Raw genomic sequence first — 53,035 nt, forward strand, 5'->3', positions numbered from 1 at the left:
GGCCTTAGACAAGCCCGATCCTCCCAGCTCAAGGGCACTTTTCTTATGTGAACTATCAGGTCGGCTCAAATTCGCTGTGAAAGCCGCAGGCTAGGGAGGCGCTCCGGCTCAGTTGTCCCCGTCGCCGGACAGGAGGCGATCGGCGATGGCCCTGAGCGTTCTGGCGTCGTCCGGGCCGAGCCGGTCCAGCAGGTGGCGGCGAGTGGCCATCTCCAGTGTCGGCAATGTCGCCTTGATCGTGTTTATGCCTTCCGGGCGTAGCGTGACCTCCACCCCGTTCGGAACCTTGTCGCGGGCCACGTAGTCGCGGTCGGCCATCCGGGTCAGCAGGTGCGACAGCCGCGTCCGGTCCCAGCCGAGGGCGGCGGCGAGGGCGTTCTGCCGCAGGCTCCCGCCGGACTCGTGCAGGCAGACCAAGACGCTCAGTTCCGCCTCGGAGAGGCCGGACGCCGCTGTGGTTTCGGCGATGACGGCGGCACGGACCAGCTCATGAGCGCGTTTCCATCGCAGCCACAACTCAGTCGCCTCACCTTGGCTAGCTGTTGACATGTCAACACCGCCTTTCTAGTGTTCGACCTGACCATACGGCTCATGCGAAGGACTTCTCCGATGCTCGATGCTCGACGGCACTACGCCAGCCTCCGCCTGCTGGCGCTCTTACCGCTCGTTCTGTTCCTGCCTGCGGTGATCGCCTTCTTCACGGACCCGGACGTGGCGTGGGGAGAATACCTGGGCGTCTTCTTCCACCTCTCGATCCTCTTTCTGGTGTCCCGCCTGGAGGCGGCGCCCTGGGCCAAAGCCGCGGGCTACGGCTGGGTGGTTCTCGATGTGCTCGCCGGCATCCTCATGATCAACGCGATCGAATACGACACGGCCTGGGCGGTCCGGCTCGGCGGCCACGTCCTCGCCGGCGTCTGGATTGTGGCGAGTTCCCTGGTCAGCCACTCCTGGCCGATCCGCGTGGTCGGCGTCGTCACTGGCGTCTGGCTCGCCGGTTACTCCTTCGTCGGCACCCTGCTCGCTGAGGAGTACCTGCGCCCGGCCGGAATCATGATCCTGGTCTGGTTCGCCCTCCTGGCGATCTTCCACCGCGACAATCCGGGCCACCCGGCGGCACCGGCCATCCCAGCGCCGGCCTGACATGTCCGTCCGGGTGCACATCGCAGAGCTGCGGCAGCTCGTGCGCCGACACACCATCTGTTGCCGAGCGCGGCGCCCGGGCGTTCACCGGCGTCCTTCGTCTGAAGGGGTGCCACAGTGTGCCTGGCGCCGGCCCCGCCGTACCAACCGAACGCCCCAATTCATGTCCGGTCGCTGAATCAGCGGTGTCGCCCGTACTGCAGATAAACGATCCCGTTGCTGGAGGCGGTGCTGGAGACCAGGTCGAGCTGGTAAGACTTGGGGACGCCGTCGAACAGCCGGGTGCCCTCACCCGCGACGTAAGGGAACATGCTCACCTGGAACTCGTCGATCAGGTCGAGCCGCATGAGCGACTGCCAGAGGCTGACGCCGCCCCAGACCACGATGTGGCCGTCGCCGCCCAGCCTCAGCTTGTCGATCTCTTCTGCCGTGTCACCGGCGGCGACGGTGGTGTTGGCCCAGTCGGCCGTCTTCATGGTCCGGGAGAAGACGACCTTGCGCCCGGCGTTCAGAATGTCCGCGAACGGGTGGTCGGTGGTCGTCATGGCCCGGGCCATGCCTTCGTACGCGGTGCGGCCCATGAGGTGCGCGTGGGCGCTCTGGAGAAAGTCGAGATGCGCAGGGTCGTCGGGCTCGCGGTTCTCGGGCAGGCCGAAGCAGAACTCGAAAAACTCGGTGCCCTCGTCGGCGAGGAAGCCGTCGAGGGAGTAGTTGAACACTGTCGCTATCAGCTTCCGCATGTTCAGAACTCCGTGGTCTCGGGTCGTCTAAGGCCCACGGGCCGCAACGCTCGCGGGGGCGCGGCGTCCGTGGCCTGTCGCTGATGCTGTAGACGACGTTGCCGCCCGGAATTCATCGGTGCACGGAATGTCAGGTGGCGGCGGGCGGTGCCGGCTGCGACGGGGTGCGTGGGCTTTGCTGTGCCGGGGCGAACCACGTTCTCGCTGGAGGAAGCAGGAGGAGAGTCACGATGAGCGCGGACCAGGGTGCGGTGAGGACCCACCCGAGGGTGTCTGAAATCAGGAAGTCGATGAAGTCGAGCAAGGGGATGGCGAGCTGAACTGCGATGGTGGCGTGACGGACCCACGGGCGACGGGTGTGCCACTGGTTCGCCAACCAAGCGGCGGCGAGTGGCGGAAGGTAGAAGGGGGCATAGGACAGTCCTTCCAGGGATTCACCGGGTTCTAAGACCAGGCCCATGATGAGCAGGACAATGCCGAGCAGGGTGATTGTCGCCTGGAACCAGATCAGGTTCCGCGCGACCTTTACAGACAGGGGCATGCTGGGGTCCTCTTTCAGAGAGTGTTTCGGTGGTTCCGTGCTCCGTGTCCCCTTGACCGTCCCGCGCTTGGCGTCGTTTCGCCGGATGACACTGACCGGAGTGGAAGGCCCAGATCTCGGAGAGAAGCACCGGCCAGCTTAATGACATGCGGCTGTGATCATCGCCGGGCAGGATGGCCACTCATGAAACTTGTGATCACTTTCGTGGCCGGCGCGGCCCTGTTCCTCGCGCCGTTACCTGCACAGGCCGAGTCCGCCGCCAAGAATCCCGTGTCCGCGCTCAAGGCACAGCTCAAGGCCGGGAAGGGCGTCCGGTTCACCGACGCGAGCGCGTTCGTCGGCAGCATCAACAAGGACCCGCTGGTACGCCGTAAGGGTGTCGTCCAGTTCGGCAAGAAGGGCATCGTCGCCTCCGACGTGCGAGGGACGTTCGCCTCGCCGCTGTTCGAGGGGCACACCACCAAGCCCGAGCGGACGATCATCATAGGCAAGGACGCCTGGCGGTCGGGCGGGAGCCTGGCCGAACGCCTCCCGAAGGGCAAGACCTGGTACAAGACCTTCAGCCTGTTCAACATGGGGACCGTCAGCAGCCTGTTCGGCCAGGTGGTGAGCCCGCTCGAACCCGCCACGCTGGCGGAGCTGGTGAAGCGCGGCAAGCGCAGCGGCTCCTCCTACACAGGGGAGATCACCTTCGAACGGCTCTCCAACATCTCTCCCTGGTTCAGGGAGACGATTGGGCTGACGCGGTCGACCGAGGCGACCGTCGCCTACACCCTCACCGTGGACCGCAGGGGCCTGCCGAGCAAGCTGAAGACCTCCTGGGTGGCCACCGACCTCGCGGCCATCCCCTCGTGGGAGGAGAAGACGGTCGTGACCGAGACCCGCTACACCGGCTGGGGCGCCAAGGTCTCGATCAAGCAGCCGCCCAAGAGCCAGGTCACCAGCAAGCTGGAGGACTGATCACAGGCCCTCACCCCCCGTCGCGGGGAGAGGGCCTTATCAGTCGCAGTTGGTGCGCGTCTTCTTCACGGTCGTCGAGCCGATGGTCCCTTGCCAGCTCATGCAGGAGCCCATGGCGTACATGTACACCGCTCCGGATCATGATGCGTCCCCGGCTTCCAGAGCGGCTTCTGTGGCTCTGGTCAGCGGATGCTCCGCTCCGAGCTTGCCCCGTTGTAGACGCAGCACCTCGCGGAACTCGACATCGGCGGCCTCAAGGCTGCCTGACGACCTCAACACAGCCGCCAGACTGCGCCGAATGATCAGCGTGTTCGGATGGTCTTCGCCATAGACTCTGGTCGCCATGGTGACCAGGTCACGCAGTTCCGCCTCGGCTTGAGCGAAGTCTCCTTGGTGACGCATGGTTTCCGCGAGTTCGAATCGGATGTCCAGCGTGGTGAGGTCGTCTGCGGCGTGGGCTTGCCGCCAGTCAGACAGGACCTGGCGGTAGACGGCTTCGGCCTCCGCGAAGCGGTCCTGCAACCGGAGGCAGACCCCCAGATTGAGTGCCGTGGCTATCGTGTCGGAATGCTGTTCGCCGAGCACCCGACGGCTGTCGTCCAGCAGGGCTCGCAGTTCCGCCTCCGCACCGGCCACGTCGCCGCTTTCCCGAAGCGTGCGGCCAAGGTTCAGCCGGATGCCGAGGACCGTCGGGTGGTCACTGCCTAGCGCGCCCAAGGCGGCGGCCAGAAGCTCGCGGAGCATGGCTCTCGCTCGTGCGTTGTCGCCGCCGTCTCTTATGGCCCGCGCGCGGTTGTTGCCGATCGACAGAGCTTCGGCGCTGGCTGGGCCGATGGCCTTCTCTGCGACATCAAGGAGTAGTGCGTAGTCGATGGATGCCTGCAGGTAGTGACCGGCCATGTATCTGTACCAAGCCGCCCTCTCCGCCGCCGGCAGGAAGGTGCTGACGAGGCCGGCATCGCGAATCTCCAGTTGCGCCATCAGTTCGAGGGGGGCGGTGCAGTGGCTTGCCAGGAGAGACCACCTGGGCCAATGGTGGGCGTTGTCCGGGACGATCGTGGCCGTCACCTTGTCCAGCGCCACGGCGAGAACCGCCAGGTAGTCCACCAGCACGCCCTGACGCTGCAAGTTCTGTCGCGTGACAGTGCGTACGAGCGGATGCATGGTCAATCGTGATTCCCAGGGATCCGCATTCTCTCTGTGGACTTGCGTTCGCGGTGCGAGATCCAGCGAGATCAATCCCAGGCCGTCGAGCGCTCGCAAGGCGCTCCCTATCCTGTGTGCCGTCGGCCGGGGGAACAAGGTGGTGTCCGCCAGCACTTCCGGCCTGATGACGGCTCGGTAGGGAACAGGTGACACACCACAGCACGAAAGCAGCCGGAGCAGCGGCCGGGCGAGGTCATGACCTTGACGCTCGAGCAGGTCAAGCGAGATCTCCCATGTCGTCGTCAATGCGCGTCTGGCCGACTCCCCCGAGCTTCCTGCTGGCATGTCCACATGTCCCAGTCGTGTGTCGAAGTTGATCCGGTAGGCGTTGAACGATGTGTGGGTGTCTTCACCGGGGAAGGGATCCGTCGCCGCTGCCGCCAGGTAGCGGCCTGCGAGTTCCAGGGCCAGAGGCACTCCTCCCAAGGCGCCGGACAGAGCCACCGCTTCCTGTTCGTCACCTGCGCGGGGAGCGAGATCGGCAAGGACCCGGGCCCCGGCCTCCGAGGTAAGGGGAGGGACGTGGCACATGCGAATCCATGAGGCCCAGCGTTCCGGCCTGCCGTTACGACTGGAAATGATCACGCCGTTCCTGTGCGAAGCGGGCGGTCGCAACCACTGGGTTCCTTCTTGGACACCGCCGCTGGAGCTTCCGAGAGCGGCCGGATCGTCGGCGTTGTCTATGACGAGCAGCCAGGCGTGATCCAGGGAGTTGAGGTATCGCCACAGGACGTCAGAGGGGTGCGCGTGATCGAAATCCTCGTCTCGCGCGCCGAGGGAGAACGCGAGCGCATAGAGCGCGGACCGCATGCTTTCCACGTCGTCCGCGGGAACCCACCAGACCTGGTGGTTGGCCCGGATCGCGCGGTGAGCGAGTTCCAGCGCCAGAGTGGTCTTGCCGACGCCACCAAGACCGTAGAAAACCATGACCCGCGGCTCGGAGGCGACTCCGGGGCGCGGCATGCCGATGAAGTCACCCGCGTGTTCCAGGAGTTCGGCGCGGCCGCGCAGAGCCTGCGAGGCGATCTTCAATTGTGGAACCACGATCGGTGGTGCCGTGGCGGCGACAGAGCGGGCCTGATCCGCGCCGATGAAGATGTTGTACTGGATACCCGATTGCTGCGCGGCCTGCTGGGCCTGATTCAGCGCGTGTGAGGACTGCACGACATGCGGCGACGCCGGTCCACTCTGTGGACTTCCGCCGCGATCACCGTCGGCCCGCATCTTCTGAATTCACTGCCTGTGGGAGTTGTTGGTCTTTTCTGATATTCGGCTGATAGAATTCAAGTATATTGAGCTTTGCATCATGGGCACCGATTTTTCCATGAGCTCGTCGGTCACCGCCGCGTACGCATGAACCAGTTCAGCGTCTTCCACAAGGCGCGCCTCACGCAAGGACGCAGAACGCTTATCATAAATCAACGCAATCACGCGTTCGCGGTCGAACAGCACGAAATCAGAAATGCCCGTCTCATCCAAGAGCGGACGCACGTCGACAGCCTCTACCAGGCGGATTTCCTCACCACACTCGATGTCCGCGAGATAGGCCGCGAACTCGTAATGTTCAAGATAAGGGCTCAGAGGTAGCTCGCACACACGTATGCGAGTCATGGCGATGCCATGTTCGACGGCGTGACCATAGAGCTCTCGCTGACCCAAGACCATCTCACGCACACGCCTCGCCGCCTCATCGTAGTCACCATTCCTGAAGGCATCGTACGCGGAAAAGCCCGACTCGTCGTATTCCTGCAGACATTCGACCTTTACCCAGCTTCTTCGCAGATCCCGAAAGAAGGCCATGAAATCATCCACGCCGCCGGCTGTGGTAGCCAATCGGCGATATTTAGTGGGCGGATATAGCGCCATATATGCTGCCCCTCCCGATCGCAAGCCATACGCGGACGCGCTGGCTGATACGCCGCCAGCGCACTTCACTGTATCGATGCGGGTGCGCTGGCATCGCGCACTTGAGACGCAAAAGCAGCGCTTATTCCTGCGGAATGTTCTCGCGTGCTTTTATCAGGACATGCCGGGGCAGCACTACGATTCCTTCGCCGGGGTCGAGAAACGCGTCGGATGGCAGGTGCGGACGTAACTGCGCGGTCCGCTCCATCCCGATGACCGCGAAGTCACCCGATTCGAGCTCCCAGATGTCGGGACAACTGTTGGCCGCGGCGCTTCCATTACCGCCACCTTCATGTGGAGGCGGGCCGATACGTCTTTTGAACATGGATCCTCCAGACTGCGGTCACGTGAATGCGAGTCTTTTTCATATTAACATCAATCCATTGTCCACGAAAGCCACAGATGGCTTACGCGCTTTAGGCTGAGCTGCCAGCACCATTAAGTAAGGCCTCGAAGCCTATATACCGACAGAGGCCACATGTACCGGGGGCACTATTTCGACCACGCCAGGAGGAGAGCGCGGCGGGGTTCATGACTATCTAGGTGCTGCACGAGTGGCCGGTGGCATCGGCTGCCTACTCGCTCGACTTGTGGAAGGTGTTGCTTTGGTACCCATGCCCCTGGACCGCCTGCTGCGCGTTATCAACGGCCGAGGCGGTGATCGTGAGCGTTGCGACAGGTGCTGCGGAGTCTCTTGCGACTGCCAGGAAACCCCGAATATCCTGAATCAATGCGGCGTCCTGCCGCATCACCTCGCGGATCAGCACATGCAAAGTCATCTGGAGATCAGCATCGTCAGGCCGGTCAGCCAGATCGCGCACGGGTGCGGGGGCGTCATGCTCGTCCCGCGTTCCAAAAATCCGCTGAAGCATCTTGCGTCCCCATGCGACGCCGGCCTCGGCGCTTTCGTCTTTGGCCTTATCCAGCACCGCCGCGCCATACGCCGCCACGGCCGCTGTGACGTAGGGTGAGATGTCGCCGACCAGCTGCGTTATGTCCTCGGCCATGTCTCTCCCGCGGCTCGACAGGTCGGATGACGCGACTCGGGTCAGCATCAATGTAACCGGCCTTTTGCTATCAGTCACCGTCAGCCGGAAGGCTTCCTACGGATTTCTGGTCCAGGATTCGGCGAATACGTCTCATGTCGATCACGCCGAACCGAGCCGGTGCAGACCAGCGGCAAGCGCTTGGCCCGCGCCCGCAACCTCACGGTGACCAGGCCGAGATCAACAGTCGCGGATGATGGTCGCATGAGGAGCTCATGCGCGCTGCTGGGCGTCGTGTCCCTGTTGCTCACGTCACCGCCGGCAACCGCCGCTCACGCACAGACTCGTGGATCTCCGGCTGCGGCGATATCCGCGTTGCAGGGCGAGTTCGCCCGCAGGAGCGGCGTGGTCTTCTCGCAGAGAATCCGCCGAGGTTCTGGCGAGGGCGCCGTCCTGACAGTGGCGCACGGCAAACGCCGCTTCGTTCCCAAGACAGGCATGTACGCCGTCGATGTCTCGACGTCCTCCACCTTCGCCCGAGGCGGCGACCCGATCCGCTCGCGAACGGTCCAGGTCGGCCGTGACATCTACTCCCAAGGCGACTGGACCGACGTCCCTCAAGGCAAAAAGTGGGTTCACAGGGAGGACACTGATGCCCTCCGCTGGACTCGGCACCTGATCGAGCCCCTGAACCCGGAGTTCCTGCGATTGATCTCCCCGGGCGCCAAGAGAATATCCACCCGGGACCGTTACGACGGCGTACGCACGACCCGCTATGACGGCTCGGTGAAGGTCGACCATCTCAGCTCTTATTGGGCCGGTCACCTCTACGGGACGGGGGCATGGACGGGAGGCCGCATCTGGTGGAAGCTCTGGCTGGGCCCGGACGACCTACCCAGGCGTTTCCAGGCCGAGATCCTCACCGAACCCTACGGCCCTGAGGAAAAGGCGGACGCCGTACGGATGAACGTCCTCTACAAGGGCTGGAGAGCGCCTGTCCGCATTCAGATCCCGCCCGGGAACCAGGTGGCAGAAGCCGAGTAGAACTACCCGCGGGCATCGGTGGACTCGATGCCGTTGAGGATGATCTCGACGGCGTCGAGGAACTCGTCCTCCCCCGTCGGCTGGTCGGCCTCCAGGACGGCCAGCACGCGGGTGAACGCGGAGTCCCCGCCGAACACCCGGAGCCGGGCGGCGAGGAACTGCGTGGTGTGACCGTCCGCGGCCGCCGCGAAGTGCGCGCTCTGCTCCACGTCGCCGCGCGTGTAGGTCCACAGCAGGGTGAGCACGGTGATCGCGCGCGGGCCTGACAGATGCAGGTCGCCGAGGCACTCAAGCCCCGTTTCGAGTCTGCGTACGTACGAGGGCAGCAGCGGTTCGGTGGCGACCGGCACCGCCGTCAGCCAGGGGTGGTCCTGGTAGACCCGGCGCAGGTCGAGCACCCAGGCGCGGAGCCGCTCGCGCCAGGTCGCGCCGTCCGGCGGGGGCGGGGTGCCGAGCGCGTGGTCGGCGGCGAGGACGACGAGGTCCTCTCTCGACTCGACGTAGCGGTACAGCGACATCGTGCCGCTGCCGAGCTCTTTCGCGAGGCCGCTCATGGAGATCGCGTCGATCCCGCCGCGGTCGCCGAGGCTGACGGCGGCGTCGAGCAGTTGCGCGAGCGTCCATCGGGGTTTCGGGCCCTTGGTCGGGGCCGGCGCGAGGTTCCAGGCCAGCAGGACCGCCTTCGGGACCCCGCGGAGTTCCGGCACGTCGTCGTGCGCGCTTCCCATGCGGCCATATTACTGCGTAACCCTTGCGCAGCTATACTGCGTAAGCATTACGCTGTACGCATGACAGCACCGCATGCGATATCGGTCCACGACATCCACAAGCGCTACGGGGATCGCGACGTGCTCCGCGGCGTCAGCTTCGACGTCCCCCGGGGTCAGGTGTTCGCCCTGCTGGGGCCCAACGGGGCGGGGAAGACCACGCTCATCCGCATCCTCACGACCCTGATCCGCGCCGACTCCGGCACGGCACACGTCCTCGGGCACGACCTCGCCCGCGAGGCGCCCCGGGTACGCGAGCTCATCAGCGTGACGGGTCAGTACGCGTCCGTCGACGAGGAGCTGACCGGTATGGAGAACCTGGTCATGATCGGCCGGTTGCTCGGCCGCACCAAGAGCGCGGCGAGCGAGCGCGCCGGGGAACTGCTCGCGGAGTTCGGGCTGACCGACGCCGCGTCACGTCGGGTCGGCCACTACTCGGGCGGCATGCGGCGGCGGCTGGACCTGGCCGCCGGTCTCATCGACTCGCCGCCGGTGATCTTCCTGGACGAGCCGACCACCGGCATGGACACCCGCAGCCGGGGCGCGCTCTGGGACGTCGTCACCCGACTCGCCGGGCAGGGCAAGACCGTCTTCCTCACCACCCAGTATCTGGAGGAGGCCGACGTCCTGGCCGACCGCGTCGCCGTGCTCGACGCCGGCGCCATCGTCGCCTCGGGCACCGCCGCCGACCTCAAGCGCCAGGTGGGCAGCGAATCGATCGAGCTGGTCCTGGACGACGGGACGACCGTCCGCGAGGTCACCGACGGCGACCCCGAACGCGTCAGGGAAGTGCTCAACCGCCTCCACCACCGGGGCCGGGTCGTCCGGACGTTCTCCGTCCAGGCTCCCACCCTGGACGACGCGTTCCTGGCCCTGACCGGACACACCACCACCGATCGGAAAGTCTCCTGATGAGCACCGCGGAACTGGTCTTCACCAAGCGCAGCGTCATCCACTCGCTGCGGAACCTCGACAGCCTCGTCACCGCGATCGTCGCGCCTGTCGCCATCATGCTGCTGTTCGTCACGGTCTTCGGCACGGCGCTCGGCGGCGCCGTCGGCGGTGCGTACGCCGACTACGTCACGCCGGGCGTCATGCTGCTGTGCGCCGGGTTCGGCGCCGCGCTCACCGCGACCTCCGTCCACACCGACGTCTCCAAGGGGTTCGTCGAACGGCTGCGCACCATGCCCATCCGGGCGTCCGGGGTGATCTTCGGGCATGTCCTCGCCAGTGTCCTGCGCAACCTCGTGTCCACCGCCATCGTCATGCTGGTCGCGGTGGCGCTCGGCTTCCGCCCCACGGCCTCGCCGGTCGGGTGGCTCGGCATCGCGGCCCTGCTCGCCGCCTACATCCTGGTCTTCACGCTCATCGCGGCGGCGTGGGGGCTGGCGGCCAGGTCCGTCGACTCGGCCGGCATGTTCAGCTTCGTCGCGCTCTTCCTGCCGTACCTCTCGACCGCGTTCATCCCGGTCGGCAGCCTCCCGGGCTTCCTCCAGGGGTTCGCGGCCCACCAGCCCGTCACCCTCGTCACCGAGTCCCTGCGCGGACTGGCCACCGGTGCTCCCGTCACGGAAACGCTGCTCTGGTCGGGTCTCTGGCTCGCCGCCCTCGGCGGCGGCGCGGCGTTCCTCGCCGCGGCGCTGTTCCGGCGCGCGGCGCGCAGGTGAGCCGGGCCCGGCTCACCTGTGCGCCCGAGGTCAGCGGGTCAGGCCGCCGAGGATGGCGGCCACGTCCGCCGGCCTGAACACGAATCCCGCGTGTGACGTGTCAAGGGTGTGCACGTCGTACGGGTTGCCGGGGGTCAGCGCGTCCGCCTCGGCGATCAGCCTGTCCTGCATGGCCAGGGGAATCGACCGGTCGCCGGTGAGCCGGATGTAGGAGCGGGCGATCGTGCCCCAGGTTCCGGCCTGGACGCGGGCGTCGGCCGTCATCACCGCGATCGACTCGTCCGGCTGCAGGATGTTGAGGAAGGCCAGAAACTGCTCGTCGGTGACGTCCGCCAAGGTCGCGGCCTTGAGGTCGGCGAGCAGCTTCGGGTCGGCGGTGCGGTAGTTGGCCCGGCCGGCGCCCACCTCGGCCGGGTCGCCGACGTTGAACGCGGCGAGAGGCGCCATCAGGTTGTCCGCGAACTCGGGCTCCCCCATGTACGCGACGGGGTTGGCCAGGCGGACGCACGACCAGGCGGAGATGTAGACGAGCCGGTCCACCAGCTCGGGGATCGCGTTGCCCACGCCCGAGATGGTGACGCCGCCGAGGCTGGCGCCGACCAGCACCACCGGCCCGTGCTGGGCGGCGCGGCGCACCACGTCGGTGACCAGGTCGACGTTGTCCTGGAGCGTGACGCCCGCCAGTGTCGACGGCTCGGCCGCCCACGCGTCGAGGTCCTGCGGGGCCTGGTAGGCGACGGGGTACTGCGCGTCGAGGCCGTGGCCGGGCAGGTCGACGGCGAGGCTGCGGTGGCCGAGCAGCGCGAGCTCGCGCTGGATGGAGGTCCACATGAACGAGTTGGAGCCGGAGCCGTGGACCAGCACGAAGGTGTTCGATGACATGTTCAGTCCGTTCGCGTTGAGCTGAGGCGGACGCGCGCTGCCGTACGGGCGCGCCGAGCCGCCGATGATCACGGTGGCGGCGCTGAGAGCGCGGCGACCACCGGGTGTGAGAAGCCGACGGGACGGGCGACGGGCGGCTCGCGAAACGCGACGCCACCATCAGATCGCCTCGATGGGGAAACCCGTCTCAGGCAGTGCGCGAACGGATGAACTTCTCAAGCATGATCCTGACCCTATACGAGGAAGCCCCGCCGATCCGGGGCGGGGCTTCTGCTCGTTCACTCCGTGCGCAACGTCTTCCAGTGCGACGGGGTGCCCTCGTACATCACGTCGTTGCAGTCGCAGCTTCCGCAGCCGGGGGTCATCGCGATGCTCCTCCTCGCCCTAAGAGATGGGGCCTTCGTACCCGCAGTGACGATCCCGGACGCTTACGTGACGGTGACGGTCACCGGACCACGGGCCGCCGGGGAATGCTGGAGGCATGGATTCCGAGACGGCGCGGCGGATGTTCGCGGGCGCGCGGGTCGCCCGGCTGGCGACGGTGGGCGCCGAGGGCAGGCCGCGCCTCGTCCCCGTCACCTTCGCCATCCTCGGCGACCGGGTGGTGACGGCCGTCGACCACAAGCCGAAGCGGACCACCGACCTGCGGAGGCTGCGCGACATCGGCGACAACCCGCATGTCGCGCTGCTGGCCGACCATTACGAGGACGACTGGACGCGCCTGTGGTGGGTGCGGGCGGACGGCCGCGCCGCCGTCGCGCCGGACGGCCCGGAGCGGGCCGCCGCGCTGGACGCGCTCGTGGCCAAGTACGACCAGTACCGCGAGCGTCGGCCGGCGGGGCCCGTGATCCTCGTGGACGTCAACCGCTGGTCGGGATGGCGGTACTCCGGGGGGTGAAAGCGCTCAGCCTCGCTCGCCCGGGCGGTCGACGATCACCGACGACAGCAGGGCCGTGCGCCACACCGCGCCCTTGGGCAGGCGGGAGTCGCGCAGCCAGACCGTCGCGGTGCCCAGGTAGCGGTAGGTGTCCGGGTCGAGGATGTCGTACCGGCGGACGTCGCCGCCTCCTTCCCGCCAGATGCCCAGGCCGGCGCGGCCCGCGGCGTCGGTCACGCCGTGTTCGATCCGGACGCCGGGGATGAGGGCCAAGGCCTGGAACATGGCCGCCTCCAGCCGCGGCGGCATCGTGCCGTACCTGCTCAGGTAGAGCGTGATCACGCGGTAGGCGCGGGCATCGGGTGGTTCGGCGTTCCGCGGGACGCCCTTCTCCTGCGGGAAGTCGATCCAGTGGCGGTCGCCCGTGACCTTGGCCAGCAGTTTCCTCGGGTCGGTCGGCAGCCCGCGGAGCTTGGCGTCGTACTGCCCCGGCGCCAGGTCGTCGTCGCCCGGGTCCGGAGGGACGTCGGTGACCACCAGGTCGCCGTTCTCGCCGAAGCCGGCGGTCTGCTTGCCGTCGTAGCGGATCCACCTCTCGTAGGTCTGGGCCGTGTCCGAGGTCGGCTGCTTGTCCATGGACCTGGTGTAGTGCCACTGGGTCGGCGCCGGCCGGGGGGCGTCGCCGCGCTCGCTCGCCACCTTCGCGGCCTGGGCCAGCACCAGGCCGGGGTCCAGCCGCACGGCCGACGACGGGGTGACGGCCGGTTCCGTGACGGAGGGCTCGGACGGCAGGGCGACCACGGCGAGCGCGGCCACGGCCGCGCCGGCCGCCCCGACGGTGATCAGGCGGTGCGCCCACGTCCACCTGCGCCGCCGGATCCGGGTCAGGAGCCGCCGCCGCTGCGGGATGGACCACTCCTGGTCCGGCTCGGGCACCTCGGCCCGCCACTCGCGCAGCGATCGCAGGTCATCCATCCAAAGACTCCTCTCGCGTCACGGTGGGGTCGGCTCCGCCGAGCGCCTGGCGCGTCCGGGCTCTGGCCCGGTGCAGGCGGGACCGGACCGTGCCGATGGGGATGCCCAGCGCGCGGGCCACGTCCTCGTAGGACATGTCGGCCCACGCCATGAGTAACAGCACCTCCCGGTCGCCGGGCGACAGCTCGGAGAGGGCCGCCGCCAGCCCGGCCTGCTGCGCCGAGACCCGGTTGTCGACGCGGTCGGCGTACGGCTCGGTGATCTCGTCGACACCGGTGCGTACCAGCGCGCGGTAGAACCGGATCTCCACGCGGCGTTGCCGGCTGACGAGCCGGGCGGCGATGCCGTACAGCCACGGGCGCGCGTCAGGGTGGCTCATGTCGTAGCGGTGGCGGCGCCGGAAGGCGGTGAGGAAGACGTCGGAGACGATGTCGTCGGCCAGGGACGGGCCGAGTCGCCGGGCGACGTAGCGCCGCAGTGCGGGGGCATGCCGGTCGAAGAGTCCGGCGAAGACCTCCGGGTCGTGCCGCGAGCGCCGTATGAGGTCGGCGTCGGCCGTGCCGGACTCTTCGGCGATCACCCGGTGCTCCCGTTCGATGCGCAGTGGATTCGACGGCTTTCGCCCGTACGACCATCGCGAGTTCGCGAAAGGGAGTGTGAACTACGTCACATACTTGGCTCAGATGCTCAGCGGCACGTGGTGGATCTCGTCGGCCGGGTGGCCGGCGCGTTCGTGGATGCGCAGGACCGCGTCCGCCGTGGGCGCCTCCGAGAGGCAGTAGATGACTCCTTCCTCCGGGTCCGCCCAGGCGTGCTCGAAGGTCACTCCCTCCTCGTCCTGGATCTCGACGTCGGCGGAGTGTGCCCGTTTGAGCTGGTCACCGGTGATGCCCGCCATGCCGCGGTGCATGTCGAGGAACTTCGCCATCACTGCCTCCCCCAGGCAAGCTGTCTCCTCCAGCGTAGGTTCGCCCCCGCTGCCGGCACACCAAGTGGGACCCAAGAGGGCGTATCGGGCCACTCGTACGAAACAGCGTGCCCGGCGACGTGGGCCGGGCACGCTGGGTTCGGGTGGGAGATCAGCCGGTTCTCAAGGTGAGGCCGTACGCCGACAGGATCTCGTTGACGGGCTGGTGGTACGTGGTCCCGCCGATGCTGCAGTTGCCGGAGCCGCCGGAGGTGACGCCCTGGGCCTGGCTGCCGGAGATGAACGAGCCGCCGGAGTCGCCCGGCTGGGCGCACGCGCTGGTGCGGGTCAGGCCGGAGACGGTGCCCTGCGCGTAGCGGACGCTGGCGTTGTGCTGCTGGATGGTGCCGCAGCGCCAGCCGGTGGTGGAGCCGGAGCGGCAGATGGACGCGCCGACCGACGCCTGCGTGGAGCCGCGGACGGTCACGAGCGCGCCGCCGGAGCCGCGCACGTACGGGGTGGCGTTGTGGCCGGGAGCGGCGACCCAGGCGTAGTCGTTGCCGGGGAAGGACGAGCCCTGGAAGGTGCCGGTCGGGTTCGTGGTGCGCGAGCCGGCGCGGCCGCAGTGGCCGGCGGTGACGAAGCCGGGGGTGCTGCCGCGGGTGACGGAGAAGCCGACGCTGCACCGGCTGGAGCCGATGTAGAACGCGGAGCCGCCGATGATGTCCATGAACGGCTGCGGGCTCTCGGTGGAGACGGCGACCTTGACCACGCCCTTGTCGACGCCGGCCGCGGCGGCGAGCGCCTCGCCGGCTTCCTGGGTGGCGGCCAGGATGACGACGCTGTTGGTGGTCACGTCGACGTACCAGAGGGAGGCGCCGGTCTTGCCCTTCTGGGCGGCCAGGTCGAGCTGGTCCTTCACGGAGGTCAGCTGGGCCAGGGTGCGGCCGACGACGACCGGCTGGGCGCCCTTGGCCTCGATGGCCGGGGCCTCGGCGGCGTCGGTGGTGGCGACCATGAGCTTGGAGGCGTCGGCGTTCAGCCAGGAGCCGCCGTAGGAGTCGCCTAACGAGGCGGTGAGGGTGGCCTCGGTGGCGGCGGCGCGCTGCTCGTTGGCCAGCCGGGTGACGACCTGCCGCTCGGTGAGCCCGAGGTCGCGTTCGAGCGCGTCGATCACCGACGGCGGGGTTGCCGGGTCCGCCATGGGGGCCGGGTCGGCCATGGCGGGGACGGCGAGGGGGAATGCCAGGCAGGCCACGATGGTGGCTCCTGCCAGCGCACTGCGTTTACCCAACATGCGCACTCCTTGGTGGGGGGTGCTGTCAAGTTATCGGCTGGCGCTGGCAACGACACGTCCTCAAAAAGGCCGTATTTCGGTCTTATGGTTCATGTCCTGAAATATCTAGACACACGGTGAACATTGCGGTCAGCCGGTCCACGTCCGCAGGAGTGGGCGGCTCCGGGCCGAGCGCGCGGCGGACTCTGGTGATGCCGGTGAGGAGCGCCGCCGCGGTGCGCGCCCTGGCCATCGCGTCGGGGTCGTCGCCCAGGAACTCCGCGAGCGGGGTGATGATGGCCGTCCGCAGGCGCTCCCGTACGAGCTCCTGGATCTCCGGGTCGTCGGCGGAGTGGGCCAGGGCGCGCAGGATGCGGCTCTTCGGGTCGGCGTGCATGCGGCGGGCGGCGAACTCCGCGAGCCGGCGCGGCAGCCCCGCCCGGTCGCCTTCGAGGACGACCCGGATCGTCGGCTCGTCCCGCAGGACCTCGCCGAACAGGCCCGCCTTCGACCCGAAGTAACGCCCCACCAGAGCGATGTTGGCGTCCGCCGCCGAGGCGATCATGCGTACGGTCACGCGCTCGTACCCATACTCGGCGAACAGCGCCCTGGCGGCGTCGAGCAGCCGCAGACGGGTGGCCGCACGATCCCGGGGGCGGGCCTCAGCTCTCATGCCCGGGAATATATCGGCTTGCCGAAACACTAGTAAACAGGCGTATACTTCCATGCGGAATACGAGGGGATGTGGTGACTTGGCGGGCCAAGCGGCGGCCGCAAGCCCCCAGAAGCAGTACACCCACCGCGAGGTCCTCGAGGTCATGGCCGGGCTCATGCTCGCCATGCTCACCTCGATGCTGTCGACGTCCGTGGTGGGCACGGCGCTGCCGACGATCGTGGGGGAGCTCGGCGGCCAGGACCAGTACTCGTGGGTGGCCTCGGCGACCATCCTGACGATGACGGTGTCCACACCGCTGTGGGGCAAGCTGTCCGACGTGTTCGGCCGCAAGCGGCTCTTCCAGGTGGCGCTGGCGGTGTTCGTCGGGGCGTCGCTCGCCGCGGGGCTCTCGCAGAACATGGGCCAGCTCATCGCCGGGCGCGCCCTGCAGGGCGTGGGCGCGGGCGGCCTGGGCGCGCTGGCCCAGGTCATCCTGGGCGACATCGTCTCCCCCCGCGAGCGGGGCCGCTACTCCGGCTACATGGGCGCCGTCTTCGGCGTCTCCACCGTCGCCGGGCCGCTGCTCGGCGGGTTCCTGGTCGACGCCGAGATGCTCGGCTGGCGCTGGTGCTTCTACGTGGGCGTGCCGCTCGCCGTGGTCGCCGCGGTCGTCGTGCAGAAGGTGCTCAAGCTGCCGCACGTCAAGCGCGACACCCGCATCGACATCTGGGGCGCCACCACCATCACGGCCAGCGCGACCTCGCTGATGCTGCTGCTCACCCTGGGCGGCACCGAGTTCGCGTGGAACTCGCCGTGGACCTACGTCCTGGCCGCCGTCAGCCTCGTCTCGCTGGGCCTCGCCGTGCTCGCCGAGCGCACCGCGGGCAACCCGATCCTGCCGCCCCGGCTGTTCAGCAACCGCACGTTCATCCTGACCAGCCTCGGATCGCTGTTCGTCGGCGTGGCGATGTTCGGCGCGATGATCTACCTGCCGCAGTACCTGCAGGTCGTCCAGGGCATGAGCCCGACGGACTCCGGCCTGATGACGCTGCCCATGGTGATCACGCTGTTCCTGTCCGGCGTCATCTCCGGCAAGACCGTCACGCGGACCGGGCGGTGGAAGATCTTCCCGGTCGTCGGCATGCTGCTCGTGACCATCGGGCTGTTCCTGCTGTCGCGGCTGCACGTCGACTCCAGCCCGTGGATCATCGGCTTCGACATGGCGGTGCTCGGCACCGGGCTCGGCCTGACCATGCAGATGCTGATCCTGGCCGCGCAGAACGGCGCCGAGGTCCGCGACATGGCCTCCACGACCTCCGGCGTCTCGTTCTTCCGCTCGCTCGGCGGCGCCATCGGCGTGGCCGGGTTCGGCGCGATCCTGACCAACCGGCTCTACGCCGAGATGCCCGCGGGGAGCGCCAGGCCGTCGCTCGGCAGCCCCGACGAGATCCAGGAGCTGCCCGAGCCGGTCAAGCACCTCGTGCTGGAGGCGTTCACCCGCGGCCTGGAGACCGTCTTCCTGGTGGGCGTCCCGATCGCCCTGCTCGGCTTCCTCGCCGTGGTCTTCCTGAAGGAGCTGCCGCTGCGCGGCGGCGCCACTCCCCCGCCCGCCGCCCCGCCGCCCAGCAGGGACGACCTGGTGCTGGCCGGCCTGCTGCTCGAACTCGTCGCCCAGCGCGTCGAGCGCGTGAACGGCCGGCCGTCGGCGCTGCTCACGGCCGTGGCCAAGATGGCGCCGCCGGACGACCGTACCGAGAAGGAACGTGCCAGGGCCGTGGCGCGTGAGGTGCTGCGCCCCACCTCGCGCGCGCTCATCGCGCAGGCGGCGCCGCCGGCGCCCGCGAAAGATCTCGTGACAGGAGGGATCCCGCAGTGATCCGCAAGTTCGTCGGCGCCGTGCTGGCCGCGCTGGCGGCCATGGCCGGGTTCTGGCTGATGGTCGCGCCGTTCGCGCTCGGCACCCAGCCCGAGGGCGCGGCCTGGAACTCCGCCACCACGTCGGAGTTCTTCACCGGCCTCGGCGTCGCCGCCGTCGGCCTCGCGGGCGCCGCCGCCTTCGCCGCCGCCATCCACGCCGAGCTCGCCGCGCGGGGCCTGGTGACGGTACGCGAGCGCCAGCGGGAACCGGAGCCCGCCGCCCCCCAGACCTCGTCCGCCGAGCTGGCCGCCCTGCTGGCGCCCCTGGTCGAGGCCCTGCGCGAGGACCTCGACGCGACAGACCGCGAGCGGCGGCAGAACGGATCCGCGACCCTGGTCGCGTCGGAGGACCAGCGATGAGGGCCAAGCTGGGCGTGACCGCGCTGGCGCTGCTGTTCCTGGCCGGGCTCTGGCTCGTCGCCGCCCCGTTCGTGGTCGGCTACCAGCCCAGGGGCGCCGCGCTCACCGCCGCGACCGTGAACGACCTGTGGATCGGCGGCGCGCTCGCCGGCGGGTCGTTCCTCGGCCTCGTCTGGTACGCGGCCGACCTGTTGCACGAGCTGACGACCCGGCGCGGCAAGCTGCGTCGTAGCGGCTGACCTGCTGGAACGTGTCGTATCGTGGCGGGATGAAGCGTGCTGCCACCCTGGCGCTCGTGGTGCTCGCCTCCGTGGCGTGCGGCGGGCAGAGCCCGGTCGCGTCCACCGGACCGGCGCCGCCGACGACCTCCGAGACGGAGCCGGCGACCTCGGAGCCGACGCCCACCGCCACCGAGCCGCCCTCGTTCGACGCCGAGGTGAGCCAGGTGACCCGCGACCAGTTGCGGTACTCGTGGCGTGAAGGCTGCCCGGTCCACTACCGCGACCTGCGCCTGATCAGGATGACCTACTGGGGCTTCGACGACAAGCCGCACACCGGTGAGCTGGTCGTGCGCAAGACCGTCACCGACGACATCGTGCAGGTCTTCGAGAAGCTGTACGACTGGCGCTGGCCGATCAGGCGGATGGAGCTGATCGACGTCTACAAGGGCGACGACTACGACTCCATCGACGCCGACAACACCTCGGCCTTCAACTGCCGCCAGGCCACGGGGTCGAGCAGCTGGTCCAAGCACGCCTACGGCGAGGCGATCGACATCAACCCGCGCGAGAACCCGTACGTGACCGCCGACGGCAGGACGGCCCACTCCAACGCCCGGAAGTACACCAAGCGGCCGATGAAGGGCAAGGGCGTGATCAACCCCGGCGACAAGGTGGTGCGGGCGTTCGCGCAGGTGGGATGGCAGTGGGGCGGCAACTGGTCGGGCACCAAGGACTACCAGCATTTCAGCAAGGGCGGCGGCTGAGAGAATCGAGACATGGCTGACAAGGACGGCGACGGCTGGACCGAGTGCGGGCGAGGACACCGCCACTGGGGGCTGCACGGCGCCTCGGGGCTACTCGCCGTGCACCACGACGAGCTCGGGGTGCCTCACGTGCTGATGCAGAAGCGTTCGGCGTGGAGCCACCACGGCGGCACGTGGGGGCTGCCCGGCGGGGCGCGCGACAGCCACGAGGACGCGGTGGCCTCCGCGCTGCGCGAGGCCCGCGAGGAGGCGGCGGTGGCCGGCGACCTGCTGCGGGTGCAGGGGGTCTACCGCGACGACCACGGCGGATGGGCGTTCGAGACGGTGATCGCGGAGTCGGCCGAGCGGCTGGCGGCGGTCTGCGCGAACGGCGAGAGCGACGAGCTGCGCTGGCTGCCGCTGGGCGAGGTGGCCGCCAGGGAGCTGCACCCCGGCTTCGCCGAGACGTGGGGCACGGTCAGCGGTGCGATCAGCCCGGAGACCCTGGTGCTCGACGTGGCCAACATCGTCGGCGCGCGGGCCGAGCGCGGCTGGTGGAACGACCGGCTGGGGGCCGCCACCCGGCTGCTGGAGGAGGTGTCGGGGCTGCGGCTGTCGCATTCGGTGCTGGCGCAGTGGTATCCGCGGATGGTGGCGGTGGTCGAGGGCGCGGCCAGGGAGGTGCCCGACATTCCCGGGATGCAGGTGGTCGCGGCGGCCGGCAGCGGCGACGACGCGATCGTGGACGTGGTGCGCCGGGCCAAGCCGTGGGAGCGGGTGCTCGTCGTCACCGCCGACCGGGAGCTGAGGGAGCGGGTCGCCGAGCTGGGGGCAGAGACGGCGGGACCCAAGTGGCTGCTGTCACAGCTGCGCGGGTAACACGTCGTCGAAGACGGCCTTGAGCCCGGTCACCTCCAGCACCCGCTGCAGGACCCCGTGCACGCCGGTGAGCCGGAGCGTGCCGCCGCGCCCGCCGACGGCGCGCTGGTGCTCGACCAGCGCCCACAGGCCGCTGGAGTCGCAGAACTCCAGCCCGGAGGCGTCGATCACCACGTCGAGAGGTCCTTCGGCGGCGAGGGCGTCGAGCCGCTTCTTGAAATCGGGAGCCGTCAGCTTGTCCAGGTCACCCCGCAGGCGCACGGTGGCCGAACGCTCCGCCCGTGCCACCTCGATCTTGAGATCCGCCACCACCTGAACGTACACCGGCGTCACCGCAGCCGCTATCGTGGTGTCGCACTGGAGGGTTCGCATAGTGGACGAGTGCAGCCGCCTTGAAAGCGGCCAGGTCAGCGATGGCCTCGTGGGTTCGAATCCCACACCCTCCGCTTCCCGACGAAACCCGCTCACCGGCCGGTGAGCGGGTTTCGTGCCGTCTACCGGCCGGCTCCGGCGAAACCGTCTCCGATGCTGGCGGCGAGCTGCAGGTAGGCGTCCCTGGTCGCCTCCTGCAGCCGGTCCAGGTCGATCTCCGCGCCCTCCTCCAGATGCGGGTCGTACGGCACGCGCACGACGGCCCGGCACCGGGCGGCGAAGTGGCCCTCCAGCTTGTTGATGTCGACGGCCGACTTCGACCTCGGCCTGACGCTGCACAGCACCACGGTCGCGTCGCGTACGAGATTCTCGTAGTGGTGGGCCTCCAGCCAGTCGAGCGTGGCCGAGGCCGCCCGCGCGCCGTCGACCGACGCGGAGCTGACCAGCACGATCTGGTCGGCGAGGCCGAGCACCCCGCCCATCGCGGAGTGCAGCAGGCCGGTGCCGCAGTCGGTGATGCAGATCGAGTAGAAGTTCTCCAGCACCTGCGAGACGGCCTGGTAGTCGGCGCCGCTGAACGCCTCCGACACCGACGGGTCGCGGTCGGAGGCCAGCACCTCCAGCCGCGACGGCGCCTGAGAGGTGAAGGCCCTGATGTCGACGTACCTCTTGACCTGGTCGGCCTCGTTGAGCAGGTCGCGGACGGTGGCCGAGGTCTCCAGCTTCAGCTTGTCGGAGAGCGTTCCACGGTCGGGGTTGGCGTCGACCGCGATCACGCGGTCGCCGCGGATCTGGGCCAGCGTGGCGCCCAGGCCGACCGTGGTCGTGGTCTTGCCGACACCGCCCTTCAGGCTGAGCACGGCGACGCGGTGGTGGCCGGTGGCGACGGGCGTGCGCGCCCTGGCCATCAGCGCGCGGCGGCGCCTGACCTCCGGCGGCTCGCCGGGCTTGATCCAGCCGCCGGACGCCTTGTAGACGATCCGGCGCCAGCCCTTGGAGGGGGCGTTGCGGCGGCCGCGCAGCAGCGTGTCGGGGTCCAGGCTCTCGGCGGTGGGCCTGCCGGTCGCCGGGGGCCTCGGCGGGGCGTTGAAGACGGGCACCGGGGCCGGGCGGTGACGCGGCTCGGGCTGCCTCGGGGGCTCCTCGGCTCTCGGGGGCGCCTCCTCCGCCGGGCGCGGCTCCTGGAACCTGAGGTGCTCGTCGAACGTGCGGGCCTCCCGGCCGGCGCGGGGCTCGTCGAAGGCGCGCTGGGACGGCTCGGCGAACGGCGGGCTCGGCTGGTCGAAGGTGCGTTGCGGAGGCTCGGGGAAGGCGTGCTGCGTGGGCTCGGGGAGCGACGGGGGCGGCAGCGACGGGAGGGACGGGAGCGTTTCGTCCGGGGTGTGCTGGGCTGCCTCCTCGCGCGCCGGCTCGGCGGCGGGCTCGGGCGGGGCGGGCGTCTCGCTGGCCCAGGCCGGTGGAACGGGCCAGGAGAGGTTCTCCTCGGTCTTCTCCTCCACCTTCTCCGGCTCGGGGAAGGACGCCAGCGCGTAGCTGTCGGTGTCGTCCGGCCGGGGCAGCGGCTTGAGCGGGGCCAGGAACGCGTCGTCGATCGCCGGTTTGGTGTCGGCGCTGTCATCGGCGGGCGGATCGTCCCCCGTGTCGGCCTTTGTGTCGGTCTTGTCGCGCGGGCTCGCCTTGTCCAGCCACTCCCCCGCCTCGCTCTCGGTGGCGGGCACCGCCTCCGACCCGTACACCGAGTCGACCGCGGCGCGGAAGAGCGGCGGGGTCGGCGTGTCGTGCTGCGGCACCGACGCCCACGGGTCCTGGGGGTAGGGCGAGACGACGACGGTCTCGTCGGCCGGGACGCCCGGGCCGGTCTTGGCGCTCACCTTGACCGGCGCCTCCTCGGACTCCTTGATGGCGTCCAGCCAGGCGAGCTGTTCCTCGAGAGATTCTTCTCGATCGTGTCTTGCCACCGTGTTCCCCCTCGGGCGGGTCTAAAGGGGTGGTAAATATCTTGCAGATTAACGCCAAGCGCTCCGGGGAAGGCCGGCAACCCTCAACTTCTCTGCCCCGTTACCGTGGTGCGCATGCGAGCCATCGAGATCACCCGCAGCGGCGGGCCTGAGGTGCTGGAGTGGCGGGAGGTCCCCGACCCGGAGCCCGGGCGCGGTGACGTGCTCATCGACGTGGCCGCCTCGGCGGTCAACCGGGCGGACGTCCTCCAGCGCCAGGGCAACTACCAACCCCCGCAGGGCGCCTCGCCCTATCCGGGGCTGGAGGTGTCCGGCGTGGTCGCGGCGGTCGGCGCGGACGTCGAGCACTTCAAGGCGGGCGACGAGGTGTGCGCGCTGCTGGCCGGCGGCGGCTACGCCGAGCGGGTGGCCGTGCCGTGGCAGCAGGTGATGCCGGTGCCGCGGGGCGTCCGGCTGGAGGAGGCCGCCGGGCTGCCCGAGGTGGCCTGCACGGTCTGGTCCAACGTGTTCATGCTGGGCCGGCTGCGCAAGGGAGAGACCCTGCTGGTGCACGGCGGCGCGAGCGGCATCGGCACGTTCGCGGTGCAGCTCGCCAAGGCGTTCGGGGCGAACGTCGTGGTCACGGTCGGCTCGTCCGGCAAGGGCGAGCGGGTCAAGGAGCTGGGCGCCGACGCGTACGTGAACTACCGCGAGGAAGACTTCGCCGAGCAGGTCAAGGCCGATGTGATCCTCGACATCATGGGCGCCAAATACCTGGCCGGCAACATGCGGGCGCTGAAGACCGGCGGGCGGCTGGTGGTCATCGGCATGCAGGGCGGCCGCAAGGCCGAGCTCGACCTGGGCGTGCTGCTGGCCAAGCGGGCCTCGGTGCACGGCACCACGCTGCGCGCCCGCCCGGTCGAGGAGAAGGGCGCGATCGTCCGGAGCGTCGTGGAGAACGTGTGGCCGCTGATCGACGCCGGGGCGGTGCGGCCGGTGGTGTTCGCCGAGCTGCCGATGTCCGACGCGGCCGAGGCTCACCGTATGGTGGATTCCGGCGACCACGTTGGGAAGATCCTCCTAGTACGGTGAGACTTATGAATGCTGAGGACAACAACTCGCCTCACATCGTGGTGGTGGGCCCCGACTTCCAGGGTCAGGACGATAACGGCGAAGACGAGCGCTCGGTTGCCAACCTGGTCGAGCAGCCGGCCAAGGTGATGCGCATCGGCAGCATGATCCGGCAACTCCTCGAAGAGGTGCGGGCCGCCCCGCTCGACGAGGCCAGCCGCAAGCGGCTGAAGGACATCCACCAGTCTTCGATCAAGGAGCTGGAGGACGGCCTGGCGCCCGAGCTGGTGGAGGAGCTGGAACGGCTGTCGCTGCCCTTCACCGAGGACACCGGCACCGCGCCCAGCGACGCCGAGCTGCGGGTGGCGCACGCCCAGCTGGTGGGCTGGCTCGAAGGGCTGTTCCACGGCATCCAGACGACGCTGTTCGCCCAGCAGATGGCGGCCCGCGCCCAGCTGGAGCAGATGCGCAGGGCGCTGCCCGGCGGACGGCCCGAGGAGCACCCGCGCCCGCCGGGCGGCTCGGGGCCCTACCTGTAGAGCTCCTCGAGCACCAGCGCGACGCCGTCCTCGTCGTTGGCCGCGGTCACGTGATCGACCGCGGCCAGCACGCCGGGGTGCGCGTTGGCGACCGCGTAGGAGGTGCCTGCCCACGTCAGCATGGGCAGGTCGTTCGGCATGTCGCCGAACGCCACGACCTGCGACTGCTCGATGTCGTGCCGCTCGGCGAGCGTGGCCAGGGCCGTGGCCTTGGTGACGCCGATCGCGCTCATCTCGATGAGCCCGCGGCCGCTGGAGTGGGTGGCGGTCACCAGGTGCCCGACCAGCTCGTGCACGGTCGCGTGCAGCTCGTCAGGGCCCAGCTCGGGGTGCAGGGCCAGCAGCTTGACGCAGGCCCGCGAGGTGAGCGACTCGCCGCGCAGGCGGGCCCTGCCCGTGGTGGCGCCGTCCCAGGTGCCGAGGCGGAAGTCCGACTCGTGCGCGTGGCCTCCCTCGTACTCGACCGAGAACGAGAGATCGGGGACGTTCGCTCGAAGCTGAGAGACGACTTCTTCGAGCACCTCCGGGTCGATGAGGTGAGACTTCACCACCCGCTCGGTGTGCATGTCGTAGATCAGCGCCCCGTTGGCGCAGACGGCGAGGCCGCGGTGCCTCACCGCCCCCGCCACGGGGTGCATCCACCGAGGCGGGCGGCCGGTGACGAACACCAGCATGGCCCCTGCGTCCTCGACTCTGGCGAAGGCGGCGGCGGTGCGGGGAGACACGGTTCCGTCCGTACGGAGGGCGGTGCCGTCCAGGTCGGTGGCCACCAGGCGGGGTGCGCGTAGGTTGTGCATAACACGTTCCAGTTTGCCCGCTGATGCGCCCAGCCAGAAATCTTCGTTCGACGGGAACACCAACGCGCCAGAATGGTGTTAGATGTGGAGGCGTTGTATTAGCTATCCCGTAGTGAAAACCAGCATGACATTGTCTGAGCCACCCCGGGTGCTTGCTGTACGACACACCGGGATCCACGAGGTGTGGGTCCCATAGATTCACATCCTGAGGGAGAGCTTTTATGGCTCAGGGAACCGTCAAGTGGTTCAACGCCGAGAAGGGCTTCGGCTTCATCGCCCCGGACGGCGGCGCGCCGGACGTGTTCGTGCACTTCTCCGAGATCGTCGGCAACGGCTACCGCAGCCTTGAAGACGGCCAGCGGGTCGAGTTCGAGATCACGCAGGGCCAGAAGGGGCCGCAGGCCTCCCAGGTCCGCTCCATCTGACCTGTAGCAGCGAGACAGGCCGGGGTTCGCTTCCAGCGGACCCCGGCCTTTCGCGTTTGTTATGGCCTTGACCGGCCGTTGTCACGGGTGTGACTCGATTCACAGGCCAGGCGAACCCCGGCACCTTTCCGCACATCTAGCGATATATGAGGTACGCCTGGTTATGTCACCCCGTAACAGTGACCTCCGTGATCGTCCTGTTACTCAACGATCACATCCTCAAGCACGCCTGGCCCGGGTTCGTCACGGGCAAGCTGAGTGACCTCGCCGGACTCGTCGTCGCACCGCCCCTGGTGGCGCTCCTCCTGCTGCGCCGCGCCGATCTCGCGGCGACCATCCTGACCGGTGCGCTCTTCACGGTCGTGAAAACGACGGAGACGGGCGCTGAGGCCGCCTCCCAGATCTGGACCACCCTGGCGGGCTCCTCGCGCGTCCTGGCCGATCCTGGGGACCTGCTGGCCCTCCCTGCGCTCCTCCTGGCCTGGTGGGTGCGGCAGCGCAGCCGGCGGGCGGTGGCCGCGCGGTGGCGGGTGCTCACCGCCGTCCCCCTGGCCGTCCTCGCCGTGACCGCCACCGCGGGCCACCCCGGCATGCCCGGCGCCGAGGTCGTCGACCTCAGGGACGGCGTCCTCGTGCTCGACTCCCGGTACGCGTCGCACGACGGCGGCGCGACCTGGGAGACGTACGTCGCCTCCGACGCCTACGCGGGATCGGAGCGCGAGTATCGGCCCGGCCAGCGCGCCGCCTGCCTGCGCGAGCACTGCTACCGGCTCGTTCGGCATCACGTGAAGGTGCTGCGCTCCGGCGACGGCGGCCGCACCTGGGAGCCCGAGTGGGAGATCCCTCCAGGCCGGGTCACCATGCTCGAACGCGAGCTGGTGGGCGGGCGGCCCGACGAGGATCCCATCGTCTCCAGGACGCTCGTGGTCCAGGACCGGCCGGGCGGGCACGTCGTGGTCGTCGCCAACGGACGGGACGGCGTCGCCGTGCGCGGCGTCGACGGGACGTGGCGGCGGTTCGGCTTCAGCGCCGACGGCCGTCTGCTGGAGTCGGCCGCGATCCCGCTCGACCGGCCCGCCGACGACGACGCGGAGATGCTGGTCGCCGGGCTGGCCGCCGCCTGGGCGACCCTGCTCGGCCTGGCCGTTCAGTCGGTGCGGGCGCGCCGCGCCCGCCCCTGGCTCGTCGTCGTGCTGGGCGGCCTCGGGGCGCTGCTGATCGCGCCGTTGCCGTACGAGCGAGTGTTCGGACCGCACCAGAACGTCATGACGGACTGGAGCCCGCTGCCCCCGCTCCTCGCGGCGCTGGGCGCGGCCCTGCTGATCTGCGTGGTCGTCGTGGCCTGCTCGCTGGTTTCGGACGGCGGCGTCGGGTCGCGGGGCGCGGTGGACGCGCTGGCGCTCGGCGTGGCGGTCGGGCTCTGCGTGGCGGGGCCGTTCAAGGCGTGGAGCACGGGCTGGATCGACCACGGCGCGGCGCTGGCCGTCGCCGTGGTCGCCGCGCCGCTCGTGTGTCTCCTCGGGGCGCTGGCGCTGCGCCCCCGCGGCTACTTGACCGGCTCCAGCACGTCGAGCCCCACGTAGGGGCGGAGCGCCTGGGGGACCACCACGGAGCCGTCGGCCTGCTGGTGGTTCTCCAGGATGGCGACGATCCACCGGGTGGTGGCCAGCGTGCCGTTGAGCGTGGCGGCGTACTGCGGCCTGCCGTCCTTGTCGCGGAAGCGCACGCCCAGCCGGCGGGCCTGGAACTCGGTGCAGTTGGAGGTCGAGGTCAGCTCGCGGTAGCGGCCCTGGGTCGGGATCCACGCCTCGCAGTCGAACTTGCGGGCCGCCGACATGCCGAGGTCGCCCGCCGCCGTGTCGATCACGCGGTAGGGCACCTCGATCTTGGCCATCATCCGCCGTTCGTACTCCAGCAGGCGCTGGTGCTCGGCCGCCGCGTCCTCTGGCCGGACGAAGGAGAACATCTCCACCTTGTCGAACTGGTGGACCCTGATGATGCCCCGGGTGTCCTTGCCGTAGGAGCCCGCCTCGCGGCGGAAGCACGACGACCAGCCCGCGTAGCGCAGCGGGAGCTGGTCGGCGGGCAGGATCTCCTGCGCGTGGTAGCCGGCCAGCGACACCTCGGAGGTGCCGACCAGGTAGAGGTCGTCCTCGGGCAGGCGGTAGATCTCCTTGTCGTGCGCCACGTGGAAGCCGGTGCCCTGCATGGTCTCCGGCTTGACCAGGACCGGGGTGATCATGGGCACGAAGCCGGTCTCGATGGCCTGCTGCATGGCCATGTTGAGCAGGCCGAGCTGCAGCCGGGCGCCCTGGCCCTTGAGGAAGAAGAACCGCGAGCCGGACACCTTGGCGCCGCGCTCCATGTCGATCGCGTCGAGCCGCTCGCCCAGCTCCAGGTGGTCCTTCGGCTCGAAGTCGAACGTGCGCGGCTCGCCGTGGGACTCGAGCACGACGTAGTCGTCCTCGCCGCCGGCGGGCGCGTCGGCCTCGACGATGTTGGGCACCGTCTGGAGCAGCCCGTCGAGCTCGGCGGCGAGCTTCTCCGCCTCCGCCTCGGCGGACCGCACCTGGGCGGCGAGGTCCTTGGCCCGCTGGAGCAGCGCGGCCTTCTCCTCGCCCTGCGCCCTGGAGACCTGCTTGCCGAGGCTCTTCTGCTCGGCGCGCGAGGACTCGAACGAGGTCAGCGCGGAGCGGCGGCGCTCGTCCAGGTCGAGCAGCGAGTCGACGACCGAGTCGTCCTCGCCGCGGGCACGCTGCGACGCCCGCAGCCGGTCGGGGTCCTCACGAAGGGTACGCAGGTCGATCACAAGGAAAGGCTACCGGCGCGCGGCGAGCACCCGCTCCCCGATTATCAGACCTGGCCGGCGCGGATCCTGGCGAGCCACTCCTTCGCCCCGGCGAACTCGGGGTCGCCCGTGCCGCGCTTGATCTGGGGAGCCACCCCGTCGGCGCGCGGATAGCTGCCCAGGAAGCGCACCTCGCCGCAGATGCGGTGGAGGCCCGCGACGGCCTCGCCCACCCGCGCGTCGGCCACGTGGCCCTCGAAGTCGAAGTGGAAGAAGTAGCGGCCGATGCCCTGGCCGGTGGGCCGCGACTCGATGCGGCTCAGGTTGACGCCGCGCACCGAGAACTCGGTCAGCATCTCCAGCAGCGCGCCCGGGTGGTCGTCGGCCAGGAACACGACCAGGGTGGTGCGGTCGCTGCCGGTCGGCTCGGGCAGCGGGCCCGGCCTGGTCACGCGTACGAACCTCGTCACGGTGTCGGACCGGTCGCCGATGTCGCCCCGCAGCTCGACCAGGCCGTAGTGCTCGCCCGCGATGCGGGCGGCGATCGCGGCGTCGTACGGCGAGCCGGGCAGCGACACCTCCTGGGCCGCCGCCGCCGTCGACGGGGCGGACACCACGACCGCGTCGGCCAGCTCGCGGTTGAGGAAACCGCGGCACTGCGTGATCGCGGCCGGGTGGGTGTAGACCCGCTTGACGTGCACGATCTCGGTGTCGGGCCGGGCCAGCAGCGAGAACCGCACCGGGAGCAGCAGCTCGGCGGTGATCAGCAGCGGCTCGCCCCAGGCGAACTCGTCCAGCGTCGTCGTGATGCCGCCCTCGAGCGAGTTCTCCAGCGGGACCACCGCGGCGTCGGCCTCGCCGGCGCGCACGGCGTTGAGCGCGGCGGTGACCGTCGCGCAGGGCAGCCGCTCGGCTTCGGGCTCCAGGAGCGTCAGGGCCTCTTCGGTGAAGGTGCCCTCAGGGCCGAGGTACGCGGTTCTGGACATGATTACAGGGTATCCGCAGGTTGACGTGCTAGGTGGGGCATTCGGGACTCCTCGGCACGCCGCCCCGGCAGCCAGTGCGCCAGCAGCCAGACGAGGAAGATCGCGCCGAGGCCGAAGCCGTTCTGCACGATCTTGCCGAGCACCGGGCTGACCACCGGGATCTCCGCCGCCTTGATCGCCACGCCCCACCAGGGAACCGGCACCACGTAGTACAGCCACACCCCGGCGGCCACCCGCAGCCGCACCGGGTCGCGCCCGTCGCCGACGATGGCCCCCAGCACCACGACCACCCAGGCCAGATGGTGGATCCAGGCCACCGGCGACAGCAGCACCGCCATCAGCCCCACCAGCGCCACCGCCGTCAGCGTGTCGCCGCGCCGGTACGCGTCGCGCGCGCCGCGGAACCCGTACCAGCCGACCGCCGCGACCGCCGCCAGCCAGATCGCGGTCGTCAGCAGGTCGGGCAGGTAGAGGCGGATGAGCATGCCACGCATCGACTGGTTGGTGGTGGCGGCGTTGGCGCCCAGCCGCTCGGAGTCCAGCAGCGCGCCGAACCAGAAGTCCACCGCGTCCTGCGGGATCACCGCGAACGGCAGCAGCGTCAGCAGCGCCGTCACCAGCGAGGCCATGAACAGCGTCCGCCACTGCCGCGTCACCAGCAGGTAGATGAGGAACACCCCGGGCGTCAGCTTGACCGCCGTGGCCAGCCCGATCAGGAACCCGCGCGGCCACCACGGCCGCCGCGCCACGCAGTCGGCCAGGCAGAGCGCCACCAGCAGGATGTCCACCTGCCCGAACCGCACCTGGTCGCGGATCGGCATCAGGAACGTGCACGCCACCATCAGGAACGCGAACACCCACGGCGCGTGCCGCCCCAGCGACTCCCGGAACGCGAACCCGACCGCCACGCCCAGCGCCGCGAAGATTCCCGCCGTCCACACCCACTGGGCGGTCACCCACGACATCGCCGCCAGCCCGCTCGCGAACAGCGCCGCGACCGGCGGGTAGGTGAACGGCAGCAGCTGCGGCGCCGGCGTGAAGAACCCGTAGACCGGACGTCCGTCGAGCACCATCTGACCGCCGGTACGGTAGACGTCGAGATCGACGAGACGCTGGTCGCCGGGGTTGGTCAGCCAGTGCTCGACCAGCGGCCACACCCCGGCGGCGACGACCACCGCCGCCAGGGCCCACGCCCACCATCGCCGCCGCATCGGCGTCTCGACACCCGTCACGCTGTGGCAGGCTACCGTGGCGGTTGACCGAAGGGCGCGCCGACTCAGGGGGTTCAGCACGATGCCGCACAGGTTCCGCTCCCTGTTGCGGCTGGTGGTCGTCGGGCTGCTCACGGTCATGGGGGTCGCCGTCCCGGCCTCCGCCGCCGTCCAGGGACGGGTGGCGGTCGTCGGCGTGCCGGGGCTCGAGTGGAGCGACATCGACCAGGCGCGTACGCCCAACCTGTGGAAGCTCGCCGGGCAGGGCGGCACCGCCTCCCTGTCCACCCGCGCCGTCCCGCCCCCCGGCCGGGGCATCACCTGCGCCGTCGCCGGCTGGCTGACGGTCTCGGCGGGCCAGCGCGCCGGCACCCCCGGCGAAGGCTGCCCCGAGACCCCGGCGCCGCAACGCGCCGACGACCAGGGCCCCCCCGAGGACCCCGGAACCGCCACCCCGGAAAGCCCTGCTCCCACCGACACCTCGCAAGGCCCGACCCCGCCGCCGACCAGGACCCCGGCCCCGGCGCCCACCGGCGGTCCCGGGGCCTCCGGACACCCCGTCACCGTGCCCGGCTGGGCGGAGCTGGTGGCTCACCAGGCCGGCACCGGCTACGACGCCCGGCTCGGCACCCTCGCCCAGACCGTCATCGACGGCGGCGGCAAGGTCGCCGCCGTCGGCCCCGGCGCAGCCCTGGCCGCCGCCGACGAGACCGGCCGCGTCGAGACGTACGCCGACGCCCCGGCCCGGCTCGGCGACCTCTCCCCTTACGCGCTGATCGTCATGGACGTCCCGGACCTCGCCACCGCCTGGGCCGCCCAGCCGCGGGACGAGTACGGAGTCCCCACCGGCATGCCGCAGGACGTCCGGCAGGAAGCGGCGGCGGCGGCCGACCGGCGCGTCGGCGAGTTCCTGGCCGTCCTCCCGAAGGACACCACCGTCCTGGTCGCCGGGATCTCCGACGTCTCTCCCGGCGCCCACCTCCACGTGGCCATGGCCACCGGCGAGCGCTACCCCGCAGGACACCTGACCGCCACCTCGACCAGGCAGGACGCGCTGGTCGCGATCCAGGACCTGACGGCCACCGCCATCCACCTGACCGGCCTCGAACCCCCGCGGCAGGTCGTGGGCCGCCCCTGGCAGCCGGGCGGCGCGACGGGCCCCGCCACGCAGGAGACGGTCGCCGAGCTGGCGGACGCCGACCTGGCCAGCCAGGTGCTGCGCGAGGTCCGCGGCCCCTTCTTCGCCGTCTTCGTCGCGGTCCAGCTCCTCTTCTACGCCTTCGCGGCCCTGGCGCTGCGCCGCCGCAGATCGGCCGCCCCGCCGGACGCGCGTCCCGCCGGAGCCGGCGACACCGCCGCCGAGGCCGGTGGCGCCGGGGGGATCGACGTGGCCGGGGCGTCGCGGTTGCTGGTCACCGTGCAGGTCGTCTCCGTGATGAGCGGCGGCATCGCCGTCGCCACGTTCCTGGCGCAGCTCGTGCCGTGGTGGAGCCTGCCCGCGCCGATGGCCGCGCTCATCGTCACGATCGTCGCCATGGCCGGGCTGATCACCGGCCTGGCCTTCGCCGGTCCGTGGCGCGCGCACGTGCTCGGCCCGCTCACCGTGGTCGCGCTGGTGACCTCCGTGGCGATGCTGGCGGACGTCATGACCGGCTCCCACCTCCAGGTCAACGCCGTCTCCGGGTACGAGCCCGTGACGGGCGGACGGTTCTACGGCTTCAGCAACATCGCCTTCGCCATCTACGCCACCGGCACCATCCTCGGCCTCGCGGGCATCGCCCAGTGGCTGCGCGGCAAGGGCGCGCCCCAGGCGGCGGTGATGACGGTCTGCGTGCTGTACGGCGGACTGGCGGTCTTCGCGGACGGGTCGCCCGCGTGGGGGGCGGACTTCGGCGGCGTGCCGGCGTTCGTCGCGGGCCTGTCGGTCTTCCTCATCCTCCTCTCCGGCGGCCGGGTGTCGTTCGTGAAGCTCCTGGTCGTCGGCCTGGTGGGGACCGTGCTCATCGGCGCCATCTCGGTCGCCGACTGGGCGCGCCCGGCCGGGCAGCGCACGCACCTCGGCACGTTCGTGCAGCAGGTCATCGACGGCCAGGCGTGGACCGTCGTGAGCCGGAAGTTCGGCGCGATGGTCGGGGTGACCGTGGGGAACTGGTCGCTCACCCTGCTCTCGCTGGTCGCGCTGGCGTTCTTGTTTCTGGTGCTGGCGCGGCCGTCACGCTGGGGGGCGTCGGCGCTCGGGCAGGCGTACGCGCACGCGCCCGCACTCCGCGCCGGTCTGATCGGCGCGCTGACCTGCGCCTTCATCGGCTTCCTGATGAACGACTCGGGCATCGCCATCCCGGCCATGGCGCTCACGGTGGCGGTGCCCCTGACGCTGGCGTCGTGCGTACGCGCTCTGCAGCTCGCCACGCCCACCACAGCAGGGCTGCCGTCAGCGCCAGCAGCAGCCACGGAACGACCTGACTCCGCACGACGGTCGTGAGCCACCCGAGCTCGGGCGGCTGCCCGGCGACCCGCGCGGGCAGGTAGGCCAGCGACAACACCAGCAGGTGGGCCACCATGAACCGGTCCAGGGCGGACGCCGCGGCCAGCGCCAGCACCCCGAAGGCGAGCCCGTCGTACCAGGGCAGCACGTACGGCGAGGCGAACAGGTAGGCGACCACCATCACCGCCGCCACGGCCACGGCCGCCTGGCCCCCTTCGCCCTTGACGGCGAACCACCCGCGCCCCGGCGCCGGGGAGGCCGTGAGAAGGGAGCGGGGGATCGCGCGGAAGAGGGCCCAGCCGATGAGGGCGAGCAGGAGCAGGGAGCCCACCTGGATCTCGCTGCGGTAGGCGTGGCCCATGCCGACGACCGACTGGAGCCAGCCCTGGACGAGCTTCCAGAACGAGGCGTTGGAGATGGACTTGCTGGTGCGGGCCACCGGGGCCAGCGCGTCGAGGCCGGCGGCGGCGTAACCGGCGGCCACCACCGCCAGGGCGACCCCGGCCGTCAGCGCCAGGCGGCGGGGGTTTCTGCGCAGCTCCCAGGCGGGGCCGAGAGCGACCAGGCCGGCGTTGAGCTTGATGGCGACCCCGAGCCCGAGCAGGGCGCCTCCGATGACAGGCCGCGACCGGGCCAGGAGGGCGGCGACCATGCAGGCGACGGCCAGGGTGTCCACGTGCATGCCGGCGACGAGCTGGTAGAGCAGCAGCGGGTTGGCCGTCCACAGCAGCGCGCCCCGCAGCCGCGCGGCGGGCTCGCCACGGGCGAAGCGGTCGATCAGGAGGCCGGTGACGATGAACGCCGCGACGTTGACCAGGGCCAGCAGGAAGATCGTCAGGCGGACGGAGTCGCCGGCCAGCCAGCTCGCGGCGGCGTGTGTGGCCGTGGCCACCGGGCCGTAGACCGAGGGCTCCTCGCGCCACGGCGCCTCGACGGCGTCGGTGACGGGATCACCGGGAAGGTCGTCGGCGCCGTGGGTGTAGGGGTCGATGCCGAGCGAGGCGAGGCGGCCGTAGCCGGCGTAGTTGAGATGGTCGCCGGAGCCCGACGGGGGCAGGAACGCGAGCAGCCCGGCGGCCAGGCAGCCGAGCAGCACGAGCGTGCGCGGCAGGCGCGCGGGGAAGGACGCGGGCGGCACGGCCAGGGCGCCGAAGAGACCGAGCCCGCCGAGCACCAGAGCGGCCACGGCCAGGGAGATCACCAGATAGGGGTGAGGACCGGCGGCCAGCGAGTAGGGCGGTTGCCAGCTTGGCCCCGACAGGGCCGGGACCATGGCGGAGGGGCCGAGCACGCCGATGAGGGCCGTCAGCAGGATCGAGGCGGCGATGCAGGCCAGAGCCGGCCACATGAGCCGGTGGGGGGAGCCGGCCCGCGTCTCGGAAGTCACCCGCAAATTCCAGCACACCCGCCACAGGGCTCCGTCCGCCCGTCCCCAGCCTGTGGACAACCCCGGGAAGGGTCAGCGTCTGGGGCGGAGCTTCGCGAGGTTGTCGGCCACGAGGGGTTCGCGGGTGGCCAGGGCCAGGGCGACGTCGCGGAGCTGCCTGGCCCGGTGGAGCTGGGAGCGCCAGTCGGAACCGGTCGCCCGGTGCGCCATGTCGACCTCGACCTCGACCACGCGGAACCCCTTGCGGATCAGGTCGATGGTCAGGGCGGTCTCCACGCCGAAGCCGTGGGCCAGCGGGCGGGCCGCCTCGAACGCCTCCCTGGTGAGGCAGCGCTGGCCGTTGAGCGGCTGGGTCGCCTCGAAGCCGGTGGCGCGGCGGATGCCGTCTCTCGACAGCCGGACGACGATGCCATGGCCGGCGAGCTTGACCCGGTTGGTGAAGGCGGCGATGGTCATGTCGGCCTCGCCGGCGCGCACGGGCCCCGCTAACGCGGCCGCGGCCTGGGCGCTGCCGGCCAGGTCGGCGTCCAGGAAGAGCAGATGGCGGGCGTCGCCGTCGAGAAGGCGCACGGCCTCGGCGCCCGTCTCCATGGCGGCCGCCTTGCCGCGGTTGCGGCTGTGGCGGACGACCTTGGCGCCCGCCGCGCGGGCGACCCGGCCCGTCTGGTCGGTCGAGCCGTCGTCGACCACGACGACGAGGTCGACGCCGGGCAGGCCGAGGGCCGAGGCGACGGTGAGGCCGATGCGATCGGCTTCGTTCTTGGCCGGGATGACGACCGCGGTGTCGCCCGCCGTCATGACTTCTCGGAGAGAAGGAACTCCTGCGGCACCTCGTCATGCACGGTGAACACCGAGTCGAGCCCGGTGACCTGCAGGATCTTCTGCACGGCGGGGCGCGGCGAGGCCACTTCGAGAGTGCCGCCCTGCTCCTTCATGCGCTTGAGTGCCGACAGCAGCACGTTCATCCCCGTGGAGTCGCAGAAATCCACGGCGGACATGTCTATGACCACGCGGCCGGGCCCCTCCTGGAGCAGCCGGGTGAACTCCGACTGCAGGTGGGGTGCCGTATAGAGGTCGATTTCACCGGCAATCACGACAAGTGCGTGGCCGGCATGTGATCGAGTCGAGACCTTGAGCTCCACAGAGGCAGGCTAGCGGCGTGAGGGCTCCGGGTCACGTTGTCACGCCGATACGTGAATGACGGCATGGATTCCGGGTGGTGACGAGAGTGGCCATTTGGGCTCCACGAAGACGGAGAGTAGGCGAAACTTGACGGTGCGCCACCATGGCGGCCGGAGAGGGGGCGGGCCTGAGCTCCGGATCCGGTCACCACTTCACAGGAGGAGGCTGGGCGAGCTCACGGGCCCGATGACCTATGAACACAGACCAACCGGAAGATCCTCAGCGTCGGAGAATCCGCGAACAGCTGGAAGCCATTCTCATCCGCAGCGAGAAGGCGACCTCGTGGCACGACGAGGCGGCCCGCCTGCGCGGGCTGGTCAACCACGAGGGTTACGTCCCCGTACGCACCAAGCTGGCCGGGGAGGACCTCGACTTCCTCTCCGGGGCCCGCGACGAGCTGCTGATGTTCTCCGAGCTCGGGTTGCGGCTGCTCGACCTGCACCAGCCGCGCGACGCGGGCGGCATCACCAGCGACGCCGCGCACCCCATCCTGCGGTGCCGGAGCTGCATGTGGAGATGGCCCTGCCCGACATTTCGTGCAATGTCGGAGTCGTTCGGCTCCACCTGCGAGTCCATCCTCCCGGAGACCGCCTGATCCACCCCGTCATCCGAGAGGGAGGCGGATCTCGAACCGGCAGCCCGGCCCCTCGTTCACCACGCCGATCACCCCGTCGTGCGCCTCCACGATCCCCCGGGCGATCGCCAGCCCCAGCCCGGCCCCGCCGTCCGCCGTCGGGGTCCGGGCCGCCTCCCCGCGGAAGGCCACCTCGAACACCCGCGACAGCTCCTCCTCCGGGATGCCGCCGCAGCAGTCGCTGACCGACAGGCAGGCCATCCCCGACTCCACCCCGGCCCGCATCACCACCGGCAGGTCCGAGGGCGTGTGCTTGACGGCGTTGACCACGAGGTTGCGCAGGGCCCGCCCGAGCGCGCCCGCGTCGGCCTCGACCGGCACCGACGCCGCCGCCTCAGCGGTGAGCACCACGCCCTTGGCCCTGGCCAGCGGCTCGGCCCCGGCCAGCGTGTCGGCGACCAGGTCGGCGAGCCCGATCCTGGCCCGCGACAGCCGCAGCGCCCCGGCGTGGATCCTCGACAGCTCGAACAGGTCGTCCACCATCGCCGACAGCCGCTCCACCTCCAGCTTGATCTGGCGGTGGTAGCGGCCGACCGTCTCGGGGTCGGCCACGACGCCGTCCTCCAGCGCCTCCGCCATGGCGCGCATCCCGGCCAGCGGGGTGCGCAGGTCGTGGCTGACCCAGGCGACGAGCTCGCGCCGGGCGCCTTCGAGTGCGCGTTCGCGCGCGTACGCCTCCTGCAGCGCGTCGGCGATGGCCTGGAGCTCGGCGGGCAGCCCCCGCGGCGCGGTGAACGGCGGCTCGCCGACCGCGGCCACCAGCCGCCTGCTCTCCGCCACCACCCGCCTGGCCACCACGAACGCCACACCGAGCCCGACGAGGCCGCCGACGGCGATCACGCTGAGCACGACGTCCCTGGCCGGGCCCTCGATGATCATCCGCATGGTGATCGCCACCACGCCGGCCAGGGTGGCGGCCACCGCGACGACCACCACGATCGCCATCATCACGCCGATGGAGCGGGTGCGCAGCCACCACATGACGGCCAGGCCCGCCGCCGCCACCAGCAGGCCCAGGCCCGCGGTGACCACGACGATCATGCCGAGGCTCACGCGGGGCCCTCCAGCGGTTCGTACCGGTAGCCGACCCCCCAGACCGTGACGATCCTGCGCGGGTCGGTCGGATCGGGCTCGATCTTCTCCCGTAACCGTCTGACGTGCACGGTCACCGTGGAGGAGTCGCCGAACGACCATCCCCACACCTGGTCGAGCAGCGCCGCCCGGCTGAACGCCTGCCTGGGGTTGCGCATCAGGTAGGCCAGCAGGTCGAACTCGCGGGCGGTCAGCATGATCTCCGCCCCACCCAGCCGTACCTCGTGGGCGCCCACGTCCACCGTCAGGTCGGCGTCGCGGAGCACGCCGGTGCCGCCGGTGACGGCCGCGCCGCGGGCGCGGCGCAGCACCGACCGCACGCGCAGGGCCAGCTCGCGCGGGCTGAACGGCTTGACCACGTAGTCGTCGGCGCCCGTCTCCAGGCCGACCACCCGGTCGATCTCCTCCCCGAGCGCGGTCAGCATGATCACCGGCACCGGCCAGCGCTCCCTGAGCTTCCTGCACACCTGCAGCCCGTCGAGCTGGGGCAGCATCAGGTCGAGCACCATCAGGTCGGGCGGCCTGGCCAGCGCGCGGCGCAGCGCCTCCGCGCCGTCGCCCACGCACTCGACCTCGTGCCCGTCGCGCTCCAGATAGCGTGCGACCACCTCGGACACGTTCGGGTCGTCGTCGACCACCAGGATGCGGGTGTTCACGCCATCACGGTACGGCGCTGCGGCGCGGGCGAGGCGATCACGTCATCGCTTCGTAAGCCTCGCACGCGGCACCGGCACGACGTACGGTGGCGTCATGGGTCGAGTCATCATGCTCGTGGCGGGTGCCGCGCTGGCGCTTTTCGTGCTGTTCACCTTCATCATCCCCATGGTTCTGGGGCTGCTGAAGATCGCGCTGATCATCGGAGTGATCGCTCTGCTGGTCTTCGTCGTCGTCACGCTGGTCGGTAAGTCGTCCTCGCCGCAGTGACGGCCTTCCTGTTCGATCCGTGGCTCATCGCCGTCACCATGGTGGCGGTCCTGCTGCTGGTCTCGTGGGCGGCCAGGCTGCTGCCGGCCTGCGGCGGTGAGCCGTCCGGGTTCCCCCTAGTGTACGCGCGGCGCACGGCCTTCCAGCGCCAGCGCGATCCCGACGCGGCCGGGAGACCGAGACCGCGAGCTCCTTCACCGCGCCCCGCTTCCTGTTAGGCGGGGCTCGGACCCGAGCCCTGGAAGTCTCCATGGGAGAAGGGCTCATGATCGATTCGCTTGTCTCGTTCGTCATCGGCGTCTCCGGGGGCCACGCCGCCCTCGGCATCGTGCTGTTCACCCTGGCCGTACGGCTCCTGCTGCTGCCGCTGGGCATCCGCCAGGCGCGCAGCGCCCGCGTCAGGGAACGCCTCGCGCCCAGGCTGCGCGAGCTGCGCAAGAGGTTCGGGCGCGACCCTGAGCGGCTGGCGAAGGAGACGTCCGCGCTGTTCGCCAAGGAGGGCAGCTCGCCGTTCGCGGGGATCCTGCCGGGGCTGGCCCAGTTGCCGTTCATGTGGCTGATGTTCCGGGTGGCGACCCACCCGACCGCGCTGGCGGGCCACGACCTGTTCGGGGCTCCGCTCGGTCAGCAGGTCGCGGCCGTGCTCGCACATTACGGTCTGTTCAGCGGACCATTTTCGGTCTTCGCTTTGGTGCTCGTGCTGATGGCCGTGGTGGCATGGCTGTCTTCCCGTACGGTGAAGTCGGCGCTCACCGACGACCAGCCGGAGCTCATCCGAAGGGTGACACCGTTGCTGCCGTTCGGCTCGGTGCTGGCCGCGGCGGTGCTCCCCCTGGCCGCCGGGCTCTATCTGCTGGTTTCCACGGCGTGGACCGTGGGAGAGCGCGCCGTGCTCGCTACCCGGCCTCTTTGAGCGCGTGAACCTGCCCGTTCATCTGCTTCTGAGGTGCGGGCAGGATCGCCCACACCGTTGTCGTGTCGCCGTCATGCCGCACGCCCCAGCTCTCCGCCACATACTCGACGATCCCCAGCCCGCGGCCGCCCAGCGAGGACAGGGCCGGCCGGCCCGCCCTCGGCTCGGTCGCCGCTCCCCCGTCGCTGACCGCCACCTCGATGTGACCATCGTTACGCAGCCAGGACACCCTCACCATCCCCGAAGGCAACGGGTGGGCGTGCCGTAGCGCGTTGCTGAGCAGCTCGCTCACCACGAGTACGGCATCGTCGATCGCGGGATCGAAGACCCCGCAGTCCTGAAGATCGTTGCTGAGACGCTGGCGGGCGACGGCGACGCTGGACGGCGCGTACGGCAGTAGCACCACGCTTGACACACCCACCTCCCCGTCTCCCAGTGCCCCCCGCGGAAGCACCCCCGGTACGACCGAAATGCCCCGTTACTCGATCCCAGAAACCGCATCTCGATCACAGCTTGTACACATCGGACGATAGATCAGCGCAACCGTGACCACCTCGTTACCGCACCGGTGTGTCGGATCCGATAGTAGAAGCGGACCTGAGCTGGAGCTTCATCCGGGTGCCGCCACCGGGGCGCGGATGCGCGCTCACCTCGCCGCCCTGCGCCCTGGCCAAGCTCCGCACGATGTAGAGGCCGAGCCCGACGCCGCCGAACCTCCGGCGGTCGCCGGTCTCCACCTGGACGAACCGTTCGAAGATCCGCTCCCGGTCGGCCGGCGCGATCCCCACGCCCTCGTCGTCGACCACCACGACCACCCCGCCGTCCTCGCGCCAGGCGCCGACGCTGATCAGCCCGCCCTGCGGCGAGTACTTGAAGGCGTTCTCCAGGAGCTGGCCGAGCACGATGTCGGTGGCCAGCGGATCGCCCATCACCCACGGCAGGCCCACGGCGATGCCGACCTCGATGCGGTGCCTGTCGGACAGCACCGGCAGCCCGAGCGTGGCCGCGTGCAGCCGCTCGGCCAGGTCGAACGGCTCGTCGCCGACCACCTGCTCCTCCGCCCCCGCTCTGGCGCCGAGCAGCAGGTGGTCCATGAGGCTGCCGAGCGACTTGGCCCGCTCGGCGATCGTGTGCACGGCGGAGCGGCGCTCGGCGTCGCTCAGCTTGTCCCAGCGGGCGTCGAGCGTGCCGGCGAAGCCGCGGACGACCGTGATCGGGGTGCGCAGCTCGTGGCTGGTGGTCGCCAGGAACAGGTCCTTGGCCTCCTCCAGCTCCTTGGCGGCGGTGACGTCGCGGAAGTCGACGACCAGCTCGCCGGTCTCCTCGATGCGCGCGCACACCACGTCCAGCCAGCGCCCGCTCGGCAGCTGGTGGGTGACCTTCTCCCCAGGGCCGGGCAGCGGGAACGGCGGCGGGCCGCCGATGACCTCCTCGGTGCTGACGGCGGTGAGCTCGGCCGCGGCCGGGTTCCACCGCAGCACCCGGCCGTCGCCGTCGAGCACCGCGATGCCGTCGGCGCTGGCGTCGAACACGGCCCGCTCGTGCGCGCGCTGCCGCACCGCCTCCTGGTAGGCGACCGCGTTGCCGACCGCGATCCCGGCGTGCCCGGCCAGCAGCTCCAGCAGCTCCAGCTCCAGGTGGCCGGGCTTGCGCTTGGCGAACAGCGCGTAGAGCGCGCCGTACGGGCGACCGCCGACGGCGGCGAGGCCGAGCGCGATCGTGTGCAGACCCTTCAGCCGCGCCCACACCAGCCGGTCCAGCCCGGCGGACTCCAGCAGCACGGTCCTGCCGGTGCGCAGGAGCGTGCCGACCAGGCTGGTGTCCAGGTCGGTGGTGGCGTCCTTCAGCGAGTCCGGCAGCCGGTAGGTGCTGACCAGGCGCAGCCGGTCGCCCTCGATGAGCACGAACCCGCCCGCGTCGGCCCCGGTCAGCTCGGTGAGGCTGGCCGAGATGCGGTCGAGCACGGCGGGCAGCTCCAGCTCGGCGTTGATGTCGCCGACCACGTCGGTGAGCCTGCGCACCAGCCTCGCGCGGCGCGCCAGGCGGCTCTTGGCCGCGTGGTCGGCCTGCACCAGGTGGTAGACGCAGACGTATCCGGCCGTCGCGCAGCCCACGCGCAGCGCGCTGATGTCGGCCCGCACGTCCAGCACGCCGCCGTCGGCGCGCGCCCGCTTGGTGCGCAGCGACACCTGCCCGCCGGTGCGGACCCGCTCCAGGGCCGCGTGGTGCTCGGCCGCCAGCTCCTCCGGCACGATCGGCGCCCTGCGCCCGAGCACGTCGGCCGCGGGCCAGCCGAAGAGCGCCTCGGCGGCCGCGTTCCAGACCAGGACCGTCTGGTCCCGGTCGATCGCGACGACGGCGTTGGGTGAGCTGTCGAGCACCGCGCGGACCATCTCGTCGTCACTCGCACCCCTTGGGTCCCCCACGACTCCATAGTGCCCGCGGCGTGGCGCTCGCGTCGGGCGATCCGTCCGATACGCTGCGGTCACGGCTTTTTCATGGCGGGTGGAGGTGAAGGCGTGTCGGGCGACCTCGAGGCCCTGCTGCGGGTGACGTCCGACACTTATCGGGGTGACGGCCAGCTCGACGTCGCGCTCGGCACCTACGACGGCGCGGTCGGCAGGCTGGTGCTCGCGGTCACCGCGCGCGGCCTCGTCGCCTGCAGCTACGAGGACGAGCACGTGGTCTTCGAGCGGGTGTCCAACCAGGTGGGCAGCCTCATCGGCACCGACGCCCGGCGGCTCGACCCGGTCCGCCGCGAGCTCGACGCCTACTTCTCCGGCCGGCTCCGCGCCTTCTCCACCCGGGTCGACCTGACCCTCGCCACGCCGTTCGCTCGTACGGTCCTGCAGAAGACGATGGCGGTCCCGTACGGCACGACCACGACGATGGGCCGGATCGGCGAGCTCATCGGCAGGCCGCGCGCGCTGCGCGCGGTCGGCAACGCGCTCGGCGCCAACCCCGTGTGCGTGATCGTGCCGTGTCACCGGGTGGTGCGCGACGACGGCGAGCCCGGCGACTACGCGGGCGGCCCCGCCGCCAAGCGCCATCTGCTCACCGTCGAGCGACGCGGCGCGTGACCAGCCCGATCAGCAGCGTCGCCAGAGCCGCGACGATGGCCGCGCCGAGCGCGCCGTTCATCCACGGCTCCCTGGTGAAGCCGATGACCTCGCGCACCCCGGCCCAGAAGCCGTCCCACGGGGCGACGGTGGGGGTGGAGGTGGTCAGCCAGTACGCCGCGAAGCCGAGCGCCCACGGCACCAGCATCGACCAGCGGGCGGGGGCGTCGGCGTCGGTGTTCCACCGGGCCGCGCCGCCGAGCAGGAAGTAGTCGACGGCCAGCACCGCGAACATCGGCACGAACACCGCGCCGATCACGCCCAGGAACGCGCCGTAGGAGGTCACGTCCACGACCAGCGCGATGGCGACCGTGAGCAGGCCGATGAGGGTGCTGATGATCCGCCGGTCGACGCGCGGCATGAGGTTCTGCAGCGAGACGGTCGTCGAGTAGACGTTCGCGAACGACTGGTCGGCCTCGCGGAGCACCAGGATCGCGAAGAACAGCGCGCCCAGCGGCACCGCCACGAACGGCCCGAACACCGCCGTGCTGTCGGCCGCCACCGCCTCGGCCCCGGCGATCGCGACCGCGTACACGCCCAGGGCCAGGCAGGCGACCTGGGCGAGCGTGTAGCCGCCGACCACGCCGGTGAAGGCCGCCCGGCTGGACCTGGAGTGCCGGGCGAAGTCGGCGGCCAGCGGCACCCACGACACCGACAGCGCGATCACGTAGTCGACGGCCGGGGCGAACGCCTCCCAGGACCCTCCGGTCCGCGGCTGCGCGTCGCCCAGGAACTGCACCGCGAACCAGATCATCGCGATGATCACCAGAACCGTGATGTAGCGCCTGATCAGCCGGACCGCGCCCAGCGGCCAGACGGTCAGCACCGTGGTGATCACCCCGGCGACGATCACCCACACCGCGTACGGGACCGTGTCGCCGAAGATGGCCAGGGCGCCCTGGGCGATCACCCAGAGCTCGAACGCGCCCCAGCCGATCATCTGGATGATGTTGAGCACGGTGGGGAAGTACGACAGCCGCGCCCCGAACAGCCCGCGCAGCAGCACCATCGCGGGCTTGCCGGTCTGCGTGCCGGGAATGGCCGCCAGGCCCACCATGGTGGTGCCGATCAGGCTGCCGACCACGGTCGCGACCAGGGCGGCCGTCACGGTCAGCGGCGCGCCGCCGAGCGGGTCGATCAGGAACAACGCGCCGGAGAAGCCCAGCAGGCTGACCGCCAGGTTGGCCCAGAGCGCGCCCTGGTCGAGCACTCCGAGCGTCTTGGGGGGCTCGCCCTCCAGGGTCAGCGGAACTTCCTCGCCATGGATGGCATGCGACATCGCGCACTCCCTACGCCGGCATTACCCGGACAGGTTCATGCGGTCGGCAGCGGCGTAGCTGCCCTCTCAGCCCGGTTGGCCCCGAGCTCCCGCGGTGGGTCGTCAACAGCCGGAGATCAACTCCGGCTGCCGCCCCCATGATGCACTATTGGTCCCGTTTCGGCCAGTCGGGGTCAGGCGACCATCGGCGGCCGGCCCGTCTCGCTGACCATGGGACGCTTGTCGTGCTCCCAGGCCTGCATGCCGCCGCCCACGTTGACCGCCTCGCGGCCCAGGCGGTTGAGCCAGGCCGCCACCTGCATCGAACGGCCGCCGACGCGGCACACGACGTAGACCGGACGGCCGGAGGGGACCTCGTCGACCCGCGCCTGGATCTGCGTCATCGGGATGTGGACCGCCTCGGGGGCGTGGCCCGCCACCCACTCGTACTCCTCGCGCACGTCGAGCAGGTAGGCGTCGTCGGGCACGTCGCGGACCTCGACCTCGGGAACCGTCATGCGCCCATTCTTACCTGCCGCGCGTCGTGCTCGGCACGCTACTTGAGCAGCTTGGACATGCGGCGGTCGGCCAGCGGCTTGCCGCCGGTCTGGCAGGTGGGACAGTACTGCAGCGAGGAGTCGGCGAAGGACACCTCGCGGATCGTGTCGCCGCAGACGTCGCACGGCTGGCCCGCGCGGTTGTGCACGCGCAGCCCCGACTTCTTCTCCGCCTTGAGGTCCTTGGCCACCAGGCCGCGCGCCCGCTCGACCGCCTCGCGCAGCGTGGTCACGATGGCGTCGTGCAGGTCGGCGATCTGCGCGTCGGTCAGCGTCGCCGCGACCTTGAACGGGGACATCTTCGCGGCGTGCAGCACCTCGTCGGAGTAGGCGTTGCCGATGCCGGCGACGACCTTCTGGTCGCGCAGCAGGCCCTTGATCTGGGTGCGGTTGCCGCCGACGATGCGTTTGAGCGCGGCGACGTCGAAGGACTCGTCGAGGGGGTCGGGGCCGAGCGCGGCGACACCCGGCACCTCGTCCGGATTTTTCACGACATAGACGGCCAGGCGCTTCTGCGTGCCCGCCTCCGTCAGCTCGAACCCCGGCGCCAGCCCGTCGGCGTCGGGCGCGAGCCGCACCCGTACGGCGAGCGGGCCCTTGCCCGGACGGACCGGCCTGGCGCCCGACAGGTCGTCACGCCAGCGCAGCCAGCCCGCCCGGGCCAGGTGGATGACCAGGTGGAGCCCGTCACAGTCGAGGTCGAGGAACTTGCCGTGACGGGACACGCCCGTGACGGTCAGCCCGCCCAGCGCGGTCACCGGCGGGTCGAACGTCTTGAGCGCCTGGAAGGCCACCACGTCGACGCCCGCGATCGTGCGGCCGACCGCCCGCTCGCCCAGGAACGCGGTGAGCGACTCCACCTCGGGAAGTTCAGGCATGCTCTCCAGACTACGCGGCGCTACGGCACGTCCCAGAACGCCAGCTCGTGCGCCATCCCCTCCGTGAACATCGCCTCCGCCCGGTCAGGATCGACGTCCGTCTCGTCGATCATCTGGGCGATCCGCTCGGCCAGCGCGGCGAACCCCGGGTCGGCGTACGTGTCGACCCAGGCCCGGTAGCGCGGCTCGGCGGGCGGGTTCTCCGCCAGGATCCTCCCCAGCGTCGAATATCCCCACATGCACGGATACAGCGCCGCCAGCCCCTCCCCGTACGAGCCCGCGGACTCCAGCAGGAAGGACGTGTACGCGACGCAGGCCGGCCCCTTCACCGCCCCCTCCAGATCGGCCCCGAACTCGGCCGACAGCGAACGGTGCAGATCCAGCTCCTCGTGGTAGGTCGAGTGCGCCAGGTCCACCAGGTCGCCGACGTGCGCGTCAGGAGCCTGCCAGGCCAGCTTGGCGAACACCCGCACGTAGTCGAGCAGGTAGAGGTAGTCCTGCTCCAGCCACGACCGGAACACGGGCTCGGGCAGATCGCCCCGGCCGATCCCGGCAACGGTGGGATGGGCCAGCTGAGCCTCAAGCAGGGGACGGCCGACAGCGTGCAATTTTTCCGAGATGGTCATGCTCGCACGTTAGTGTCAGAGGATGAGCGTGACGATCGCGGAGGAGATCCTCCTTCTCGCCTTCGGCGAGGACGACGGCAGGCAGCTGCTCTCCACCATCCAGCTCGACCCCGCCGTGGCCGGCGCCCTCCTGGCCGAGCTGGCGATCAGCGAGCGCATCACGCTGCGCGACAAGAAGGTGACCGTCCTGGACCCCGCGCCGCTGGGCGACGACGAGCTCGACGCCGCGCTCGCCCGCATCGCCGGCAGCCCGAAGGAGCGCGGGCCCGCCTGGTGGGTGCAGCAGCTGCAGTCGGGCAAGCTCCGCACCCGCCTGCTCACCCGGCTCGCCGCCGCGGGCGTGCTGGCCGAGGAGCGCGGCCGGGTGTTCGGCGTCTTCCGCACCACCCGCTGGCCCGAGCTCGACGGCAGCGTCGAGTCGCGGGTGCGTGAGCGGGTCGCGGGCGCGCTGGGCGGCGCCGAGCCCGACCCGCGTACCGCCGTGCTCATCGCGGTCATGCACGCCGCCAAGCTCGACCGCAAGGCGTTCCCCGGCGCCGACAAGGGCCGGGTCAAGGAGATCGCGGCCGGCGCGTGGGAGGCCGAGGCCGTGGCGCAGACGATCGCCGCGATCAACGCGGGCATCTCGATCGCCGTCACCACGGCCGCCATCACCGCGACGGGCTAACCCGCGTCGAGGATCTCCTTCGGCACCGGCTGGTCGGCGGCCAGCGCCTCGAACAGGGCCAGCGCCTTGGCCCTGTCCCACTTGACGGCCTCGCCGCCCGCGACGTTCTCGGTGCCGCCGAAGGGCACCACCGTGGTCACCGGGCTGTCGCCCATGGCCAGGCCCAGCGAGAGCATGTCGAACACGCCGGTGTCCTCGTCGACCGCCACGGCGTCGGTGGCGCTCATCGCCAGCGGGATCGAGGTGAACGGGTTGATCAGGGTGCCGGGGCTGGCCGCCTTCTTCACCACCGCGCTGAGGAACTGGCGCTGCCGCTTGGTCCGCTCGTAGTCGGGCAGCGCCCCGCCCTTGCGGGTGCGGACGTAGCCGAGCGCCTGGGCGCCGGTGAGGGTCTGGGTGCCCTTCTTGAGCTTCAGGCCCGCCTTGGGGTCGTTGACCGCGGCCCGCACGTTGATCTCGACGCCGCCGACGGCGTCGACGATCTCGACGAAGCCGGCGAAGCCGATCTCCATGTAGTTGTCGACGCGGATGCCCGTGACCGTCTCGACGGTGCGGACCAGGAGCTTGGGCCCGCCGATCGCGTAGGCGGCGTTGAGCTTGTTGCGGCCCTGGCCGGGGACGGTGACGGCGGAGTCGCGCGGCAGGCTGACCAGCGTCGGCCGGTCGCTCCCCTCGGGCAGGTGGAGCAGCATCATCGAGTCGGTGCGCTGGCCCTCGCTGTTGCCGGTGGCGAGCTTCTTGCGCTCGCGGGCCGACAGGCCCTTGCGGCTGTCGGAGCCGACCAGGAGCCAGTTGGTGCCGGGGGTGTCGGCCGGGCGGCCCTCGTAGTCGTCCAGGATCCCGGCGGGCAGCCCGCCCAGCCGCCCGTCGATCCAGAAGAGCATGCCCGCGGCGGTCACCACCAGCGCCACCAGGAGCGCGAGAATGATCTTGAGAACGGTGCCGCCCTTGATCCGCCGGCGCGGCGGCCGCTGTCCGGGCGGCGGGGGCGGCCGGTCGGAGGTGCTCCGCATGGGCCTGACGGGGCTGCTGCCCGACCGGCGCTTGCCGTACACCCGCGAGCTGGACCGCGGCACGTCGTCGGCGACCGGCTGCGGCGGGGGCTGCGGGAAGTGGTGCGCCGGGGCCCCCGCCGCACGCGGCCCGTCCTTGCTGGAAGGCAGCGGGCGACGCTCGCCCGGCGAGCGCATGGCCCGCGTCCGGTCGTCCTCAGCCACGTGGCTCCTTCTTCCCCTTGCTTGACATAGTCGCCCTGACATAGAAGCTACGTCCAACACTTCGCTCAGTGCAGTCCACCGGCCATTGTTCCGCCACGGAAAAGTACGTAGAACCAGGCAGATAAGACCACCGGAAACACAGAGGCCATCCGCATCGTTAGTTTTATGGACCAGCTCTAAAGAAGGGATGATCGTGTCCACTGCGGACCCATGGAGTAGCCGCCCGTGCACATGCACGGGTTCCCCTGAGAGCTCGCAGCGGTGAGCGCCTATCTGGGCCTGATGGCCCTCTTCCTGCTCACAGCCGCGACGGGCTACTTCGTCGCCCAGGAGTTCGCCTTCGTCGCCGTCGACCGGGCCGTCCTGCGCGAGCAGGCCGCGGCCGGTGACCAGGCCGCCGAGAAGGCACTCCGCGTGACCTCACGCCTCTCGTTCATGCTGTCGGGCGCCCAGCTCGGCATCACCGTCACCGCCCTGCTGGTCGGCTTCCTGGCTGAGCCCGCCATCGCCGTGATCGTGCGGCCCTGGCTGACGGACGCCGGCTTCTCCGACGCCCTCATCACCGGGCTCTCCGTCGCCATCGGCGTGGGCGTGGCCACCGTGGTGCAGATGGTGCTCGGCGAGCTAGCGCCGAAGAACCTCGGCATCGCCAGGCCGGAGCAGGTGGCGAAGTTCCTGGCCGGATCGACCCTCGTCTACCTGGCCGTGGTCGGGCCGGTGATCCGGCTGTTCGACTCGGCGGCGACCGGGCTGCTCAGGAAGGTGGGCATCGAGCCCGTCGAGGAGGTGGAGCACGGCGCCACCCCCGAGGAGCTCTCCCGGATCATCGAGGAGTCCACGGAAGCCGGTGAGCTGCCGCCTCGCCTGTCGGAGCTGCTGGAGCGCGCCCTGGAGTTCGGCGACCACACGGCCGAGGAGATCATGGTGCCGCGGCCCCGGGTGGTGGCGCTGCGCGCCGCCCAGCCGATCTCCGAGCTGCTGGAGACCATGCGCCAGTGCGGCCACTCCCGCTACCCGGTGCTCGGCGACGACGGCGACGTGGCCGGCGTGACCGGCGTGCGCGAGCTGCTCGCCTCCGGGATCGAGGAGGGCGCCGTGCGCGACATCACCCGCCCGGCGCTGCTCGTGCCCGACTCGCTGCCGCTCCCCGCGGTGCTCGACCGCATGCGCGTCGCCAAGGACGACATCGCCTGCGTCATCGACGAGTACGGCGGCCTGGCGGGTGTGATCACCGTCGAGGACCTGGCCGAGGAGCTCGTCGGCGAGCTCGTCGACGAGAACGACCCGGACCCGGTGGGCGCCGTGCGGCAGCCCGGCGGCGTCTGGGAGGTGCCCGGCAGGCTGCGGCTCGACGAGGTCGAGCGGGCCACCGGCATCGCGCTGCCGGAAAGCGACGACTACGACACGCTCGGCGGCCTGATCCTGGCCGAGCTGGGCCGGATGCCCGAGCCTGGCGACACGGTGACGGTGCCGACCGTCGTCGAGGCCGACCCGTTCGAGTACGACGACGGCGGCGACCGCCACGTGGCCGAGCTGACCGTGATCTCGCTCAACCGGCGCGTGCCCGAATGGGTGCGGCTGGCGCCCGCCCAGCAGCCCGCGGAGGCGACCCGATGACGATGATCATGATCAGCGTCGCGCTGCTGGCGTTCAACGCGCTGTTCGTCGCCGCCGAGTTCGCCTTCGTGTCCTCCCGGCGGCACCGCCTGGAGGAGATCGCGGCGGGCGGCAACCGGCTCGTCAGGATCGCGGCCAGGTCGGCCGCGGGCGGCAGCCGCCAGCTCTCCCTGATGCTGGCCGGCGCCCAGCTCGGCATCACGCTGTGCACGCTGGGCCTCGGGTACGTGACCGAGCCGGCCATCGAGCACTACCTCGAACCGGTGTTCGCGGCCATCGGCGTGGCAGAGCCGCTGCGCATGCCGATCGCGCTGACGCTCTCGCTGGCCCTGGTGACGTTCCTGCACATGGTGGTGGGCGAGATGGCGCCCAAGTCGTGGGCGCTGACCCACCCCGAGCAGGCGGCGCTGCTGCTCACCCTGCCGTTCAGGGCCTTCACCTCGGTGATGCGGCCGCTGCTGTCGTCGCTCAACGGCCTGACCAACCTCGGCCTGCGGCTCTTCGGGGTGCAGCCGCGCAACGAGCTGGCCACCACCAGGACGCCGCGCCAGCTAGCCATGCTGGTCGGCGAGTCCGGCCGGATGGGCCTGCTCGACCGGGAGGAGCACGACCTACTGACCCGGGCGCTGCGGTTCGAGGCCGAGGGCATCGAGCGCCTCATGGTGCCGATCGGCCGGGCGGTCACCGTACCCCCGCGGGCCGGCACGGCCGAGATCCGGCGCGTGGCGGCCGGCAGCGGCCACCTCAGGCTGCTCGTGAGCGACGGCGGCGAGGTGGCGGGGGTCCTGCACGCCCGTGACGCCCTGCTGGAGCCCGGACGTACGGCGAGCGAGCTCGCCAGGCCGGTGCCGAAGCTGCCGAGCCTCACGCAGGTCCCCGAGGCCGTGGCGGCCCTCCAGGAGGCCCGTGCGCACCTGGCGCTGGTCACCGGGGGCGACGGCGCGGTCATCGGCATGGTGAGCCTCACCGACCTGCTGGGCCAGTTGCTGGACACGCGCAAGCTGGCGGCCTGACCTCGGCTTCGCTCTGAGCGAAAACAATGGGCCCCGGCCGGAAGCGGTTTGAAAGCGAGCTGCAACCGGCCGGGCGTACCTTTCGCCCGGCGGGACGGCCGGGAGGCCGCAAGCGGACAGGGATGTAGAGGAAAAGATGAAGCCCCGGCTCTTGCGAACCGGGGCTCTTCTTCGCCAGGGTGGGTCTGCCGATTTTCATCGACCCTACCGAGGTGGGCGAGGAGGGATTTGAACCCTCACGTCCTTTCGGACACACGGACCTGAACCGTGCGCGTCTGCCGTTCCGCCACCCGCCCTTGTGGGTGCGGAGAAACACTAGCACGTAACAGCCACTGGTACTGAACCCGGATACGATCGCATAAGACACGGGAGCGGAGGAGCTGGGCGCGAGTGCCTCAGGAGCGCCGGGGGCCGCCGCCTCGTGGTTCGAGCGGAGACCGGGCGCCACGCGCGCCGGGGGGCCGCGATCATATGCACGGAGGAAGGGAGGTACCCGGTGGGAGTCCTTCAGCGCTTCGAGCGACGGCTCGAAGGCTTGGTTGAGGGGGCCTTTGCGCGGGCGTTCAAATCTGACCTTCAGCCGGTCGAGGTCGCCAGCGCGGTGCAGCGGGAGATGGACGAGCGGGCGGCGATCGTCGCCCAGGGCCGTACCCTCGTCCCGAACGACTTCGTGGTGGAGCTGTCCACGACCGACGCCGAGCGGCTAGAGGTCTACGCCGACAGCATCAGCCACGAGCTGGCCAACCTCGCCAGGGAGTACGCCAAGGAACAGGGCTACTCCTTCGTGGGACCGGTCCGGGTCCGATTCGAGACGGCGGGCGACCTGGCGGTGGGCTTGTTCCGCATCAGGTCCGGCGTCATCCGGGGCGCGACGGTCGAGCAGGACGAGATCCGCCAGCCGGCGAGCGACCTGCCCCCGTCCCGTCCCAACGCGTTCGGCGGGCGGCCCCGGCTGCTCGTCAGCACCCAGGACGATCCGCAGGGCGACCGCTCCTACGAGCTCACCACGCCGGTGACCTTGCTGGGGCGCGGCACCGACTGCGATCTTCGTCTCGTCGACCCCGGCGTCTCCCGCCACCACGCGGAGCTGCGCGTCGAGGGTCAGCAAGTCGTGCTGGTCGACCTCGGGTCGACCAACGGCACTTTCGTCAACGGCCAGCCGGTACGCAGAATCGAGCTCCAGAACGGCACGCGAGTGACGCTGGGGCGCACGACTCTGGTGTTCCGGCGCGATTAGAGGTAGACAGACGGTCCATGTCCGAGCTCACGCTGCTGCTGATCCGGCTCGCGTTCCTGGCGGTGCTGTGGTTTTTCGTCATTGCCGCAGTCGGCGTGATCCGGACTGACTTGTTCGGGTCACGTACGGCTCCCGCCGGCCCGGGCAAAGGGGCCAAACCGGCCAAGCCCGCGCCCAAGCCCAAGAGCAGGAAGGGGGAACCCCGCCAGCTCATCGTGACAGGTGGCCCGCTGCAAGGCACCACCATTAATCTCACGGAGACGCCCATCACCATTGGCCGGGCGAACGACGCCACGCTGGTAGTCAGCGACGACTACGCATCCAGCCGGCACGCCCGGCTCTTTCCCCAGGACGGTCAGTGGATCGTGGAAGATCTCGGCTCTACCAACGGCACGTATCTCGACCGCTCGAAAGTCACCCGCCCGACCCCGGTGCCGCTCGGTGTTCCGATCCGTGTCGGCAAGACAGTCATTGAATTGCGCAAATGACCATCGCACTCCGCTACGCCGCCCGCTCGGACGTCGGCCTCCTCCGCGAAGGAAACGAGGACTCGGCGTACGCCAGCGGCCGCCTGCTCGCCGTCGCCGACGGCATGGGCGGGCACGCACACGGCGAGGTGGCGAGCTCCGTCGCCATCGCCGCGATGGCCTCTCTCGAAGAGGCCCAGCAGGGGGGTGACCTGCTCAACGCCATCGAGGCAGCCGTACGCGACGCCAATCGCAAGCTGCACGAGATGGTGGGACGGGATCCCAGCCTCAAAGGCATGGGCACCACGCTCACCGCCATGCTCTGGAACGGCACCCAGGTCGCGCTGGTGCACGTCGGCGACTCGCGCGCCTACCTGCTCAGACGCGGGGAGCTCTACCAGATCACCCATGACCACACGCTGGTCCAGCAGCTGGTCGACGACGGGCGCATCACGCCCGAGGAGGCCGCGACGCATCCGCAGCGCTCGATCCTGCTGCGGGCGCTCGACGGCAGCGGCGAGGTCGACCCCGACCTGACGCTGCGCGAGGCGCAGGTTGGCGACCGCTACCTCCTCTGCTCCGACGGGCTGTCCGGGGTGGTGAGCGCGGAGACGCTGCACGCCACGCTGACCAACCTCGACGATCCCGAAGAGGCCGTACGCCAGCTCATCGACCTGGCCAACCGCGGCGGCGGGCCCGACAACATCACGTGCGTGATCGCCGACGTGCTGGAGATCACCGACGGCCAGCAGGTGCCCGTCGAGGCCTCCGTCGTCGGCGCCGCGGGCATGACCCGGCTGCACGGCGGCGAGGAGCCGGCGCCGGGGCGAGCGAGCGCGGTGACCGCTCCCCAGCCGGCCATCACCGATGACGACTACGACGAGCCGGTCGCGCGAGCGTCCCGCAAGTCGGGCAAGCGTCGCCGGGTGTGGCCCGTGCTGGTCACCGTGCTGTCCGTGGCCGCCGTCGTCACGGGCGTCGGCGGCTA

General features: G+C 70.5%; 58 protein-coding genes, 2 tRNA genes, 1 pseudogene and 1 riboswitch (1 of these 62 cut by a window edge). Of the genes and pseudogenes, 28 read left to right on the forward strand and 33 right to left on the reverse strand.

The annotated features are described in order from the left end of the window. Positions 1-108 precede the first annotated feature (108 nt). The gene (locus ACZ6YG_RS34650; RefSeq protein ID WP_466020337.1) at positions 109-516 is read right to left on the reverse strand and encodes a MarR family winged helix-turn-helix transcriptional regulator; all 408 of its coding nucleotides are present in this window, start codon (positions 514-516) and stop codon (positions 109-111) included. 93 nt (positions 517-609) lie between these two features. On the opposite strand from ACZ6YG_RS34650, the gene ACZ6YG_RS34655 reads away from it, so the two are divergent. Then, a complete protein-coding gene (locus ACZ6YG_RS34655) occupies positions 610-1,140 on the forward strand; it encodes a hypothetical protein (RefSeq protein WP_466020338.1) in 531 nt (176 codons plus the stop codon). A gap of 179 nt (positions 1,141-1,319) precedes the next feature. On the opposite strand, the gene ACZ6YG_RS34660 is transcribed toward ACZ6YG_RS34655, so the two are convergent. Both ACZ6YG_RS34660 and ACZ6YG_RS34665 read right to left on the reverse strand, forming a co-directional pair. Next, entirely contained in the window at positions 1,320-1,880 is a 561-nt protein-coding gene (locus ACZ6YG_RS34660; RefSeq protein ID WP_148036098.1) for a dihydrofolate reductase family protein, read from the reverse strand. A gap of 130 nt (positions 1,881-2,010) precedes the next feature. Then, the gene (locus tag ACZ6YG_RS34665) at positions 2,011-2,421 is read right to left on the reverse strand and encodes a hypothetical protein (RefSeq protein ID WP_466020339.1); all 411 of its coding nucleotides are present in this window, start codon (positions 2,419-2,421) and stop codon (positions 2,011-2,013) included. Positions 2,422-2,604: 183 nt separating this feature from the next. Here ACZ6YG_RS34665 and ACZ6YG_RS34670 point away from each other — a divergent pair, with 183 nt between their 5' ends. Then, entirely contained in the window at positions 2,605-3,381 is a 777-nt protein-coding gene (locus ACZ6YG_RS34670; protein ID WP_466020340.1) for a hypothetical protein, read from the forward strand. A gap of 138 nt (positions 3,382-3,519) precedes the next feature. Here the strand turns inward: ACZ6YG_RS34670 and ACZ6YG_RS34675 are convergent, their stop codons facing one another. The 4 genes from ACZ6YG_RS34675 to ACZ6YG_RS34690 all read right to left on the reverse strand — a co-directional run bounded on the left by ACZ6YG_RS34675 (position 3,520) and on the right by ACZ6YG_RS34690 (position 7,499). Further along, a complete protein-coding gene (locus ACZ6YG_RS34675) occupies positions 3,520-5,811 on the reverse strand; it encodes a tetratricopeptide repeat protein (RefSeq protein WP_466020341.1) in 2,292 nt (763 codons plus the stop codon). 9 nt (positions 5,812-5,820) lie between these two features. Next, complete coding sequence (locus ACZ6YG_RS34680) at positions 5,821-6,399, reverse strand: DUF6879 family protein (protein ID WP_148036094.1); 579 nt, start codon at positions 6,397-6,399, stop codon at positions 5,821-5,823. 175 nt (positions 6,400-6,574) lie between these two features. Then, positions 6,575-6,817, reverse strand: a complete 243-nt coding sequence (locus tag ACZ6YG_RS34685) for a hypothetical protein (protein WP_148036093.1) — start codon at positions 6,815-6,817, stop codon at positions 6,575-6,577. 250 nt (positions 6,818-7,067) lie between these two features. Beyond that, positions 7,068-7,499 carry a hypothetical protein gene (locus ACZ6YG_RS34690; protein WP_466020342.1) on the reverse strand — a complete coding sequence of 144 codons (432 nt, stop codon included), beginning with the start codon at positions 7,497-7,499 and terminating at the stop codon, positions 7,068-7,070. Between the two features lie 384 nt (positions 7,500-7,883). On the opposite strand from ACZ6YG_RS34690, the gene ACZ6YG_RS34695 reads away from it, so the two are divergent. Further along, positions 7,884-8,522, forward strand: coding sequence for a hypothetical protein (locus tag ACZ6YG_RS34695; RefSeq protein WP_466020343.1), 639 nt, complete (start codon positions 7,884-7,886; stop codon positions 8,520-8,522). A gap of 2 nt (positions 8,523-8,524) precedes the next feature. Here ACZ6YG_RS34695 and ACZ6YG_RS34700 read toward each other — a convergent pair whose 3' ends face one another. Then, the gene (locus ACZ6YG_RS34700) at positions 8,525-9,250 is read right to left on the reverse strand and encodes a TetR/AcrR family transcriptional regulator (RefSeq protein WP_466020344.1); all 726 of its coding nucleotides are present in this window, start codon (positions 9,248-9,250) and stop codon (positions 8,525-8,527) included. 60 nt (positions 9,251-9,310) lie between these two features. Here ACZ6YG_RS34700 and ACZ6YG_RS34705 point away from each other — a divergent pair, with 60 nt between their 5' ends. Then, on the forward strand, positions 9,311-10,201 hold the full coding sequence (locus ACZ6YG_RS34705; RefSeq protein WP_271276277.1) for an ATP-binding cassette domain-containing protein: 891 nt from the start codon (positions 9,311-9,313) through the stop codon (positions 10,199-10,201). Further along, complete coding sequence (locus tag ACZ6YG_RS34710; RefSeq protein WP_466020345.1) at positions 10,201-10,956, forward strand: ABC transporter permease; 756 nt, start codon at positions 10,201-10,203, stop codon at positions 10,954-10,956. Before ACZ6YG_RS34705 ends, ACZ6YG_RS34710 begins: the two co-directional genes overlap by 1 nt. Before the next feature lie 30 nt (positions 10,957-10,986). Here the strand turns inward: ACZ6YG_RS34710 and ACZ6YG_RS34715 are convergent, their stop codons facing one another. Beyond that, positions 10,987-11,838 carry an alpha/beta fold hydrolase gene (locus tag ACZ6YG_RS34715; RefSeq protein WP_466020346.1) on the reverse strand — a complete coding sequence of 284 codons (852 nt, stop codon included), beginning with the start codon at positions 11,836-11,838 and terminating at the stop codon, positions 10,987-10,989. A gap of 481 nt (positions 11,839-12,319) precedes the next feature. Here ACZ6YG_RS34715 and ACZ6YG_RS34720 point away from each other — a divergent pair, with 481 nt between their 5' ends. Beyond that, entirely contained in the window at positions 12,320-12,736 is a 417-nt protein-coding gene (locus tag ACZ6YG_RS34720) for a TIGR03668 family PPOX class F420-dependent oxidoreductase (RefSeq protein WP_466020347.1), read from the forward strand. Between the two features lie 6 nt (positions 12,737-12,742). On the opposite strand, the gene ACZ6YG_RS34725 is transcribed toward ACZ6YG_RS34720, so the two are convergent. From ACZ6YG_RS34725 to ACZ6YG_RS34745, 5 genes are all read right to left on the reverse strand, one after another. Next, entirely contained in the window at positions 12,743-13,690 is a 948-nt protein-coding gene (locus ACZ6YG_RS34725; protein ID WP_466020348.1) for a CU044_5270 family protein, read from the reverse strand. Beyond that, on the reverse strand, positions 13,683-14,270 hold the full coding sequence (locus ACZ6YG_RS34730) for an RNA polymerase sigma factor (RefSeq protein WP_466020349.1): 588 nt from the start codon (positions 14,268-14,270) through the stop codon (positions 13,683-13,685). Before ACZ6YG_RS34730 ends, ACZ6YG_RS34725 begins: the two co-directional genes overlap by 8 nt. A 99-nt stretch (positions 14,271-14,369) precedes the next feature. Then, entirely contained in the window at positions 14,370-14,618 is a 249-nt protein-coding gene (locus ACZ6YG_RS34735; RefSeq protein WP_148036083.1) for an SCO4226 family nickel-binding protein, read from the reverse strand. A 151-nt stretch (positions 14,619-14,769) separates the two neighbouring features. Beyond that, the gene (locus ACZ6YG_RS34740; protein ID WP_148036082.1) at positions 14,770-15,894 is read right to left on the reverse strand and encodes a S1 family peptidase; all 1,125 of its coding nucleotides are present in this window, start codon (positions 15,892-15,894) and stop codon (positions 14,770-14,772) included. An 82-nt stretch (positions 15,895-15,976) separates the two neighbouring features. After that, positions 15,977-16,546 (reverse strand): TetR/AcrR family transcriptional regulator, encoded by a 570-nt coding sequence (locus tag ACZ6YG_RS34745; protein WP_148036081.1) that lies wholly within the window; start codon positions 16,544-16,546, stop codon positions 15,977-15,979. 52 nt (positions 16,547-16,598) lie between these two features. Here ACZ6YG_RS34745 and ACZ6YG_RS34750 point away from each other — a divergent pair, with 52 nt between their 5' ends. From ACZ6YG_RS34750 to ACZ6YG_RS34770, 5 genes are read left to right on the forward strand one after another with little or no spacing between them, the layout of a single operon-like run. Further along, positions 16,599-18,404 carry an MDR family MFS transporter gene (locus ACZ6YG_RS34750; protein ID WP_466020350.1) on the forward strand — a complete coding sequence of 602 codons (1,806 nt, stop codon included), beginning with the start codon at positions 16,599-16,601 and terminating at the stop codon, positions 18,402-18,404. Then, a complete protein-coding gene (locus tag ACZ6YG_RS34755) occupies positions 18,401-18,805 on the forward strand; it encodes a hypothetical protein (protein WP_466020351.1) in 405 nt (134 codons plus the stop codon). The genes ACZ6YG_RS34750 and ACZ6YG_RS34755 overlap by 4 nt, the downstream gene beginning before the upstream one ends. Further along, positions 18,802-19,044, forward strand: coding sequence for a hypothetical protein (locus ACZ6YG_RS34760; RefSeq protein WP_271276270.1), 243 nt, complete (start codon positions 18,802-18,804; stop codon positions 19,042-19,044). The genes ACZ6YG_RS34755 and ACZ6YG_RS34760 overlap by 4 nt, the downstream gene beginning before the upstream one ends. A 29-nt stretch (positions 19,045-19,073) precedes the next feature. After that, positions 19,074-19,790: a M15 family metallopeptidase gene (locus ACZ6YG_RS34765; protein WP_466020352.1), complete on the forward strand. Its 717-nt coding sequence runs from the start codon at positions 19,074-19,076 to the stop codon at positions 19,788-19,790. A 12-nt stretch (positions 19,791-19,802) separates the two neighbouring features. Continuing rightward, positions 19,803-20,648 (forward strand): NUDIX hydrolase, encoded by an 846-nt coding sequence (locus ACZ6YG_RS34770; RefSeq protein WP_219550747.1) that lies wholly within the window; start codon positions 19,803-19,805, stop codon positions 20,646-20,648. On the opposite strand, the gene ACZ6YG_RS34775 is transcribed toward ACZ6YG_RS34770, so the two are convergent. Further along, positions 20,631-21,020 carry an STAS domain-containing protein gene (locus ACZ6YG_RS34775; protein WP_148036075.1) on the reverse strand — a complete coding sequence of 130 codons (390 nt, stop codon included), beginning with the start codon at positions 21,018-21,020 and terminating at the stop codon, positions 20,631-20,633. The genes ACZ6YG_RS34770 and ACZ6YG_RS34775 overlap by 18 nt on opposite strands. Here ACZ6YG_RS34775 and ACZ6YG_RS34780 point away from each other — a divergent pair. Then, positions 21,008-21,094, forward strand: a tRNA-Ser gene (locus tag ACZ6YG_RS34780). The genes ACZ6YG_RS34775 and ACZ6YG_RS34780 overlap by 13 nt on opposite strands. 48 nt (positions 21,095-21,142) lie before the next feature. On the opposite strand, the gene ACZ6YG_RS34785 is transcribed toward ACZ6YG_RS34780, so the two are convergent. After that, positions 21,143-22,978, reverse strand: coding sequence for a MinD/ParA family ATP-binding protein (locus ACZ6YG_RS34785; protein ID WP_466020353.1), 1,836 nt, complete (start codon positions 22,976-22,978; stop codon positions 21,143-21,145). A 114-nt stretch (positions 22,979-23,092) separates the two neighbouring features. On the opposite strand from ACZ6YG_RS34785, the gene ACZ6YG_RS34790 reads away from it, so the two are divergent. Next, complete coding sequence (locus ACZ6YG_RS34790) at positions 23,093-24,049, forward strand: NAD(P)H-quinone oxidoreductase (RefSeq protein ID WP_466020354.1); 957 nt, start codon at positions 23,093-23,095, stop codon at positions 24,047-24,049. 5 nt (positions 24,050-24,054) lie between these two features. Further along, positions 24,055-24,567: a bacterial proteasome activator family protein gene (locus tag ACZ6YG_RS34795; protein WP_148036073.1), complete on the forward strand. Its 513-nt coding sequence runs from the start codon at positions 24,055-24,057 to the stop codon at positions 24,565-24,567. Here the strand turns inward: ACZ6YG_RS34795 and ACZ6YG_RS34800 are convergent. Next, positions 24,558-25,364: an HAD family hydrolase gene (locus ACZ6YG_RS34800; protein WP_148036072.1), complete on the reverse strand. Its 807-nt coding sequence runs from the start codon at positions 25,362-25,364 to the stop codon at positions 24,558-24,560. The two genes, ACZ6YG_RS34795 and ACZ6YG_RS34800, sit on opposite strands and share 10 nt — an antisense overlap. A 221-nt stretch (positions 25,365-25,585) precedes the next feature. Here ACZ6YG_RS34800 and ACZ6YG_RS34805 point away from each other — a divergent pair, with 221 nt between their 5' ends. Then, positions 25,586-25,789 (forward strand): cold-shock protein, encoded by a 204-nt coding sequence (locus tag ACZ6YG_RS34805; RefSeq protein ID WP_101787411.1) that lies wholly within the window; start codon positions 25,586-25,588, stop codon positions 25,787-25,789. A gap of 188 nt (positions 25,790-25,977) precedes the next feature. Beyond that, positions 25,978-27,372 carry a hypothetical protein gene (locus tag ACZ6YG_RS34810; RefSeq protein ID WP_466020355.1) on the forward strand — a complete coding sequence of 465 codons (1,395 nt, stop codon included), beginning with the start codon at positions 25,978-25,980 and terminating at the stop codon, positions 27,370-27,372. On the opposite strand, the gene serS is transcribed toward ACZ6YG_RS34810, so the two are convergent. From serS to ACZ6YG_RS34825, 3 genes are read right to left on the reverse strand one after another with little or no spacing between them, the layout of a single operon-like run. Beyond that, positions 27,336-28,598, reverse strand: a complete 1,263-nt coding sequence (gene serS / locus ACZ6YG_RS34815) for a serine--tRNA ligase (protein WP_148036070.1) — start codon at positions 28,596-28,598, stop codon at positions 27,336-27,338. The two genes, ACZ6YG_RS34810 and serS, sit on opposite strands and share 37 nt — an antisense overlap. 44 nt (positions 28,599-28,642) lie before the next feature. After that, positions 28,643-29,563, reverse strand: coding sequence for a prephenate dehydratase (gene pheA, locus ACZ6YG_RS34820; RefSeq protein ID WP_397196529.1), 921 nt, complete (start codon positions 29,561-29,563; stop codon positions 28,643-28,645). A gap of 2 nt (positions 29,564-29,565) precedes the next feature. Further along, positions 29,566-30,795, reverse strand: coding sequence for a glycosyltransferase 87 family protein (locus tag ACZ6YG_RS34825; protein WP_397196528.1), 1,230 nt, complete (start codon positions 30,793-30,795; stop codon positions 29,566-29,568). Positions 30,796-30,856: 61 nt separating this feature from the next. Here ACZ6YG_RS34825 and ACZ6YG_RS34830 point away from each other — a divergent pair, with 61 nt between their 5' ends. After that, positions 30,857-33,256: a hypothetical protein gene (locus ACZ6YG_RS34830; protein ID WP_466020356.1), complete on the forward strand. Its 2,400-nt coding sequence runs from the start codon at positions 30,857-30,859 to the stop codon at positions 33,254-33,256. A 286-nt stretch (positions 33,257-33,542) separates the two neighbouring features. Here ACZ6YG_RS34830 and mptB read toward each other — a convergent pair. The 3 genes and pseudogenes from mptB to ACZ6YG_RS34845 all read right to left on the reverse strand — a co-directional run. Continuing rightward, positions 33,543-34,607: pseudogene (gene mptB, locus ACZ6YG_RS34835) on the reverse strand (polyprenol phosphomannose-dependent alpha 1,6 mannosyltransferase MptB); the annotation flags it as partial. A gap of 111 nt (positions 34,608-34,718) precedes the next feature. Continuing rightward, positions 34,719-35,444, reverse strand: a complete 726-nt coding sequence (locus ACZ6YG_RS34840; protein WP_148036069.1) for a glycosyltransferase family 2 protein — start codon at positions 35,442-35,444, stop codon at positions 34,719-34,721. Then, positions 35,441-35,788, reverse strand: coding sequence for an STAS domain-containing protein (locus ACZ6YG_RS34845; RefSeq protein ID WP_148036068.1), 348 nt, complete (start codon positions 35,786-35,788; stop codon positions 35,441-35,443). Before ACZ6YG_RS34845 ends, ACZ6YG_RS34840 begins: the two co-directional genes overlap by 4 nt. 233 nt (positions 35,789-36,021) lie before the next feature. Between ACZ6YG_RS34845 and ACZ6YG_RS34850 the strand changes: the two genes are divergently transcribed. Beyond that, positions 36,022-36,423 carry a hypothetical protein gene (locus ACZ6YG_RS34850; protein ID WP_148036067.1) on the forward strand — a complete coding sequence of 134 codons (402 nt, stop codon included), beginning with the start codon at positions 36,022-36,024 and terminating at the stop codon, positions 36,421-36,423. Between the two features lie 9 nt (positions 36,424-36,432). Here ACZ6YG_RS34850 and ACZ6YG_RS34855 read toward each other — a convergent pair whose 3' ends face one another. Both ACZ6YG_RS34855 and ACZ6YG_RS34860 read right to left on the reverse strand, forming a co-directional pair. After that, positions 36,433-37,515: a sensor histidine kinase gene (locus ACZ6YG_RS34855; protein WP_271276260.1), complete on the reverse strand. Its 1,083-nt coding sequence runs from the start codon at positions 37,513-37,515 to the stop codon at positions 36,433-36,435. Continuing rightward, the gene (locus tag ACZ6YG_RS34860) at positions 37,512-38,210 is read right to left on the reverse strand and encodes a response regulator transcription factor (protein WP_148036066.1); all 699 of its coding nucleotides are present in this window, start codon (positions 38,208-38,210) and stop codon (positions 37,512-37,514) included. The genes ACZ6YG_RS34855 and ACZ6YG_RS34860 overlap by 4 nt, the downstream gene beginning before the upstream one ends. 94 nt (positions 38,211-38,304) lie before the next feature. Between ACZ6YG_RS34860 and ACZ6YG_RS34865 the strand changes: the two genes are divergently transcribed. The 3 genes from ACZ6YG_RS34865 to ACZ6YG_RS34875 are packed head-to-tail and all read left to right on the forward strand — an operon-like array spanning position 38,305 to position 39,391. Beyond that, positions 38,305-38,478 carry a hypothetical protein gene (locus ACZ6YG_RS34865; protein ID WP_187281667.1) on the forward strand — a complete coding sequence of 58 codons (174 nt, stop codon included), beginning with the start codon at positions 38,305-38,307 and terminating at the stop codon, positions 38,476-38,478. Beyond that, positions 38,475-38,696 carry a DUF6412 domain-containing protein gene (locus tag ACZ6YG_RS34870; RefSeq protein WP_148036065.1) on the forward strand — a complete coding sequence of 74 codons (222 nt, stop codon included), beginning with the start codon at positions 38,475-38,477 and terminating at the stop codon, positions 38,694-38,696. Before ACZ6YG_RS34865 ends, ACZ6YG_RS34870 begins: the two co-directional genes overlap by 4 nt. Before the next feature lie 47 nt (positions 38,697-38,743). Next, on the forward strand, positions 38,744-39,391 hold the full coding sequence (locus tag ACZ6YG_RS34875) for a YidC/Oxa1 family membrane protein insertase (protein ID WP_397196526.1): 648 nt from the start codon (positions 38,744-38,746) through the stop codon (positions 39,389-39,391). Here ACZ6YG_RS34875 and ACZ6YG_RS34880 read toward each other — a convergent pair. Together ACZ6YG_RS34880 and ACZ6YG_RS34885 are read right to left on the reverse strand one after the other, a co-directional pair. Then, on the reverse strand, positions 39,375-39,806 hold the full coding sequence (locus ACZ6YG_RS34880) for an ATP-binding protein (RefSeq protein ID WP_261809001.1): 432 nt from the start codon (positions 39,804-39,806) through the stop codon (positions 39,375-39,377). The two genes, ACZ6YG_RS34875 and ACZ6YG_RS34880, sit on opposite strands and share 17 nt — an antisense overlap. A 142-nt stretch (positions 39,807-39,948) precedes the next feature. Continuing rightward, a complete protein-coding gene (locus ACZ6YG_RS34885; RefSeq protein ID WP_466020427.1) occupies positions 39,949-41,784 on the reverse strand; it encodes a GAF domain-containing sensor histidine kinase in 1,836 nt (611 codons plus the stop codon). Positions 41,785-41,910: 126 nt separating this feature from the next. Between ACZ6YG_RS34885 and ACZ6YG_RS34890 the strand changes: the two genes are divergently transcribed. After that, positions 41,911-42,471: a methylated-DNA--[protein]-cysteine S-methyltransferase gene (locus ACZ6YG_RS34890; protein WP_308249210.1), complete on the forward strand. Its 561-nt coding sequence runs from the start codon at positions 41,911-41,913 to the stop codon at positions 42,469-42,471. Here the strand turns inward: ACZ6YG_RS34890 and ACZ6YG_RS34895 are convergent. The 4 genes from ACZ6YG_RS34895 to ACZ6YG_RS34910 form a co-directional block, all read right to left on the reverse strand. After that, positions 42,446-43,789 (reverse strand): purine-cytosine permease family protein, encoded by a 1,344-nt coding sequence (locus ACZ6YG_RS34895; RefSeq protein WP_148036061.1) that lies wholly within the window; start codon positions 43,787-43,789, stop codon positions 42,446-42,448. The genes ACZ6YG_RS34890 and ACZ6YG_RS34895 overlap by 26 nt on opposite strands. Further along, positions 43,780-43,892, reverse strand: a riboswitch (TPP riboswitch). It overlaps the preceding gene by 10 nt. A 70-nt stretch (positions 43,893-43,962) precedes the next feature. Next, positions 43,963-44,286: a rhodanese-like domain-containing protein gene (locus ACZ6YG_RS34900; protein ID WP_364233767.1), complete on the reverse strand. Its 324-nt coding sequence runs from the start codon at positions 44,284-44,286 to the stop codon at positions 43,963-43,965. A 38-nt stretch (positions 44,287-44,324) separates the two neighbouring features. Next, positions 44,325-45,203, reverse strand: coding sequence for an Fpg/Nei family DNA glycosylase (locus tag ACZ6YG_RS34905; RefSeq protein ID WP_466020357.1), 879 nt, complete (start codon positions 45,201-45,203; stop codon positions 44,325-44,327). A 20-nt stretch (positions 45,204-45,223) separates the two neighbouring features. Then, the gene (locus tag ACZ6YG_RS34910) at positions 45,224-45,829 is read right to left on the reverse strand and encodes a TenA family protein (RefSeq protein ID WP_148036058.1); all 606 of its coding nucleotides are present in this window, start codon (positions 45,827-45,829) and stop codon (positions 45,224-45,226) included. Positions 45,830-45,851: 22 nt separating this feature from the next. Here ACZ6YG_RS34910 and ACZ6YG_RS34915 point away from each other — a divergent pair, with 22 nt between their 5' ends. Beyond that, a complete protein-coding gene (locus ACZ6YG_RS34915) occupies positions 45,852-46,496 on the forward strand; it encodes a GOLPH3/VPS74 family protein (protein WP_397196523.1) in 645 nt (214 codons plus the stop codon). Here ACZ6YG_RS34915 and ACZ6YG_RS34920 read toward each other — a convergent pair. Continuing rightward, positions 46,493-47,713, reverse strand: a complete 1,221-nt coding sequence (locus tag ACZ6YG_RS34920; RefSeq protein ID WP_466020358.1) for an LCP family protein — start codon at positions 47,711-47,713, stop codon at positions 46,493-46,495. The two genes, ACZ6YG_RS34915 and ACZ6YG_RS34920, sit on opposite strands and share 4 nt — an antisense overlap. A gap of 261 nt (positions 47,714-47,974) precedes the next feature. Here ACZ6YG_RS34920 and ACZ6YG_RS34925 point away from each other — a divergent pair, with 261 nt between their 5' ends. Together ACZ6YG_RS34925 and ACZ6YG_RS34930 are read left to right on the forward strand one after the other, a co-directional pair. Next, a complete protein-coding gene (locus ACZ6YG_RS34925; protein WP_271276253.1) occupies positions 47,975-49,330 on the forward strand; it encodes a hemolysin family protein in 1,356 nt (451 codons plus the stop codon). Continuing rightward, on the forward strand, positions 49,327-50,343 hold the full coding sequence (locus ACZ6YG_RS34930) for a hemolysin family protein (RefSeq protein WP_219550773.1): 1,017 nt from the start codon (positions 49,327-49,329) through the stop codon (positions 50,341-50,343). The genes ACZ6YG_RS34925 and ACZ6YG_RS34930 overlap by 4 nt, the downstream gene beginning before the upstream one ends. Positions 50,344-50,556: 213 nt before the next feature. On the opposite strand, the gene ACZ6YG_RS34935 is transcribed toward ACZ6YG_RS34930, so the two are convergent. Next, positions 50,557-50,639, reverse strand: a tRNA-Leu gene (locus tag ACZ6YG_RS34935). A gap of 200 nt (positions 50,640-50,839) precedes the next feature. Here ACZ6YG_RS34935 and ACZ6YG_RS34940 point away from each other — a divergent pair. The 3 genes in view from ACZ6YG_RS34940 to ACZ6YG_RS34950 are tightly spaced (at most 17 nt apart) and all read left to right on the forward strand, a layout consistent with a single transcriptional unit that may run on beyond the window. Beyond that, positions 50,840-51,580 (forward strand): FhaA domain-containing protein, encoded by a 741-nt coding sequence (locus tag ACZ6YG_RS34940; protein WP_219550775.1) that lies wholly within the window; start codon positions 50,840-50,842, stop codon positions 51,578-51,580. Positions 51,581-51,597: 17 nt separating this feature from the next. Further along, a complete protein-coding gene (locus ACZ6YG_RS34945) occupies positions 51,598-52,068 on the forward strand; it encodes an FHA domain-containing protein FhaB/FipA (protein ID WP_148036053.1) in 471 nt (156 codons plus the stop codon). Then, positions 52,065-53,035: the 5' portion of a Stp1/IreP family PP2C-type Ser/Thr phosphatase gene (locus ACZ6YG_RS34950; RefSeq protein ID WP_148036052.1), read on the forward strand. It continues 298 nt past the right edge of the window; only the first 971 of its 1,269 coding nucleotides appear in the window; its start codon is at positions 52,065-52,067; its stop codon lies beyond the right edge, outside the window. The genes ACZ6YG_RS34945 and ACZ6YG_RS34950 overlap by 4 nt, the downstream gene beginning before the upstream one ends.

It is taken from the genome of Nonomuraea sp. NPDC054003 (genome assembly GCF_055585125.1).

Bases quoted from the DNA above. Each gene is read 5' to 3' on its own strand.
- ACZ6YG_RS34895 (WP_148036061.1), bottom strand. From the start codon at position 43,789: ATGTCGCATGCCATCCATGGCGAGGAAGTTCCGCTGACCCTGGAGGGC.
- ACZ6YG_RS34715 (WP_466020346.1), bottom strand. From the start codon at position 11,838: ATGTCATCGAACACCTTCGTGCTGGTCCACGGCTCCGGCTCCAACTCG.
- ACZ6YG_RS34910 (WP_148036058.1), bottom strand. From the start codon at position 45,829: ATGACCATCTCGGAAAAATTGCACGCTGTCGGCCGTCCCCTGCTTGAG.
- ACZ6YG_RS34830 (WP_466020356.1), top strand. From the start codon at position 30,857: ATGCCGCACAGGTTCCGCTCCCTGTTGCGGCTGGTGGTCGTCGGGCTG.
- ACZ6YG_RS34655 (WP_466020338.1), top strand. From the start codon at position 610: ATGCTCGATGCTCGACGGCACTACGCCAGCCTCCGCCTGCTGGCGCTC.
- ACZ6YG_RS34770 (WP_219550747.1), top strand. From the start codon at position 19,803: ATGGCTGACAAGGACGGCGACGGCTGGACCGAGTGCGGGCGAGGACAC.
- ACZ6YG_RS34745 (WP_148036081.1), bottom strand. From the start codon at position 16,546: ATGAGAGCTGAGGCCCGCCCCCGGGATCGTGCGGCCACCCGTCTGCGG.
- ACZ6YG_RS34710 (WP_466020345.1), top strand. From the start codon at position 10,201: ATGAGCACCGCGGAACTGGTCTTCACCAAGCGCAGCGTCATCCACTCG.
- ACZ6YG_RS34905 (WP_466020357.1), bottom strand. From the start codon at position 45,203: ATGCCTGAACTTCCCGAGGTGGAGTCGCTCACCGCGTTCCTGGGCGAG.
- ACZ6YG_RS34945 (WP_148036053.1), top strand. From the start codon at position 51,598: ATGTCCGAGCTCACGCTGCTGCTGATCCGGCTCGCGTTCCTGGCGGTG.
- ACZ6YG_RS34685 (WP_148036093.1), bottom strand. From the start codon at position 6,817: ATGTTCAAAAGACGTATCGGCCCGCCTCCACATGAAGGTGGCGGTAAT.
- ACZ6YG_RS34885 (WP_466020427.1), bottom strand. From the start codon at position 41,784: ATGGTCCGCGCGGTGCTCGACAGCTCACCCAACGCCGTCGTCGCGATC.
- ACZ6YG_RS34915 (WP_397196523.1), top strand. From the start codon at position 45,852: ATGAGCGTGACGATCGCGGAGGAGATCCTCCTTCTCGCCTTCGGCGAG.
- ACZ6YG_RS34790 (WP_466020354.1), top strand. From the start codon at position 23,093: ATGCGAGCCATCGAGATCACCCGCAGCGGCGGGCCTGAGGTGCTGGAG.
- pheA (WP_397196529.1), bottom strand. From the start codon at position 29,563: ATGTCCAGAACCGCGTACCTCGGCCCTGAGGGCACCTTCACCGAAGAG.
- ACZ6YG_RS34725 (WP_466020348.1), bottom strand. From the start codon at position 13,690: ATGGATGACCTGCGATCGCTGCGCGAGTGGCGGGCCGAGGTGCCCGAG.
- ACZ6YG_RS34840 (WP_148036069.1), bottom strand. From the start codon at position 35,444: ATGACGGCGGGCGACACCGCGGTCGTCATCCCGGCCAAGAACGAAGCC.
- ACZ6YG_RS34740 (WP_148036082.1), bottom strand. From the start codon at position 15,894: ATGTTGGGTAAACGCAGTGCGCTGGCAGGAGCCACCATCGTGGCCTGC.
- ACZ6YG_RS34670 (WP_466020340.1), top strand. From the start codon at position 2,605: ATGAAACTTGTGATCACTTTCGTGGCCGGCGCGGCCCTGTTCCTCGCG.
- ACZ6YG_RS34930 (WP_219550773.1), top strand. From the start codon at position 49,327: ATGACGATGATCATGATCAGCGTCGCGCTGCTGGCGTTCAACGCGCTG.
- ACZ6YG_RS34850 (WP_148036067.1), top strand. From the start codon at position 36,022: ATGAACACAGACCAACCGGAAGATCCTCAGCGTCGGAGAATCCGCGAA.
- ACZ6YG_RS34700 (WP_466020344.1), bottom strand. From the start codon at position 9,250: ATGGGAAGCGCGCACGACGACGTGCCGGAACTCCGCGGGGTCCCGAAG.
- ACZ6YG_RS34720 (WP_466020347.1), top strand. From the start codon at position 12,320: ATGGATTCCGAGACGGCGCGGCGGATGTTCGCGGGCGCGCGGGTCGCC.
- ACZ6YG_RS34750 (WP_466020350.1), top strand. From the start codon at position 16,599: ATGCGGAATACGAGGGGATGTGGTGACTTGGCGGGCCAAGCGGCGGCC.
- ACZ6YG_RS34805 (WP_101787411.1), top strand. From the start codon at position 25,586: ATGGCTCAGGGAACCGTCAAGTGGTTCAACGCCGAGAAGGGCTTCGGC.
- ACZ6YG_RS34735 (WP_148036083.1), bottom strand. From the start codon at position 14,618: ATGGCGAAGTTCCTCGACATGCACCGCGGCATGGCGGGCATCACCGGT.
- ACZ6YG_RS34775 (WP_148036075.1), bottom strand. From the start codon at position 21,020: ATGCGAACCCTCCAGTGCGACACCACGATAGCGGCTGCGGTGACGCCG.
- ACZ6YG_RS34675 (WP_466020341.1), bottom strand. From the start codon at position 5,811: ATGCGGGCCGACGGTGATCGCGGCGGAAGTCCACAGAGTGGACCGGCG.
- ACZ6YG_RS34900 (WP_364233767.1), bottom strand. From the start codon at position 44,286: ATGACGGTTCCCGAGGTCGAGGTCCGCGACGTGCCCGACGACGCCTAC.
- ACZ6YG_RS34660 (WP_148036098.1), bottom strand. From the start codon at position 1,880: ATGCGGAAGCTGATAGCGACAGTGTTCAACTACTCCCTCGACGGCTTC.
- ACZ6YG_RS34665 (WP_466020339.1), bottom strand. From the start codon at position 2,421: ATGCCCCTGTCTGTAAAGGTCGCGCGGAACCTGATCTGGTTCCAGGCG.
- ACZ6YG_RS34865 (WP_187281667.1), top strand. From the start codon at position 38,305: ATGGGTCGAGTCATCATGCTCGTGGCGGGTGCCGCGCTGGCGCTTTTC.
- ACZ6YG_RS34800 (WP_148036072.1), bottom strand. From the start codon at position 25,364: ATGCACAACCTACGCGCACCCCGCCTGGTGGCCACCGACCTGGACGGC.
- ACZ6YG_RS34690 (WP_466020342.1), bottom strand. From the start codon at position 7,499: ATGGCCGAGGACATAACGCAGCTGGTCGGCGACATCTCACCCTACGTC.
- ACZ6YG_RS34765 (WP_466020352.1), top strand. From the start codon at position 19,074: ATGAAGCGTGCTGCCACCCTGGCGCTCGTGGTGCTCGCCTCCGTGGCG.
- ACZ6YG_RS34760 (WP_271276270.1), top strand. From the start codon at position 18,802: ATGAGGGCCAAGCTGGGCGTGACCGCGCTGGCGCTGCTGTTCCTGGCC.
- ACZ6YG_RS34795 (WP_148036073.1), top strand. From the start codon at position 24,055: ATGAATGCTGAGGACAACAACTCGCCTCACATCGTGGTGGTGGGCCCC.
- ACZ6YG_RS34705 (WP_271276277.1), top strand. From the start codon at position 9,311: ATGACAGCACCGCATGCGATATCGGTCCACGACATCCACAAGCGCTAC.
- ACZ6YG_RS34875 (WP_397196526.1), top strand. From the start codon at position 38,744: ATGATCGATTCGCTTGTCTCGTTCGTCATCGGCGTCTCCGGGGGCCAC.